Source organism: Streptomyces sp. NPDC048659, assembly GCF_040650575.1.
Taxonomy (GTDB): Bacteria; Actinomycetota; Actinomycetes; order Streptomycetales; family Streptomycetaceae; genus Streptomyces.
Genome location: NZ_JBEZHM010000033.1, coordinates 1 through 54,539, shown reverse-complemented (window position 1 = coordinate 54,539; position 54,539 = coordinate 1). Strand labels below are relative to the sequence as shown.

54 protein-coding genes and 1 pseudogene (1 of these 55 running past the window's edge) are annotated in these 54,539 nt (G+C 73.4%); 29 read left to right on the top strand and 26 right to left on the bottom strand.

Annotation, left to right across the window (positions count from 1 at the left end):
- Together AB0C99_RS24030 and AB0C99_RS24025 are read right to left on the bottom strand one after the other, a co-directional pair.
- Positions 1–227, bottom strand: partial view of a M56 family metallopeptidase gene (locus AB0C99_RS24030; protein ID WP_362478501.1) — the beginning only. Its footprint begins 685 nt before the window's first position; 227 of the gene's 912 nt are visible here — the first part of the coding sequence; its start codon is at positions 225–227; the stop codon falls past the left edge of the window.
- Positions 224–598, bottom strand: a complete 375-nt coding sequence (locus AB0C99_RS24025; RefSeq protein WP_362478498.1) for a BlaI/MecI/CopY family transcriptional regulator — start codon at positions 596–598, stop codon at positions 224–226. Before AB0C99_RS24025 ends, AB0C99_RS24030 begins: the two co-directional genes overlap by 4 nt.
- A gap of 83 nt (positions 599–681) precedes the next feature.
- On the opposite strand from AB0C99_RS24025, the gene AB0C99_RS24020 reads away from it, so the two are divergent.
- Positions 682–837 (top strand): hypothetical protein, encoded by a 156-nt coding sequence (locus AB0C99_RS24020; protein ID WP_362478496.1) that lies wholly within the window; start codon positions 682–684, stop codon positions 835–837.
- 32 nt (positions 838–869) lie between these two features.
- On the opposite strand, the gene AB0C99_RS24015 is transcribed toward AB0C99_RS24020, so the two are convergent.
- The 3 genes from AB0C99_RS24015 to AB0C99_RS24005 form a co-directional block, all read right to left on the bottom strand.
- Positions 870–1,151: a metal-sensitive transcriptional regulator gene (locus AB0C99_RS24015; protein WP_046906527.1), complete on the bottom strand. Its 282-nt coding sequence runs from the start codon at positions 1,149–1,151 to the stop codon at positions 870–872.
- 32 nt (positions 1,152–1,183) lie between these two features.
- Positions 1,184–3,457 (bottom strand): heavy metal translocating P-type ATPase, encoded by a 2,274-nt coding sequence (locus tag AB0C99_RS24010; protein WP_362478493.1) that lies wholly within the window; start codon positions 3,455–3,457, stop codon positions 1,184–1,186.
- A gap of 91 nt (positions 3,458–3,548) precedes the next feature.
- On the bottom strand, positions 3,549–3,839 hold the full coding sequence (locus AB0C99_RS24005) for a cation transporter (RefSeq protein WP_362478490.1): 291 nt from the start codon (positions 3,837–3,839) through the stop codon (positions 3,549–3,551).
- A gap of 269 nt (positions 3,840–4,108) precedes the next feature.
- Between AB0C99_RS24005 and AB0C99_RS24000 the strand changes: the two genes are divergently transcribed.
- Positions 4,109–5,104, top strand: coding sequence for a hypothetical protein (locus AB0C99_RS24000; protein WP_362478488.1), 996 nt, complete (start codon positions 4,109–4,111; stop codon positions 5,102–5,104).
- Between the two features lie 54 nt (positions 5,105–5,158).
- The gene (locus AB0C99_RS23995) at positions 5,159–5,866 is read left to right on the top strand and encodes a copper homeostasis protein CutC (RefSeq protein ID WP_362478485.1); all 708 of its coding nucleotides are present in this window, start codon (positions 5,159–5,161) and stop codon (positions 5,864–5,866) included.
- A gap of 56 nt (positions 5,867–5,922) precedes the next feature.
- Here AB0C99_RS23995 and AB0C99_RS23990 read toward each other — a convergent pair whose 3' ends face one another.
- The gene (locus tag AB0C99_RS23990) at positions 5,923–6,507 is read right to left on the bottom strand and encodes a hypothetical protein (protein WP_362478482.1); all 585 of its coding nucleotides are present in this window, start codon (positions 6,505–6,507) and stop codon (positions 5,923–5,925) included.
- Positions 6,508–6,609: 102 nt separating this feature from the next.
- Positions 6,610–7,410 carry a hypothetical protein gene (locus AB0C99_RS23985; protein ID WP_362478479.1) on the bottom strand — a complete coding sequence of 267 codons (801 nt, stop codon included), beginning with the start codon at positions 7,408–7,410 and terminating at the stop codon, positions 6,610–6,612.
- Positions 7,411–7,787: 377 nt separating this feature from the next.
- On the opposite strand from AB0C99_RS23985, the gene AB0C99_RS23980 reads away from it, so the two are divergent.
- The gene (locus AB0C99_RS23980) at positions 7,788–8,345 is read left to right on the top strand and encodes a class IV adenylate cyclase (RefSeq protein ID WP_362478477.1); all 558 of its coding nucleotides are present in this window, start codon (positions 7,788–7,790) and stop codon (positions 8,343–8,345) included.
- A gap of 65 nt (positions 8,346–8,410) precedes the next feature.
- Positions 8,411–9,328, top strand: a complete 918-nt coding sequence (locus AB0C99_RS23975) for an aminoglycoside phosphotransferase family protein (RefSeq protein ID WP_362478474.1) — start codon at positions 8,411–8,413, stop codon at positions 9,326–9,328.
- A gap of 294 nt (positions 9,329–9,622) precedes the next feature.
- Here the strand turns inward: AB0C99_RS23975 and AB0C99_RS23970 are convergent, their stop codons facing one another.
- The gene (locus AB0C99_RS23970) at positions 9,623–11,677 is read right to left on the bottom strand and encodes a UvrD-helicase domain-containing protein (RefSeq protein WP_362478471.1); all 2,055 of its coding nucleotides are present in this window, start codon (positions 11,675–11,677) and stop codon (positions 9,623–9,625) included.
- A gap of 269 nt (positions 11,678–11,946) precedes the next feature.
- On the opposite strand from AB0C99_RS23970, the gene AB0C99_RS23965 reads away from it, so the two are divergent.
- Together AB0C99_RS23965 and AB0C99_RS23960 are read left to right on the top strand one after the other, a co-directional pair.
- Complete coding sequence (locus tag AB0C99_RS23965; protein WP_362478468.1) at positions 11,947–12,129, top strand: hypothetical protein; 183 nt, start codon at positions 11,947–11,949, stop codon at positions 12,127–12,129.
- 267 nt (positions 12,130–12,396) lie between these two features.
- Positions 12,397–12,858, top strand: coding sequence for an RICIN domain-containing protein (locus AB0C99_RS23960; RefSeq protein WP_362478465.1), 462 nt, complete (start codon positions 12,397–12,399; stop codon positions 12,856–12,858).
- Between the two features lie 119 nt (positions 12,859–12,977).
- Here AB0C99_RS23960 and AB0C99_RS23955 read toward each other — a convergent pair whose 3' ends face one another.
- Positions 12,978–14,615: a DNA repair helicase XPB gene (locus AB0C99_RS23955; protein ID WP_362478462.1), complete on the bottom strand. Its 1,638-nt coding sequence runs from the start codon at positions 14,613–14,615 to the stop codon at positions 12,978–12,980.
- 27 nt (positions 14,616–14,642) lie between these two features.
- Here AB0C99_RS23955 and AB0C99_RS23950 point away from each other — a divergent pair, with 27 nt between their 5' ends.
- From AB0C99_RS23950 to AB0C99_RS23940, 3 genes are all read left to right on the top strand, one after another.
- Positions 14,643–16,277 (top strand): recombinase family protein, encoded by a 1,635-nt coding sequence (locus AB0C99_RS23950; RefSeq protein ID WP_362478459.1) that lies wholly within the window; start codon positions 14,643–14,645, stop codon positions 16,275–16,277.
- 297 nt (positions 16,278–16,574) lie between these two features.
- On the top strand, positions 16,575–17,345 hold the full coding sequence (locus tag AB0C99_RS23945; protein WP_362478456.1) for an HNH endonuclease signature motif containing protein: 771 nt from the start codon (positions 16,575–16,577) through the stop codon (positions 17,343–17,345).
- A gap of 362 nt (positions 17,346–17,707) precedes the next feature.
- Positions 17,708–18,286, top strand: a complete 579-nt coding sequence (locus tag AB0C99_RS23940) for a recombinase family protein (RefSeq protein WP_362478453.1) — start codon at positions 17,708–17,710, stop codon at positions 18,284–18,286.
- Between the two features lie 341 nt (positions 18,287–18,627).
- On the opposite strand, the gene AB0C99_RS23935 is transcribed toward AB0C99_RS23940, so the two are convergent.
- From AB0C99_RS23935 to AB0C99_RS23925, 3 genes are read right to left on the bottom strand one after another with little or no spacing between them, the layout of a single operon-like run.
- The gene (locus AB0C99_RS23935) at positions 18,628–19,476 is read right to left on the bottom strand and encodes a helix-turn-helix transcriptional regulator (RefSeq protein WP_362478450.1); all 849 of its coding nucleotides are present in this window, start codon (positions 19,474–19,476) and stop codon (positions 18,628–18,630) included.
- A 14-nt stretch (positions 19,477–19,490) separates the two neighbouring features.
- Complete coding sequence (locus tag AB0C99_RS23930; RefSeq protein ID WP_362478447.1) at positions 19,491–20,006, bottom strand: DUF6879 family protein; 516 nt, start codon at positions 20,004–20,006, stop codon at positions 19,491–19,493.
- On the bottom strand, positions 19,978–20,232 hold the full coding sequence (locus AB0C99_RS23925) for a hypothetical protein (protein WP_362478444.1): 255 nt from the start codon (positions 20,230–20,232) through the stop codon (positions 19,978–19,980). Before AB0C99_RS23925 ends, AB0C99_RS23930 begins: the two co-directional genes overlap by 29 nt.
- A gap of 183 nt (positions 20,233–20,415) precedes the next feature.
- Between AB0C99_RS23925 and AB0C99_RS23920 the strand changes: the two genes are divergently transcribed.
- The 3 genes from AB0C99_RS23920 (at position 20,416) to AB0C99_RS23910 (ending at position 22,537) form a co-directional block, all read left to right on the top strand.
- Entirely contained in the window at positions 20,416–20,628 is a 213-nt protein-coding gene (locus AB0C99_RS23920) for a hypothetical protein (protein WP_362478441.1), read from the top strand.
- Positions 20,625–21,005, top strand: coding sequence for a hypothetical protein (locus AB0C99_RS23915; protein WP_362478438.1), 381 nt, complete (start codon positions 20,625–20,627; stop codon positions 21,003–21,005). Before AB0C99_RS23920 ends, AB0C99_RS23915 begins: the two co-directional genes overlap by 4 nt.
- 392 nt (positions 21,006–21,397) lie before the next feature.
- The gene (locus AB0C99_RS23910) at positions 21,398–22,537 is read left to right on the top strand and encodes a hypothetical protein (RefSeq protein ID WP_362478435.1); all 1,140 of its coding nucleotides are present in this window, start codon (positions 21,398–21,400) and stop codon (positions 22,535–22,537) included.
- A 22-nt stretch (positions 22,538–22,559) separates the two neighbouring features.
- Here AB0C99_RS23910 and AB0C99_RS23905 read toward each other — a convergent pair whose 3' ends face one another.
- Positions 22,560–23,303 (bottom strand): GntR family transcriptional regulator, encoded by a 744-nt coding sequence (locus AB0C99_RS23905; protein WP_362478432.1) that lies wholly within the window; start codon positions 23,301–23,303, stop codon positions 22,560–22,562.
- A gap of 317 nt (positions 23,304–23,620) precedes the next feature.
- Here AB0C99_RS23905 and AB0C99_RS23900 point away from each other — a divergent pair, with 317 nt between their 5' ends.
- From AB0C99_RS23900 to AB0C99_RS23875, 6 genes and pseudogenes are all read left to right on the top strand, one after another.
- Complete coding sequence (locus tag AB0C99_RS23900; RefSeq protein ID WP_362478429.1) at positions 23,621–24,793, top strand: extracellular solute-binding protein; 1,173 nt, start codon at positions 23,621–23,623, stop codon at positions 24,791–24,793.
- A complete protein-coding gene (locus AB0C99_RS23895; RefSeq protein WP_362478426.1) occupies positions 24,790–25,716 on the top strand; it encodes an ABC transporter permease subunit in 927 nt (308 codons plus the stop codon). Before AB0C99_RS23900 ends, AB0C99_RS23895 begins: the two co-directional genes overlap by 4 nt.
- Positions 25,704–26,708 carry an ABC transporter permease subunit gene (locus AB0C99_RS23890; RefSeq protein ID WP_362478423.1) on the top strand — a complete coding sequence of 335 codons (1,005 nt, stop codon included), beginning with the start codon at positions 25,704–25,706 and terminating at the stop codon, positions 26,706–26,708. The genes AB0C99_RS23895 and AB0C99_RS23890 overlap by 13 nt, the downstream gene beginning before the upstream one ends.
- 2 nt (positions 26,709–26,710) lie before the next feature.
- A complete protein-coding gene (locus tag AB0C99_RS23885) occupies positions 26,711–27,796 on the top strand; it encodes an ABC transporter ATP-binding protein (protein WP_362478420.1) in 1,086 nt (361 codons plus the stop codon).
- Between the two features lie 72 nt (positions 27,797–27,868).
- Positions 27,869–28,519: pseudogene (locus AB0C99_RS23880) on the top strand (HAD family phosphatase); the annotation flags it as partial.
- A 66-nt stretch (positions 28,520–28,585) separates the two neighbouring features.
- Positions 28,586–29,164, top strand: a complete 579-nt coding sequence (locus tag AB0C99_RS23875; RefSeq protein ID WP_362478418.1) for a Uma2 family endonuclease — start codon at positions 28,586–28,588, stop codon at positions 29,162–29,164.
- 188 nt (positions 29,165–29,352) lie between these two features.
- On the opposite strand, the gene AB0C99_RS23870 is transcribed toward AB0C99_RS23875, so the two are convergent.
- Positions 29,353–31,911 carry a helicase C-terminal domain-containing protein gene (locus tag AB0C99_RS23870; protein ID WP_362478415.1) on the bottom strand — a complete coding sequence of 853 codons (2,559 nt, stop codon included), beginning with the start codon at positions 31,909–31,911 and terminating at the stop codon, positions 29,353–29,355.
- 41 nt (positions 31,912–31,952) lie between these two features.
- Here AB0C99_RS23870 and AB0C99_RS23865 point away from each other — a divergent pair, with 41 nt between their 5' ends.
- Positions 31,953–32,801: a hypothetical protein gene (locus AB0C99_RS23865; RefSeq protein WP_362478412.1), complete on the top strand. Its 849-nt coding sequence runs from the start codon at positions 31,953–31,955 to the stop codon at positions 32,799–32,801.
- Positions 32,802–33,091: 290 nt separating this feature from the next.
- On the opposite strand, the gene AB0C99_RS23860 is transcribed toward AB0C99_RS23865, so the two are convergent.
- Genes AB0C99_RS23860 through AB0C99_RS23850 form a run of 3 tightly spaced genes read right to left on the bottom strand, consistent with a single transcriptional unit; the run spans position 33,092 to position 36,041 of the window.
- Positions 33,092–33,955: an ABC transporter ATP-binding protein gene (locus tag AB0C99_RS23860; protein WP_362478410.1), complete on the bottom strand. Its 864-nt coding sequence runs from the start codon at positions 33,953–33,955 to the stop codon at positions 33,092–33,094.
- Positions 33,952–35,043 carry an iron chelate uptake ABC transporter family permease subunit gene (locus tag AB0C99_RS23855; RefSeq protein WP_362478407.1) on the bottom strand — a complete coding sequence of 364 codons (1,092 nt, stop codon included), beginning with the start codon at positions 35,041–35,043 and terminating at the stop codon, positions 33,952–33,954. The genes AB0C99_RS23860 and AB0C99_RS23855 overlap by 4 nt, the downstream gene beginning before the upstream one ends.
- Positions 35,040–36,041 carry an iron chelate uptake ABC transporter family permease subunit gene (locus AB0C99_RS23850; RefSeq protein WP_362478404.1) on the bottom strand — a complete coding sequence of 334 codons (1,002 nt, stop codon included), beginning with the start codon at positions 36,039–36,041 and terminating at the stop codon, positions 35,040–35,042. The genes AB0C99_RS23855 and AB0C99_RS23850 overlap by 4 nt, the downstream gene beginning before the upstream one ends.
- 89 nt (positions 36,042–36,130) lie before the next feature.
- Here AB0C99_RS23850 and AB0C99_RS23845 point away from each other — a divergent pair, with 89 nt between their 5' ends.
- A complete protein-coding gene (locus AB0C99_RS23845; protein ID WP_362478401.1) occupies positions 36,131–36,820 on the top strand; it encodes a haloacid dehalogenase-like hydrolase in 690 nt (229 codons plus the stop codon).
- Here AB0C99_RS23845 and AB0C99_RS23840 read toward each other — a convergent pair.
- On the bottom strand, positions 36,808–37,095 hold the full coding sequence (locus AB0C99_RS23840) for a hypothetical protein (protein WP_362478398.1): 288 nt from the start codon (positions 37,093–37,095) through the stop codon (positions 36,808–36,810). The genes AB0C99_RS23845 and AB0C99_RS23840 overlap by 13 nt on opposite strands.
- 176 nt (positions 37,096–37,271) lie before the next feature.
- On the opposite strand from AB0C99_RS23840, the gene AB0C99_RS23835 reads away from it, so the two are divergent.
- Complete coding sequence (locus AB0C99_RS23835) at positions 37,272–37,655, top strand: cold-shock protein (RefSeq protein WP_046906547.1); 384 nt, start codon at positions 37,272–37,274, stop codon at positions 37,653–37,655.
- 16 nt (positions 37,656–37,671) lie between these two features.
- On the opposite strand, the gene AB0C99_RS23830 is transcribed toward AB0C99_RS23835, so the two are convergent.
- The 4 genes from AB0C99_RS23830 to AB0C99_RS23815 form a co-directional block, all read right to left on the bottom strand.
- On the bottom strand, positions 37,672–38,520 hold the full coding sequence (locus AB0C99_RS23830) for a 1,4-dihydroxy-6-naphthoate synthase (RefSeq protein ID WP_362478395.1): 849 nt from the start codon (positions 38,518–38,520) through the stop codon (positions 37,672–37,674).
- On the bottom strand, positions 38,517–39,263 hold the full coding sequence (locus AB0C99_RS23825; RefSeq protein ID WP_362478594.1) for a futalosine hydrolase: 747 nt from the start codon (positions 39,261–39,263) through the stop codon (positions 38,517–38,519). The genes AB0C99_RS23830 and AB0C99_RS23825 overlap by 4 nt, the downstream gene beginning before the upstream one ends.
- Complete coding sequence (locus tag AB0C99_RS23820) at positions 39,260–39,739, bottom strand: DUF2771 domain-containing protein (RefSeq protein WP_362478392.1); 480 nt, start codon at positions 39,737–39,739, stop codon at positions 39,260–39,262. Before AB0C99_RS23820 ends, AB0C99_RS23825 begins: the two co-directional genes overlap by 4 nt.
- A gap of 97 nt (positions 39,740–39,836) precedes the next feature.
- Complete coding sequence (locus AB0C99_RS23815; protein ID WP_362478389.1) at positions 39,837–41,216, bottom strand: MFS transporter; 1,380 nt, start codon at positions 41,214–41,216, stop codon at positions 39,837–39,839.
- Positions 41,217–41,551: 335 nt separating this feature from the next.
- Between AB0C99_RS23815 and AB0C99_RS23810 the strand changes: the two genes are divergently transcribed.
- Together AB0C99_RS23810 and AB0C99_RS23805 are read left to right on the top strand one after the other, a co-directional pair.
- Positions 41,552–42,475 (top strand): DUF3027 domain-containing protein, encoded by a 924-nt coding sequence (locus AB0C99_RS23810; protein WP_362478386.1) that lies wholly within the window; start codon positions 41,552–41,554, stop codon positions 42,473–42,475.
- Between the two features lie 148 nt (positions 42,476–42,623).
- On the top strand, positions 42,624–45,893 hold the full coding sequence (locus tag AB0C99_RS23805) for a molecular chaperone Hsp90 (protein WP_362478383.1): 3,270 nt from the start codon (positions 42,624–42,626) through the stop codon (positions 45,891–45,893).
- A 103-nt stretch (positions 45,894–45,996) separates the two neighbouring features.
- Here the strand turns inward: AB0C99_RS23805 and AB0C99_RS23800 are convergent, their stop codons facing one another.
- Together AB0C99_RS23800 and AB0C99_RS23795 are read right to left on the bottom strand one after the other, a co-directional pair.
- Positions 45,997–48,411, bottom strand: coding sequence for an HAD-IC family P-type ATPase (locus tag AB0C99_RS23800; RefSeq protein WP_362478380.1), 2,415 nt, complete (start codon positions 48,409–48,411; stop codon positions 45,997–45,999).
- A gap of 88 nt (positions 48,412–48,499) precedes the next feature.
- A complete protein-coding gene (locus AB0C99_RS23795) occupies positions 48,500–48,790 on the bottom strand; it encodes a DUF2530 domain-containing protein (RefSeq protein WP_362478378.1) in 291 nt (96 codons plus the stop codon).
- Positions 48,791–48,941: 151 nt separating this feature from the next.
- Here AB0C99_RS23795 and AB0C99_RS23790 point away from each other — a divergent pair, with 151 nt between their 5' ends.
- Positions 48,942–50,387 carry an NCS2 family permease gene (locus AB0C99_RS23790; protein WP_362478376.1) on the top strand — a complete coding sequence of 482 codons (1,446 nt, stop codon included), beginning with the start codon at positions 48,942–48,944 and terminating at the stop codon, positions 50,385–50,387.
- Here the strand turns inward: AB0C99_RS23790 and AB0C99_RS23785 are convergent.
- Positions 50,357–50,602 (bottom strand): hypothetical protein, encoded by a 246-nt coding sequence (locus AB0C99_RS23785; RefSeq protein WP_362478374.1) that lies wholly within the window; start codon positions 50,600–50,602, stop codon positions 50,357–50,359. The two genes, AB0C99_RS23790 and AB0C99_RS23785, sit on opposite strands and share 31 nt — an antisense overlap.
- A 131-nt stretch (positions 50,603–50,733) precedes the next feature.
- Here AB0C99_RS23785 and AB0C99_RS23780 point away from each other — a divergent pair, with 131 nt between their 5' ends.
- Both AB0C99_RS23780 and AB0C99_RS23775 read left to right on the top strand, forming a co-directional pair.
- Complete coding sequence (locus AB0C99_RS23780; protein ID WP_362478372.1) at positions 50,734–51,177, top strand: MarR family transcriptional regulator; 444 nt, start codon at positions 50,734–50,736, stop codon at positions 51,175–51,177.
- A gap of 26 nt (positions 51,178–51,203) precedes the next feature.
- A complete protein-coding gene (locus AB0C99_RS23775) occupies positions 51,204–52,541 on the top strand; it encodes an MFS transporter (RefSeq protein ID WP_362478369.1) in 1,338 nt (445 codons plus the stop codon).
- Positions 52,542–52,607: 66 nt separating this feature from the next.
- Here the strand turns inward: AB0C99_RS23775 and AB0C99_RS23770 are convergent, their stop codons facing one another.
- Positions 52,608–53,120 carry a GNAT family N-acetyltransferase gene (locus tag AB0C99_RS23770; protein ID WP_362478366.1) on the bottom strand — a complete coding sequence of 171 codons (513 nt, stop codon included), beginning with the start codon at positions 53,118–53,120 and terminating at the stop codon, positions 52,608–52,610.
- A gap of 62 nt (positions 53,121–53,182) precedes the next feature.
- Here AB0C99_RS23770 and thpR point away from each other — a divergent pair, with 62 nt between their 5' ends.
- Positions 53,183–53,770, top strand: coding sequence for an RNA 2',3'-cyclic phosphodiesterase (gene thpR / locus AB0C99_RS23765; RefSeq protein WP_362478364.1), 588 nt, complete (start codon positions 53,183–53,185; stop codon positions 53,768–53,770).
- Between the two features lie 219 nt (positions 53,771–53,989).
- On the top strand, positions 53,990–54,539 hold a 550-nt coding region (locus tag AB0C99_RS23760), incomplete at its 3' end, for an aldo/keto reductase (protein WP_362478361.1).

The window sequence follows — 54,539 nt, the reverse complement described above, 5'->3', positions numbered from 1 at the left end:
CGGAAGGCGAACAGCACGTCGCTGACCCGGTGTCCGGTCCGGGCGGGCAGGATCAGCTGGAGGGCGAGCCCGGCCACGCTGGCGGCGAAGACCGCCCCGCTCGCGGCCCAGACGGCGAGCGCGAGCCGGGGCACCTGCTGCGCCCACCGGGCCCGGACCAGCAGCCAGGGCACCAGCAGCCCGGTACACAGGGCGAGTCCGAGCGGGGGCAGGGTGTGGTGGTTCATCCGTCCTCGCCGTGGGCGCGCCGGGCCGTGCGCAGGGCCGCGTCGAGGGCGGCCATGTCCTCGTCGGAGATGGTCTCGACGAAGCGCAGCAGCGCGGCGGGCCGGTCCTGGCTGTCGCCGAGCGCGTCCTGCATGAGGCCCGCGGTGTACTCGTCGCGGCTGCGGACGGGCTCGTACAGCCAGGCCCGGCCCGATTTCTCGCGGCGCAGCCAGCCCTTGCGGTGGAGTATGTCGGCGACCGTCATCACCGTGGTGTAGGCGACCCGGCGCCCCAGATTGATGTCCTCGACGATCTCGCGGACCGTCGCGGGCCGCTGCCAGGCCCACAGCCGGTCCATGATCTCGGCCTCCAGCTCTCCCAGCCGGCGCACGTGCATCCCCTCCCGTCACGGGCGGCTCATCGTACGGGCCGCCCCACCCGCACAGGTATACCCCCCAGGGGTACGATGGCGGGATGACTACTCCGATACGGAACCGCCCCTGCGCGAAGGTCTGCGGCCTCGAAGTCCCCGGTTCGGCGGAGCTGGTGCTCCTGCGTCAGGTGCTCGGCCTGTGTCTTCGGCTGAGCGTCCGGCTGTCCGTCGGCTGCCCTTCGCACAAGGGCGGTTGACTCTCTCTTTACTTGTCCGGGCGCCGACTGCGTCAGGTCCGGATCAGGCGGGCGATGGCCTTGGAAGCCTCGCCCACCTTCACCTTGGCCTGATCCCCGCCGGCCTCGATGGCCTCCGTGACGCAGCAGCTGAGGTGCTCGTCCAGGAGGGCCACCGCGCAGGACTGGAGCGCCGCGTTGATGGCGGAGACCTGGGTGAGGACGTCGATGCAGTAGACGTCCTCGTCCACCATCCGCTGCACCCCTCGCACCTGGCCCTCGATGCGCCTCAGGCGTCTGATGATGTCTTCCTTGTGCTGTCCGTAACCGGCCACGTCGGCCTCCTCGTCACATCACGGGCCGACGGCTACTTGTCGGCGGCTTGGAAACCACGCAGGCGGAGGCTGTTGCCGACCACGAAGACCGAGGAGAAGGCCATCGCCGCTCCGGCGATCATCGGGTTGAGCAGTCCGGCCGCGGCGAGCGGCAGGGCGGCCACGTTGTAGGCGAAGGCCCAGAAGAGGTTCGAGCGGATGGTGCCGAGGGTCTTGCGGGAGAGCCGGATCGCGTCCGCCGCCGCCCGCAGGTCGCCCCGTACGAGGGTCAGGTCGCCGGCCTCGATGGCGGCGTCGGTGCCGGTGCCCATCGCGAGGCCGAGGTCGGCCTGGGCGAGCGCGGCGGCGTCGTTGACGCCGTCGCCGACCATGGCGACCGAACGGCCCTCCGCCTGGAGGCGCTTGACGACGTCGACCTTGTCCTGCGGCATGACCTCGGCGATGACCTCGCCGATGCCGACCTCGGCGGCGACGGACTCGGCGACCGCCTGGTTGTCGCCGGTGAGCAGGATCGGGGTGAGGCCCAGGGCGCGCAGCCGGCGGATGGCCTCGGCGCTGGTCTCCTTGACCGCGTCGGCGACCTCCAGGACCGCGCGGGCCTCGCCGTCCCAGGCGACCGCGATGGCGGTCTTGCCGGCCTTCTCGGCCGCGTCCTTGGCGGCCTTGAGGGACGGGGAGAGCTCCATCGCCCACTCTTCGAGCAGCTTCTCGCGGCCGACGAGCACGGCGTGGCCGTCGACGACGCCCTGGACGCCGAGTCCGGGGATGTTGGCGAAGTCCTCGGGGGTGGGCAGGGTGCCGACGCGGGCGGCGGCGCCGGTGGCGACGGCCTGCGCGATCGGGTGCTCGGAGGAGTGCTCCAGGGCGCCCGCGAGGCGCAGCACGTCGGTCTCGTCGGTGCCGGCGGCGGTGTGGACCTTGATGAGGGTCATCCGGCCGGTGGTGACGGTGCCGGTCTTGTCCAGGACGATGGTGTCGACCTTGCGGGTGGTCTCCAGGACCTCCGGCCCCTTGATCAGGATGCCGAGCTGGGCGCCGCGCCCGGTGCCGACCATGAGGGCGGTCGGGGTGGCGAGCCCGAGGGCGCAGGGGCAGGCGATGATCAGGACGGCGACGGCGGCGGTGAACGCGGCGGTGAGGCCCTGTCCGGTGCCGAGCCAGAAGCCGAGGGTGCCGAGGGCGAGCGCGATGACGATCGGCACGAAGACGGCGGAGATCTTGTCGGCGAGGCGCTGGGCGGCGGCCTTGCCGTTCTGGGCGTCCTCGACCAGCTTGGCCATCCGGGCGAGCTGGGTGTCGGAGCCGACCCGGGTGGCCTCGACGACCAGCCGGCCGCCGGCGTTCAGGGTGGCGCCGGTGACGGAGTCGCCGGCCGAGACCTCGACGGGCACGGACTCGCCGGTGAGCATGGAGGCGTCGACGGCGGAGGAGCCCTCGACGACGGTGCCGTCGGTGGCGATCTTCTCGCCGGGGCGGACCAGGAAGCGGTCGCCGACCTGGAGTTCGGCCGTGGGTACGGTGATCTCCTGGCCGTTCTTGAGGACGGTCACCTCCTTGGCGCCGAGCTGCATCAGCGCCTTGAGCGCGGCGCCCGCCTTGCGCTTCGAGCGGGCCTCGAAGTAGCGCCCGGCGAGGATGAAGGCGGTGACGCCGGCCGCGGCCTCCAGGTAGATGTTCCCGGCGCCGTCGGTGCGGGCGATGGTGAACTCGAAGGCGTGGGTCATGCCCGGGGTGCCCGCGGTGCCGAAGAACAGCGCCCACAGGGACCACAGGAACGCGGCGATGGTGCCGACCGAGATCAGCGTGTCCATGGTCGCGGCGCCGTGCTTGGCGTTGGTCCAGGCGGCCTTGTGGAAGGGCCAGGCGGCGTAGACGACGACGGGCGCGGTGAGCGTGAGGCTCAGCCACTGCCAGTACTCGATCTGGAGGGCGGGGACCATCGCCATCGCGATGGTGGGCACGGCGAGCGCGACGGCGGTGATCAGGCGCTGCTTGAGCGGGCGGAGCTCGGCGTCGGCGATCTCGTCGTCGGTGGGGCCCTCGGGGCCGCCGCCGCCGGAGGCGGCCGGACGCTCGGGCTCGGGCTCCTTGGCGCTGTAGCCGGTGGCCTCGACGGTGGCGATCAGGGCGGCGACGTCGATGTCGGCGTCGAAGGTGACCTTCGCCTTCTCGGTCGCGTAGTTGACGGTGGCCTCGACCCCGTCCATGCGGTTGAGCTTCTTCTCGATACGGGCCGCGCACGAGGCGCAGGTCATGCCGCCGATGGCGAGCTCGACCTGGGCGGTGCCCGGAGTGGTCGTTGTCATGAAACTGCTCCTCGGTGTAGCGAGTTCGGGGGCCGGGGCCCGGGCGTGGTGGGCGAGCCCCGGCGGCCGGTTACGACGCGGGGGGCGCCGGTCAGGCGCGGCCGGTCAGCTCGTAGCCCGCGTCGTCGACCGCCGCGGCGATCGCGGCGTCGTCGGGCTCGCCGCCGGTGGTGACGGTGACGCGGCCGGCCGCGATGTCGACGTCCACGGAGATGACGCCGTCGAGGGCGGAGACCGAGTTGGTGATCGCGGTCTTGCAGTGGCCGCAGGTCATGCCGGACACGGCGTAGACGGTGGCGGTGGTGTCGGCGACGGCGGTGGCCGTCGTGATCTCCACGGTGCCGGTCGAGCAGCTGTTGTCGGGGGTGCAGCAGGAACCCATGTCTTCCTCCGTTGTTCTGCGTGTTCGTGCGGGCGGGCCCGGAAGCCGGTCGGAAGCCCGGATGCCCGATGCCGTGCCCGGATACCCTCGGGGGGTATCGATCTGTCTCCATGTATACCCCCCTTGGGTATGAGACGCAAGCGCCGCCCCGACTTGACTTGATACCCCCCAGGGGTATGGTGAAGTGCATGAAGGTGAGGCTCGCGCGCCGCCGCGGCCCGCCGGCCGGGGCCCCACCAGCCCGTACGCAGACGCATGGGAGAGCAGCCATGAACACCGGAGTGAAGATCACCGCCTTTGCCGCCGCGCTCGCCGCGACCTTCGGGACCGCGTACGGGGTGGGCAAGGGCGTCGGCCCGGTCGGCGGGACCCCCGAGAAGGGGCACGGCGGGCACGCCGCCGCCGCGCCCGCGAAGCCGGAGGCCGAGGGCGGGGGGCACGCGGGCCACGGGGAGGAGGCGGGCGCGGCGAGCGCCCCCGCCGCGGGCGGCCTGCAGGTCTCGGACGGCGGCTACACGCTGGCCCTGGACACCCCGACCCCGCCGGTCGGCGCGAGCACCCTCAAGTTCTCGATCAAGGACGCGGGCGGCCGGAAGGTCACCGCGTTCACCACGGAGCACGGCAAGGAGCTGCACTTCATCGTCGCCTCGCGCGACCTGACGGTCTTCCGTCACCTGCACCCGGTGAAGGGCGCCGACGGCACCTGGACGGTCCAGGCGGACCTGCCGGCGGCGGGCGGCTACAAGGCGTTCGCCGACTTCAAGCCCGCGGTGAAGGACGCCAAGGGCGTCACGCTCGGCATCGACCTCTCCGTGCCCGGCGCGTTCACGCCCCGGCCGCTGCCGCCGGTCGCGCCGACCGCGGACGTGGACGGCTACCAGGTCCGGCTCGGCGGCACCCTCGACCCGGGCAAGGCGGGTGAGCTCCGTCTCACCGTCACGAAGGCGGGCAAGCCGGTGAAGGACCTGGAGCCCTACCTCGGGGCGTACGGCCACCTGGTCGCGCTGCGCGACGGCGACCTGGCCTACCTGCACGTGCACCCGAACGAGGGCGGCCCCGGCCCCGACGTGTCCTTCACGGCGACGGCGCCGAGCGCGGGCACGTACCGCCTGTTCCTGGACTTCCAGCACGAGGGCAAGGTCCGCACGGCGGCGTTCACGGTCCGCGCGGGAGCGGCCCAGCCGGCCGCCCCGGCCGCTCCCACGGCCGCGCCGACCGCCGCTCCTTCCGCCACGCACGATGCGGGAGGCCACTCTCACGGCTAGTCTGGTCATTGGACTAGACCTATAAGCCGTGTGATCGCTGGAGGAATGGGCTCGATGAGCAACCGTGCAGTGCTGGAGGTGATCGCCCTCGACGAGGAGGACGCGGTCGCGGCCCAGGCCGGTGGAGCGGACCGCCTGGAGCTGGTCACCGACATGGCGGCGGACGGGCTCACCCCGTCCACGACCGGCTTCGCGGCGATCCGCGCCGCCGTGGACATCCCGCTGCGCGTGATGCTCAGACTGACGGACGGCTTCTCGGCCGGCGACCCCGGCCGGCTCGACACCCTGGTCGCCCGCGCCGCGGAGCTCCGCGAGGCGGGCGCCGACGAGTTCGTCCTCGGCTTCCTCACCCCGTCGGGCGAGCCCGACCTGGTCGCCGTCGAGCGGCTGATCGCGGTCCTGGACGGCTGCCGCTGGACCTTCCACCGGGCGATCGACCGCACCCCCGACCGCGACGCCCTGCGCAAGCGCCTCGCGGACCTCCCGGGCCTCGACACGTACCTGACGGCGGGCTCGGCCAAGGGCGTCGACGACGGCCTGACCACCCTGACCGAGGAGGCGGCCCGCGCCGGCGAGCCCGGCTACGAGCCCCAGATCCTGGTCGGCGGCGGCCTCCGCCTCGACCACCTCCCGACCCTCCGCGCGGCGGGCCTGAACGCCTTCCACATCGGCGGCGCGGCCCGCCCGGCCGGCTGGACGGCCCCGGTCTCGACCCCGGCGGTCCGCACGTGGCGCGAGGCGCTGGACGCGGCGCTGGACTAGTCGCCGGGGCGTGACGCCACGGCCGCGGGCCCCCGGAGGCCCGCGGCCGGGCGCCGCTACGAAACGGCCGGCACCTCGGCCGCCAGGAACCCCTCCTCGGGCTCCTCGGGCGTCAGCCGGAGGGTGAACCCGCAGGGCAGGACCTGGGTGAAGCGGTCGGCGCCCCGGGCGTACGTGAACCGGCAGGAGGAGGGCTCCCCGAGCACCTCGCCGGTCACGCGGACCTTGACGGCCGGGTAGACGTGGCTGGTCTCGCCCGGCGCCAGCCGCAGCGGCCGCGCCGAGTGGTCGGTGTAGCGCCCGCTCGGGAACTCGGGGCTGCCGTCCGGGACCATCAGGAAGGGCGCGCCCGTCTCGTCGGCGTCGAACGCCGCGTACCGCTCGGCCCGCAGCCCGCGCGGCAGGTCGAGCACCTGGACGCCGATGACCTCGACCGGCGCGCCCGAGCGGTTCCGCACGGCGGGCAGCATGACCCACCAGGCGTCGCCGACCCGCGCGTGCTCGTATCCGGCGCCGCTGACGGCCCCGTCGAGGGCGTTCCCTTCGAGCGGCCGGGAGCCGCCGCCGAGCACGGCGTAGGAGCCGAAGGCCATCAGCAGGGCGAGCACGGACCTGCCGACGAGCACCGAAGAGCGACGCACGATTCCCCCACGAGATCCCGAACGGACGGCCACGCCGTCCATGCACCAAGTGGCCTGGTCAGGGCCCTGATGGCGCCATTAGACGCAGCCGCGCGACCCCGGTCAACCCTCGGCCGCGCAGACCGCCGGAACTTGATCGACATCTGAGCTTCGGGCCCTGCGGCAGTCGCCGCAGAGGGCGTCCGGGTCGTGGCTGCGGACGGCCCGCTCGCAGCCGTCGCAGCTGACCAGCGGCGGCGGGGCGGCGGGTGGCGGCGGCGCGGCGGGCAGGGGCGGCGGGAGCATCGTGTCGAGCCGGTACGCGAGGAAGCGGGCCGGATGGTGGATGGGCACGTGCGCGGGCGGCAGCGCGGCGGTGAGCGTCCGCACGACCTGCCCGGCCCCGATCCCGCGCCCGAGCCACCCGTCGACGGCGGGGGCGAGCTCCCGCACGTCGCGGGAGGAGAGCAGCAGCCGGGGATCGGCCGTACGCAGCCGGGCGAGGAGGTCGGAGGCGGGGCCGGTGGGGCGGGGCTCGGGCGGAGCCGCCTCCGGAGCGGGCGCGGGAGGAGCCGTCTTCGGCGCGGGCGAGGGCTCCGGCGCGGCCACGGAAGGCACCGGAACAGGCTCCTCGCCGCCGCGCCCGGGCCGGTCGTACGCGATCACGCGGGTGGCGAACCGCCCGCCCCCGAGCGCCACCCGCCGCCGCTCCAAGTACCCGGCGGCGACAAGCTCGTTGAGTGCCCGCCGCACGGTGATCTCGCCCTCGCGGAACCGCAGGGTGAGCCGCTTGACGGTGACGTCCGCCCCGTCGGGCAGCGACTGGATGTACAGGGCGAGCCCGAGGGCGACGGCGGAGAGGTCCGGGTGCTGGGCGAGGTGGTTGCCCACGACGGTGAACCGGTCACGGTGCCGGTGCCGCACGTGGATCACCCCGGAGGGTGGCGCGTCGGCGGGGATCGCGAAGGGAACGGGAAACGCGGAACGGGCCGCGTTAGACTGCGAGTCAGCCATCTGGAAGGGCTTTCTTCCTGATCGGTAGGCCCTCGTCAGGATTGCCGTCCTGCCGGGGGCCGAATTGCATATGCGGTTATGTGCGGCCGACCGTACCGCACCCGTCCGCCTTCCGGACACTCCGTCACCCGATCGTGTGGCAAGGCCCGTTGGGGGACGGAGGGGGTGGGTTGGGAGTTCCTTCCCGGAGTACTTACTGGGCGTCGAGCACCACCGGGGCGCGGCGGAACGCGTCCCGGAGCGGTCGGCTCGGCCAGGCACATCGCACCCCCGAGGAAGACGACAGCATGAAGCACGAGTACGAGGCCACGTTCCTCCGTGTCGACGTCACCGATCTCCAGCGCAGGCTCGCCGGGCTGGGCGCCGAGCAGGTGTTTCCCCGCACCCTCCTCACCCGCCGGATCTTCGAGAGCGGCGCCCTCGACGCCGGGGCGTGGATCCGGCTGCGGGACGAGGGGACACGGTCCACCCTCACGCTCAAGCAGGTCACCGACCCCACACGCATCGACGGCACCCTGGAGATCGAGACGGAGGTCGGCGACCTCGACGCCGTGGCCGGCATCCTCCTCCGGCTCGGTCTCACCGAGGCGCGCTACCAGGAGAACTACCGGGAGGGATGGCGTCTGGGCCAGGTCGTCTTCGACATCGACACCTGGCCGGGGCTGGCCACCTTCGTCGAGATCGAGGGCCCCGACGAGCCGTCCGTCCGCCGGGCCGCCGCCCTGCTCGAACTCGACTACGCGGAGGCGCGGTTCGGGAGCGTCGACGAGATCTACAAGAGCGAGGCGGGCCACGACATCCTCGCCGAGCCCACGCTCCTCTTCCCGGAGGGCGAAGGCGCCTGACCGCCCCCGGTGCCCGCCCGAAACCCCGTGGCGCGGGCGTCCCGCGCCTCACTAGCCTCGCCCGCATGTCGCTGATCCCCGATGCCCCTGCCCCTCCCGACACCGACACCGACACCGATGTCGATGTCGCGCTCGTCCGGCGGCTGGTCGCCGCGCAGTTCCCCCGGTGGGCGGGGGCCGAGGTGCGGGCGGTGGAGTCGGCCGGGACCGACAACGCGATGTTCCGGCTCGGGGACCGGCTCGTCGTGCGGCTGCCGAAGGCCGCGTGGGCCGTCGAGCAGGTCGAGAACGAGGCGCGATGGCTGCCCGCGCTCGCCGGGCGGCTGCCGCTGCCCGTCCCGGTGCCCGTCGCGCTCGGCGAGCCCGGAGAGGGCTACGGGCGGCGCTGGGGCGTGTACGAGTGGCTGGACGGCGACGACGCCGTGCGGGCGCCCGTAGCCGACCCGGCGCACGCCGCCGTCGCGCTCGGCCGGTTCGTCGCCGCGTTGCGCGCCGCCGACGCGACCGGCGCGCCCCGCTCCTTCCGGGGCGGGTCCGTCGCCGAGTGGGCGGAGGGCGGCATGGAGCCCGCCGTGCGCGAGCTGGCCGCCGACGGCACCCTGGACGCCACGGCCGCCCTCGCCGCCTGGGAGAGCGTGCTGGCGCTGCCGCAGTGGGACGGGCCGCCGGTGTGGATCCACGGCGACCTGCTGCCCGGCAACGTCCTCACCCGCGACGGCCGCCTCAGCGCCGTCATCGACTTCGGCGGCCTCGGCACCGGCGACCCCGCCTGCGACCTGCTCGCCGCCTGGTCGCTGCTCACCCCCGCCACCCGCCCGCTGTTCCGGGAGTCGGCCGGCGCCGACGACGCGACCTGGGCGCGCGGGCGGGGCTGGGCGCTCGGCTGGGGCGTGGTGACGGAGGCGTACTACCGCCACCGCAACCCCGTCCTCGCCGCCGTAGCCCACCGCACCTGGACCGAGGCACTGCCGGAGTACGCGTAGGCCGGGGCGGGCTGCCGGGACCTCGGGCCCAGGTGCGTAGCCCCCGGGCCGCCTGCCGAGGCCCTGGCCTTGGTGCGTGGCCTGGGGCCACCCGCAGAAGGTCTGGTTCTGGTGCGTAGCCAGGGCCACCTGCCGAGGCCAGGCCCCGGTGCGTAGCCCGAGACCCGCAGGAGCGCCGGGCTCCGGTACGTGGCCAGGGCCACCCGCCGGGCCCCAGTACGTACCGGGGCCGGGAGGCCCGCAGGACCCCCCGCCCCCGGCGCGCAGCCAAGCCCACCCGCCCCCGCCCCCGCCCTACCCCAGCTGCCCCGGCAGCTCCCCCGCGTGCACCACCGTCAGCCCCGACACCGCTCGGGTCAGCGCCACGTACAGGCGGCGCAGGCCCGTGCGTTCGTCGGGCTCGCCGGCGACCACGGCGGCCGGCTCGTCCAGGACCACGTAGTCGTACTCCAGGCCCTTCGCCAGCGACGCCGGGACCAGGGTCAGGCGGGAGGCGGCCGTGGTCTCCTCGCCGGGGGAGAGGTGGGCCAGGCCCGCCGCCTCCAGGGCCGCCGCCAGCGGGGCGATCCGGGCGTCCGCCGCGATCAGGCCGATCGAGCCCTCGTGCGCCAGCGCCGCCACGCACGCCGCCACCACGTCCGCGTCCAGCTCCTCCGGCCCGGCCGCCCGCCGGAACTCCAGCGAGCCCGGGTTCTCCCGTACGGACTCGACGGGGGCGAGCCCCGGCGACATGTGGGGGAGCAGCCGGGAGGCGTACGCGATGACCTCGCGCGGCACGCGGAAGCCGGCCGTCAGCTCCTCGATGTGCGCCTCCGGCTTGCCCAGGTGCGCCAGGGCCTGCGCCCAGCTCCCGGTGGCCCACGGCGTGGTGCCCTGCGCCAGGTCGCCGAGGACCGTGGCCGAACCGGTCGTGCAGCGCCGCCCGACCGCCCGGTACTGCATGGGGGAGAGGTCCTGGGCCTCGTCGACGACCACGTGGCCCAGCGAGTGGGTGCGCTCGACCAGGTCCTTCGCCTCGTCGATCAGGACCGCGTCCGCCGCCGACCACTTCGCCGACTTCACGCTCCGCGCCGGCTTCGCCCACAGCAGCAGCTTCTGCTCGTCCTCGGTCAGGACGCCCTCGGCGTGCGCGGCGAGGAACTCCGGGTCGCCCAGCAGCCGCAGCACCAGCTTCGCCGGGTCGACGGCGGGCCAGCACTCCTTGACGACGGCCTTGACGGCGGGGGTGCGGGCGACCGCGTTCTGCACCCGGTCGTCGGGCGCCTCCCCGGCCTCCTCCATGCGCACCAGGACCGCGTGCGCGATGCGCTGCGGCAGCGCGTCGTGGGCCGCCCCGTACCGGATGTCCCGGTCGAGCAGCTCCCGCACCATGTCCGCCAGCTCGTACGCGGGCACCCGCCAGCGGCGCGAGCCGCGCACCACCATGAGCGGCTCGGTGGGCATCGCGACGTGCGAGCGGACGGCGCGGCGCAGCACCTCCGCCATCCGGGCGTCGCCCTTGACGACGGCGGTGGCCGCCTCGTCCGTGCCGCGCACCTCGACGTGGGCGACGAGGTCGTCCACGGTCGCCTGCTGCACCTCCAGCTCGCCGAGCGCGGGCAGCACCTGCTCGATGTAGTGGAGGAACGAGCGGTTCGGCCCGATGACGAGGGTGCCGGTGCGGGCGAGCCGCTCCCGGTGCGCGTACAGCAGATAGGCCACGCGGTGCAGGCCGACGGCGGTCTTTCCGGTGCCGGGGCCGCCCTGCACGCAGACGGTGCCGGACAGGTCGGAGCGGACGATCTCGTCCTGCTCGGGCTGGATGGTGGCGACGATGTCGCGCATCGGGCCGACGCGGGGGCGCTCGATCTCGGTCTGGAGCAGCCGGCTGGTGCGCTCCAGCTCCGCCGGGTCGGACAGGTGCTCGTCCTCGTACGCGGTGAGCTCGCCGCCCGTGTAGCCGAAGCGACGGCGCAGCCCGACGTCCTGGGGGGCCTTCCTGGACGCCTGGTAGTACGGCTGGGAGACCGGCGCGCGCCAGTCGATCACCATCGGGTCGCCGACGGCGTCGTGGACGTGCCGGCGGCCGATGTAGAAGCGCTGGCCCTCCTGCGTGGTGTGCAGGTAGTCGAGGCGGCCGAAGAAGAGCGGGGTGCCGGCGAGGTCGGCGAGGGCCTTGACGCGGTCCTCGATCTGGCGCGTCAGGATGACGGCGTTGACCCAGTTCGCGGTGACGTCCTTGATGTCGAGCGATTCGACGTCCTCGCGCATGGCGCGCAGCGCGGCGCGCGAGGCGGCCAGGTGGGACCGTTCCCGGGCGAGCGGATCGTCCGCGGGGCGGGTTTCGTCGGTGGCGGACGTTACGGACACGGTGAAGCCTCCGGGTCGGGTACGCGGACACGTCGAGGTGGCCGCCGGTTTCCGACCGGACGGCGGCGCTCCCGGGGGGAGGCGGGGAAGCTGGCGAGTGTACGCCGGGGCGGTGCTCCGGGGCGAATGGATTCACCCGGCCCCGATCCCGCAGGGGGCCCGTAGGGGACCCGTAGGGGACGGGCTCCGACCCGGGTCCGACTCGCGGGGGACCCCGGTTCCACCCCAGGGCCGATGTGTTCCTAATGTCCGGATTCCATCATGGATACATGACCGCCACCGCCCTCACCCCCGCGTCCACCGTCCCCAGCCTGCGCCGCGCCCGCCGCGCGGCCACCGCGCCGCTGCGCGCGATACGCGCCTTCGGCGGCGCGCTCGTCGCGGTCGCCGTCCTCGGGGCGTACGACGAGGAGGCGGGCGTCCGCGACCCCCGCCCCACCCACCAGGGCTGAGCCACCCCCCCCGGTCCCCTGTGTCAACTCTCCGGCCCCCACGCCGAGATGATCTGATGATCTAATGGCCGCGCAAGGAGACACGGGGGGTGCGCTCCAGCGCCGCGTCTTCGGCACGCGTGCTCCCCACGCCGTACGACATGCGCCAGGCGACATGCGCCATACGACGTACGGCGTTCGGCGTCACGAAAACGGGGGAACATGATGCGATCACTACGACGCTCTTTCATCGGCGGACTCGCCCTGGCGTTCACCTTCCTCATAGGCATGGCGGCCACGCCGGCGGCGGCGATGAACATCCAGAGAGTGACCAACGGCTCCAGCGGCCTGTGCCTGGAGATCTACCAGCAGTCGAAGAACAACGGCGCGGTCGCCAGCCAGTGGCCGTGCAGCGACCAGCTCCACCAGACCTGGTACTTCGACCAGCAGTACCCCGACCACCGCTGGCGCCTGATCAACAAGAACTCGGGCAAGTGCCTGGAGGTCGCCGGCTGGCGCACGAACGACGGCGCCGCCGTCGGCCAGTGGGACTGCACCGGCGGGGCCAACCAGGTCTGGTACGCGATCGACTACCCCGGCGACGGGACCAACGCCAGGGCCCTCGTGAACCTCAACAGCGGCAAGTGCCTGGAGATCGGCGGCTGGAGCTCGGCGTGGGGCGCGACCGCGAACCAGTGGGCCTGCCACAAGGGCGCCAACCAGCTGTGGGGCGGCGTCCCGGAGTGGTAGGAGCGGCGGTCCGGATCAGGCGGATCGACGGATCGTGAGAGAGGAAGGGCGGCCCGGTCAAGGGCCGCCCTTTCTCATGGTCCGGCCCTTCTCACGCTCCGCCGATCCCCTTCACGGCCTCACGGGGCCAGCAGCTCGCTCGCGTCGAGGATCCGGTACGCGTACCCCTGCTCGGCCAGGAACCGCTGCCGGTGGGCGGCGAAGTCCTGGTCGATCGTGTCGCGGGCGACCACGGAGTAGAAGTGCGCCTGGTGACCGTCGGCCTTCGGGCGCAGCACCCGGCCGAGGCGCTGGGCCTCCTCCTGGCGGGAGCCGAAGGTGCCGGAGACCTGGATGGCGACGGTGGCCTCGGGGAGGTCGATGGAGAAGTTCGCGACCTTGGAGACGACGAGGACGCTGATCTCGCCGTTGCGGAAGGCGTCGAAGAGCTTCTCGCGCTGCGCGTTCGAGGTCTCGCCCTTGATCACCGGGGCGTTCAGGTGCTCGCCGAGCTCGTCGAGCTGGTCGATGTACTGCCCGATGACGAGGATCTGCTGCCCGGCGAACTTCTTCACCAGCGCCTCGGTGACCTTCCGCTTGGTCGCGGTCGTGGCGCAGAAGCGGTACTTCTCCTCCGGCTCCGCCGTGGCGTAGGCGAGCCGCTCGGAGTCGGTCAGGTCGACGCGGACCTCGACGCAGTCGGCGGGCGCGATGTAGCCCTGCGCCTCGATCTCCTTCCAGGGCGCGTCGAAGCGCTTGGGCCCGATGAGCGAGAAGACGTCGGATTCGCGCCCGTCCTCGCGTACCAGGGTGGCCGTGAGGCCGAGGCGGCGGCGGGCCTGGAGGTCGGCGGTGAACTTGAAGACGGGGGCCGGCAGCAGGTGGACCTCGTCGTAGACGATCAGGCCCCAGTCGCGGGAGTCGAAGAGCTCCAGGTGGGGGTAGATGCCCTTCCGGCGGGTGGTGAGGACCTGGTACGTGGCGATGGTGACCGGCCGGATCTCCTTGCGGGTGCCGCTGTACTCGCCGATCTCGTCCTCGGTCAGGGAGGTCCGCTTCACCAGCTCGTGCTTCCACTGGCGGGCGGAGACGGTGTTGGTGACGAGGATCAGGGTGGTGGCCTTGGCCTTGGCCATGGCACCGGCCCCGACCAGGGTCTTCCCGGCGCCGCAGGGCAGCACGACGACGCCGGAGCCGCCGTGCCAGAAGCCCTCGACGGCCTGCTGCTGGTACGGGCGCAGGGCCCAGCCGTCCTCGGCGAGGTCGATCCGGTGGGCCTCGCCGTCGACGTACCCGGCGAGGTCCTCGGCGGGCCAGCCCAGCTTGAGCAGGGTCTGCTTGATCTGCCCGCGCTCGGAGGGGTGCACGGCGACGGTGTCGGGGTCGAGCCGCGCCCCGACCAGCGGCTGCACCTTCTTGGAGCGCAGCACCTCCTCCAGGACGGGCCGGTCGGTGGTGGTGAGCACCAGCCCGTGCACGGGGTGCTTGGAGAGGGTGAGGCGCCCGTAGCGGGCCATGGTCTCGGCGATGTCGACGAGCAGGGCGTGCGGGACCGGGTACCGGGAGAACTCGACGAGCGCGTCGACGACCTGCTCGGCGTCGTGCCCGGCGGCCCGCGCGTTCCACAGGCCGAGCGGGGTGACCCGGTAGGTGTGGATGTGCTCGGGCGCCCGCTCCAGCTCGGCGAAGGGCGCGATGACCCGCCGACACGCCTCGGCCTGCTCGTGGTCGACCTCCAGCAGGAGCGTCTTGTCGCTCTGGACGATCAGGCAGGACACACATACCTCCGGAAGTAGGATCGTCCCGTGACAGACAGCACACCCGCCATGGCTCGGGCTTTGCCCCGTGCCAGACGCTCGAAAGGCGTCTCGGCAAGTGCGCCGGGAATGCGCGCTGCCATCTACGTACGACTTTCGCGCGAAACAGAAGAGTCTACCTCGCCAGAGCGCCAGCGGGCTGCCTGCGAGGCGTTGTGCCAGGCCAGAGGCTGGAACGTCGTCGCAGTAGAAGAAGACATCGACGTGTCCGGATATTCCCGTGGGCTGGACCGCCCGGGGCTGCAACGGGTCCTGTCCCGTCTCGCAGAGTTCGACGTCATCGTCTTCTTCAAGATCGACCGACTGGCCCGTTCCACGGTGGACTTCGCCGAGATCATGAAGGTCACGCAGAACGCGAGCGTGGCCCTGGCGTCGGCGAGCGAACCGCTGGACCTCACGTCGTCCATGGGCCGCGCCATGGCGAAGGTGATCGCGGTCTTCGCGGAACTGGAGTCGGACACCATAGGCATGCGCGTCTCCAGCGCCCACGAACACCTGCGCCGGGAAGGCCGCTACACGGGCGGCAGGGTGCCGTACGGCTACCGGGTGGTCCCGAACCCCGACGGCGCGGGGAAGGTCCTGGAGATCAACCCCGAGGAGGCCCAGACCATCCACGGCATCGTGGAACGCGTCCTCAACAAGGACTCCCTCCTCAAGATCGCATCGGACCTCACCGCCTCGGACAAGCCGTCGCCGGGCCACTCGTCCCGCCAGACCACGGGCAAGCGCAGCGACTCGAAGCAGTGGTACACGTCCTCGCTGCGCAGCCTGCTGACCAACCCCCAGTTGCTGGGGCAGGTGATCGAGGACGGCAAGCCGATCCTCATGACGGACGGCCTCCCGCTGGTCAACCGCACGCCGATCCTGGACATGGACACCTGGCAGGCATTGCAGGACGAGTTGAGCCGGCGGGCCAACCCCGGTGATCGGCGCAGGGAAGGTACGTCGCTGCTGCGCGGGATCGTCTACTGCGCGGTCTGCCGGAACCGGATGTACACGTACATCGCGAAGGGCCGGACCCGGTACCGCTGCATCGGCCGGTTGAAGGCGCGGCAGTCCGGTGTGGAGAACGGCTGCTACGGCGTGAGCATCGCCGGTGAGGGCATGGAGCAGTACGTCACGGACCGGTTCCTCAAGGCGTTCGGCGCGTTCCCGGTCGTCCGCATGGTGGAGCACGCCGGGGAGGACTTCCGCCCGCAGATCCGGCAGGCGCGCGAAGCGCTGGAGGAGTTGGAGAAGGACCGCTACGACCGTGGCCTCTTCAAGGGTGAGGAAGGTTCGGCACGGTACGCGGTGCAGTACGCCAAGCTGGAAGAGCGGTTGGCGTCGCTGAACGAGAAGCAGCGAACCGCAAAGCCTGCGGGCGTCGAGGAGATCCCGACGGGCCGCACGCACGGTGAGCTGTGGAAGGACGCGGACACGGCGGGCAAGCGTGATTTGCTGCTGAACGCAGGCGCCTACGTCGAAGTCGGTATGTCCCGCAAGGGTGGCCCGAGGCTCGACACGTCCCGTCTGGCGGTCCACTTCGGTGAGGACGGCGAGATCCGCCGCGCGGACGCCGACGGCAAGGATGTTGAGGCCGTCATCCAACAGGCCGTGGCGCGGGACCTGGAGCTGTTCTAGGCCCGCCTGAGCGCCGTTCACGGCCCGTCGCTGGGGAAACCTGGTGGCGGGCCGTTCGGCGTTTCTGGGGCCCCGTGGCGGCCCAGGGAATCTGGTGGAGGGTGTCAGCCCGCGTGCATACAGTCGGGGCGTCCGGATTCGGTGGCGTTTTCGTCGGGGGGATGACGAACTGACGTCGCCGGGGAGTGGTTCATGTGCGCCTCCTTTGCTTCTTTGCCGTCGGTTCCGCTGCGGGCTCCGTCCCTTGCGGTTACTGGCCTGTGGAGGGGTGCCCGTGGGCTTTCATGATCAACAAAAATGACTAGGGGTGGGGTTGTGTCGGCGCTGGAGGAGACGCGCGCGACGTGTTCGGAGTGTCTTGGGGAGCGCCCCCGTGATGCCCGTGCCACGTGCGGCGCGCCGTTGTGCGTGGAGTCGGCACGGTTGCAGACGGCCGCTCGCAGGGCCCGTGAAGCGGTGCGCGCTGCTGTGGGTCCTCCCCGGTGCTATCGCTGCGATCAGCCGCATGGCCGTGAGGCGTGGGCGAGGTATTGCGAGCGGTGCGCCGAGGAAGTGGAGGAGTCGCGACGTGCCGACCGCAAGAAGGAGGCGGAAGCGCGAAGGGAGGCAGAGGGGCGCAGGCCGTGTCGTGGGCCGAAGTGCTCGAACCTGGTGGGAATGTCTCGGGGGCCTGCCCGCCTGTACTGCTCGGATGCGTGCAGTCGGGCCGCTGAGTACATCCGTAAGCGCACCCGGACCAAACCCGGACCGGTGGACTGTCGACGCTGCGGTAAGCCAACGGTTCTCAAGTTCCGTGATGGCGTGTGTAGTTCATGCCAGAAAGTGCAGCGCACGGTTGCTCGGCGCGTGACCGTTCAGCGCAAGGTGCGCGCCGCTCACGGAGACGCAGGTTGCCATCACTGTTCGGCCCCGCTGCCTGAGGGTGGGGTGATTGATCACCTGGTTCCGATATCGAGGGGCGGCCTGTCGACCGTGGCCAACCTGCGTGTGGTGTGTGTGCCGTGCAACTCGTCCAAGAAGGATCAGCTCATGGACGAGTGGGCTCCGCCGTTGATAGCTGCGGGATGAGGCTTCCCAGTGCTGTGTGGCCCGAGCGGCCCGAGTCGGCGGGGCGCAGCGGGAGCATCGTCACGCCCCCCAGGGGGGTACTCCCTGACCCATCTCGCCTTGAGCGGCAGCGAGTGAAAACACTTGCATGGCGCAATCAAGCGTTTCCGCGGAGCGCTGGCACGGGACACCGGCCACGCCGCAACCGACCTTGATTGCGCGCCCGTAGCGCTGCGTGACGGTCGGCAGGACGTCCATCAAACGATGGTTTCTGAGACATCCGCGACGACCCACCCAGGGCGCCCCGCACGTGTTCCAAAACCCGTCTCAGAACCTGTCGAAAACCCTTGAGGTTTTGAGACGGGTTATGCGACGATCGTTCCATGACGACGCCCGCAGGACACCTGATCGGATACGCCCGAGTCTCCACCGATGATCAGGAAGCACAGTTGCAGCACGACGCGCTGACTGAGGCAGGCTGCGCCCGGGTCTTCACGGACAAGGCGAGCGGCAAGAACACGGACCGCCCGGAGCTTGCCGCCGTTCTCGACTACGTGCGCCCGGGGGACACGCTGTGCGTGTGGAAGCTGGACCGGTTCGCTCGCTCGCTGATCGATCTGGTGAACATGGTGGACGCGCTTGCCGCCCGTGGTGTCGGGTTCAAGGTGCTGACGGGTGCGCTGGCGTCGATCGACCCGAACGCGCCGGACGGGCGGCTCATGCTTCAGGTGGTGGGCGCCATGGCGGAGTTCGAGCGGAGTTTGATCAAGGACCGGACGCGTGCGGGTCTGGACGCTGCCAGGGCTCAGGGGCGCGTGGGGGGTCGCCCGGCGGTGATGGACGCCGACAAGCTCGCTGCGGCCAAGGCCCGGAAGGCCAAGGGTGAGAGCGTCACGGCCATTGCCAAGGCCCTTGGAGTGTCTCGCGCGACGCTGTACCGGGCGCTGAGCGACGGCGAGTAGCCCGCACCGTGCCAAGGGACCGTCTACCCGCTGTGGTGGGCGGTCCTCTGTTGTTCGGCGCCGGGGAGGGTGTTCCCAAAGTCCGAGGGAAAGACGGTTCGGCGATCCCGGCCCAAGCTCGGGATGCGCGGGCTGGGTGTAAGCCCGTTTCCCTCCCTCCATGGGTCTATGACCTGCGCGAATGCCTGTATGGCGGGGTGAGAACGACCTAGTTAAGGGGTGGGGAGGACCCTCTTGACGGGGAGATCATGGACCGGAACGTGATGGCACTCCCGAGCCTGTACGGGTTTCGGTGCCGCTCGGACCTCAGCCGGCGCATCACTCCGGCGCTGATGTCGTCGTCAGCCCAGGGATGCGAGCGCTGTCGCCACCAGGGAACGGGCCGCAGCTCCCCGGGCGGCTCCCTGCGAAAGCCCTTCGAACGCTCGGGCGTACAGCTCGACCTGGCTGGGCTGGGTGAGGGTGGAGGCCGCGTCAAGGGTGTCCGCGTGCACCCTGGCCCGGTCGAAGACCGTGAACGTCGGCATGGGCCACACGGTCCGGCGCTCCGAGAAGGGCACGATCCCGACGGCGACGTTCGGAAGATCCATAACCCCCAGTAGGTGACCGAGTTGCGCCGCCATGGTCTCCGCGCTGCACGGTCGGTATCGCAACACCGCTTCCTCCAGGACGAACGAGAACCGGTGCGCCCCGCTGCCGACCACCGCATTGCGCTTCATCCGTGCCGCTACTGCCTCGGTCACGTCGTCCGGGGTGCCGCGGAACTTCGCGATGGAGGAGAGCAGTGCGGCGGCGTACCCGGGCGTCTGGAGGAACCCCGGGATGACGTCGGAGACGTAGACACGAAACGCGCGGGTCTGCTGGTACAGGTCTCCGGTGGACTCCTGGAGGCGGCGCAGGCCAGTCCGTTGCAGGCGCCTCCACTGGACGTGTGCGTCCGCGGACTGCCGGTTCGCCGCGATCAAGTCGGCAGCCTGATCGGTGGCTTCGCAGGCCCGGCACCATGCTTTGATGTCCGCGTCGGAGGGCGGTGTCCTGGCGTTCTCGATGCGCGACGACTTCGACTCCGACCAGCCACACCGGACGGCCAGATCCCGCCCGCTGATCCCCGCATCCTTCCGGATGTCGCGCAGACGGCCCGCCAGGTTCTCGCGGGCCTGCTGGACGCTGGAGGAGGGGTGCGGGGGCAAGGAGCCGGCTTTCGTCAGATCTCGTACAGGTGATGCGGGACGGCGCGCTCCCAGACCTCCTGGAAGGCGCTGGAGCAGAGCTTCACGGTCTTCGGGTCGTCGGTGATCTCGTCCTCCACCACGGCACCGTCACCGGAGAAGTGGTGCACACGGAGCAGCGTCCCGTCGAAGAGCCAGAAGTCATTCCCCGGGAGGGGGATGTCCGTGGCGCGGCGCCGGGGGAGCCACCGGACGTTCTCGCCCGCCGTGATGTTGGCGCGGGTGACGTAGTGCTCCCATCGGATGTATTCCGAAACGGGCTCGGAGACGACGCGTGCTCTGCGGATCGCCACACCCCGGGCCACGGTGTCCGAGATCAACTGGTCGTACGGGTGCCACCAGGAATCGCGGTCGTCCCACTCGATCCGCTCGCCGCGCTGCCATGCCGCGAACCGGTCCGTCGGGGCGTAGGAATCGCGCAGCTCCAAGTGGACGGCGGACCGGTGGCATCGGCCAAGCAGGTCAGCGAAGCTGGGCACGCTCGACAGCATCGCACGCCTCCCTGATCAGGGGGATCATCCGAGCGGGAATCCTGACGATGGCTTCGGTCTCGGGAACCGTGCCGTTCGCGGGGCTGCTCGCCTCACAGTCCGCCTGAGTCTCCTGGCTCGGCTTCCAGCCCTGCAACAGGATCTCCTGGGCGTCGGTGTCGGCCCACACGGTGGGGCAGTGGTCCCGGTCGGTGTTCGGGTCGATTCCGACGAACTCTACGGCCATGGCGGGCTCCCTGGTCGAGGTGCTTGCTCGGGCTTGCACGACCCTCGCCGACCTGTGGTTCGGGCGTCAATACCGCAACAGGCCAAGCAAATTGACGTGCAAGCTTGTGCAAGTTCGTGTAGTCCCGGGCGCGCTGACTTCTAGCGTCGTCGCCACCACGACGGTGAAGGGGACGACGACACCATGGCGACCAGCACCGAGACCGACGCAAGCCGGTTCGAGTACGAGACCTTCGCGCCGGCGGGCGAGACCTGTCCCGCCTGCATGGGGCCGGTCAAGACCCTTGAACGCTGCCGACGGGGGACGCTTGAGAAGCCTGATGGGCGGGACGTGGTGGTCTACCGCCACATCGACTGCGACGACCCGCAGGGGCTCAAGCGCGGGCGGAGGCAGTGAACCGCTTCAAGGTCGGCGAGAAGGTCTTCGACAGGGAGCAGCAGAGTCGCGGCGAGATCGTCAAGCTCTACCCGGCTCCCACCGTGGTCCGGCTGATGGGCGCTGGAGGGTTCCAGTGGATCGCCCGTACGGCCTGCTGCGTGCCCCTGAGGCGGCGCGCGCCGCGGGAGAGACCCCCGGTCCGCATCCCGCCGGGTACGGCCCCTGTGGACTGTCCGCCGCACGAACTCAGGGTCGGAGACCACGTCCTGGCCGGTGGACACCTGATCCCGATTGCCGATCTCCGCTACCGGGCCGGAGCCACCCGCACGATGATCCTGCGCAACGGGGCCGTGTGCGTCGCCGAGCGGACCATCCGCGTCTACCGCAGGTTCTAGAGACTGACTCGCCCGGTGTTGGCGAGCAGGGGTGACCGGGTGGGGCTTTCCGTTGTGCTTCCCGGCGTGCTAGGTATGTGCATCGGGCTTGATCGCATGGACGATGAGGGGCCCATTCACGTGCGATCAGGTCCTTCCGGCTGCCGGCCGTCCCGTTAACGGCCAATCCTCCAGTCTGCCTGATCCGGGGGCGCCCCGCCGCCGGAAGGGGGCGTCGGATGGCGGCGGGGGTGGTCCGGCGTCCGCCCGTCCGGCCGGTTCCGGCGGGTTTCGGCCGCCTGGAGACGCTTCCAGTTACTTCCGGCCGCTTCTCCGGTCATGGCGTGGCCTGCCGCCCCCGGTGATCGTTCAGGCGCGTGACGGGGGACCCCCACGTGCGAGGAGCGAAGGCGATGAAGCGAGTGAAGCGTCCCGGGACGGCGGCCGGACCGATGGCGGCCGGGCTGATGGCGGCCGGGCCGATGGCCGCCGGACCGATGGCTGCCGCCCTGCTGGCGTCCGCGGGCTGGCTCGTGGCGACCGGCGGGCAGGCGGCGGCCGTCGCCGCGGCGGCCCCGGAGCCGCCGCTGGTGGTGTCGGCCGCCGACTGGTCGGGCAAGGGGCAGGCGTCCACGGCGACCTGTCCGGAGGGGACCTCGCTGGTCGGCGGGGGGTACGACTCCCTGCCGTACGCCAACGGCTTCGGCAACCCGCTCGACTTCGTCGACACCAACACCCCGGCCAAGAACGAGCCCAACACCTGGGTGGTCAAGCTGCACTCCGGCAGGGCCTCGGCCTACGCCCTGTGCTCGCGGCAGTCCGCCACCCCGCCGGTCGTGGTGGCCTCGTCCGACTGGTCGGGCAAGGGGCAGGCGTCCACGGCGACCTGTCCGGAGGGGACCTCGCTGGTCGGCGGGGGCTACGACTCCCTGCCGTACGCCAACGGCGCCGGCAACCCCGTCGACTCCGTCGACACCAGCGCCCCGGCGAAGAACGAGCCCAACGCCTGGGTGACCAGGCTGCACTCCGGCAAGGCGTCCTCCTATGCCCTGTGCGACCCCGCCTCCGCGACCGTGCCCGCGGTCGTCACGTCCGACGGCTGGTCGGCGGACAAGGGCCTGTCCCGGGCGACCTGCCCCGAGGGGACCTCGCTGATCGGCGGCGGTTACGACTCCCTGCCGTACGCCAACGGCTTCGGCAATCCGCTCGACTCCCTGGACGCCTTCGCCCCCGCGGCGGACCAGCCCAACACCTGGGTGGCCAGGATGCACCGGGGCAAGGTCTCGGCCTACGCCCTGTGTTCGCCGTCGTCCGCCGTGGCCCCGACCGTGGTCGCGTCCGGCTGGTCGGCCAAGAAGGAGACCGCGAAGGCCACCTGCCCGGAGGGCACCGTCCTGGCCGGCAGCGGCTACGACTCCCAGCCGTACGCCAACGGCTTCAACGAGCCGCTCGACTTCATGGACACCTTCGCCCCCACCCGGGACGAGCCCAACACCTGGAGCGTCCGGATGCACTCGGGACAGTCCGCCTCGTACGTGATGTGCACCGCCTGACCCCGGGAGACGGGTACGGGTTCTAACCCGCCGTCGTCCGCGTCAGCGGGTTGTTCGCGATCGAGTTGTGGACCGTGAAGCTCACCGCGTCCGGGCGGTAGCGGTCGTCGGACCATTCGACCGGGCGGCCGTCGGCGGTCGTGGTGACGCGGCGGACGCGGAGGAGGGGGCTGGTGCGGCGGACGGTGAGGAGGGTGGCGTCCCGGGCGCCCGCGGCCACCGCGTCGATCACGTGCTCGCCGTGCGCGAAGACCAGGCCCGTCTCCTCGTACAGGCGCTGTGTGACGGAGGCGCACTCCGGGTCGAGGGCGGCGACGGTGGGGGAGATCCAGTCGGCGTAGACGCTGCGCTCGACCAGGACCGGTTCGCCGTCCAGGCCGCGGACGCGGAGCACGTTGAGCAGCGGGGTGCCCTCGGGGAGGTGGAGGCGGGCGGCGTCCTCCGCGGTGGCCGGGCGGTGGGCCTGGGTGATCACCCGGCCGGTCGCGGTGCGGCCCATGGCCTGGGCCCACTGGGCGAAGCTGCGCAGCTCGGCGAAGCTCTGGCTGCGGCGGCCGGCCAGCACGACCCGGCGGGCGCCCTGCCGGGAGCCGATCAGGCCCTCGGCGGTGAGCGCGGCCAGCGCCTGGCGGACGGTGCCCCGGGAGGCGTCGTGGCGGGCGGCGAGCTCGGCCTCGGTGGGCAGCCGGCCGCCGACCGCGTACTCCTCGCGGTCGATGGCCCGGCGCAGCTCCTCGGCGATCCGCTCGTGGCGTGGCGTCGGCATGGTTCCCCCTTCGCGCGTCGAGGGCGTCCTCAGTGCGCAGTGGCAGCAGCCTAGTTGAGCGTGTCAGTGGCCGAAAAGCGTCGCCAATGTGCAGGGAATGGCGGGCGGCCGTTCCCTTCTCGTTCATGTTCACGTCACGGGCGCCCGGCGTACTGGGGCCAACTTGTCCATACAAGTTGATCGCTCCGATCGCTCCGATCGCTCCGATCGCTCCGATCGCCCCGATCACGTGATCGCTCCGATCGCGTGATCACCCTGATCAATCCGATCGCCCTGATCGTCCTTCCGACCTGGTCGACGCTCCCCCTGGAGAAGCCGTGCCCGTCCCCACGCCCCCGCAGAGCCGTCCGAGGAACGCCGTCCTCGGCGGTGCCCTCGCCGTCGTCGCCGCCCTCGCCCTCACCGCCTGCGGCGCCGCCCCCGAGAACGCCGCCGCCACCGCCGACGGCAAGAGCGCCGCCACCGCCACCTCCGCCGCCGACTTCGGCGGCATGGACGCCCTCGTGAAGGCGGCCAAGAAGGAGGGCAAGCTGCACGCCATCGCGCTGCCCCGCGACTGGGCCAACTACGGCGCCCTCATCGACGGTTTCCAGCAGAAGTACGGGATCAAGATCGAGGTCGAGAACCCCGACGCCTCCAGCCAGGACGAGGTCAACGCCGTCACCTCCCGCAAGGGCCAGGACCGCGCCCCCGACGTCCTCGACCTCGGCAGCTCCTTCGCGCTCAGCGCCGCCCAGCAGGGCCTCCTCGCCCCGTACAAGGTCACCGCCTGGAACGACATCCCCGAGGGCCAGAAGGACGCCAAGGCCCGCTGGTACAACGACTACGGCGGCTACGTCTCCATCGGCTGCGACGCCAAGCGCGTCAAGAACTGCCCCACCACCTTCAAGGACCTCCTCAAGCCCGAGTACAAGGGCCAGGTCGCCCTCAACGGCAACCCCACCAAGTCCGGTTCGGCCTTCGGCGGCGTCTACGCGGCGGTCCTCGCCCAGGGCGGCTCCTTCGACGACATCCAGCCCGGCCTCGACTTCTTCGCCGCGCTGAAGAAGAACGGCAACTACACCCCCGTCGAGTCCACCCCGGCCACCGTCGAGAAGGGCGAGACGCCCATCAGCATCGACTGGGACTACCTCAACGCGGGCTACGCCGAGGAGTTCAAGGCCAAGGGCCTCGACTGGAAGGTCTCCGTCCCCACCGACGGCCGCTACGCCATGTACTACTCGCAGGCCGTCAACAAGGACGCCCCGCACCCGGCCGCCGCCCGCCTGTGGCAGGAGTACCTCTACAGCGCCGAGGGCCAGAACCTCTGGCTCAAGGGCTTCGCCCGGCCCGTCCTGATGCCCGCCCTGGAGAAGGCCGGCACCCTCGACACCCAGGCCGCGCTCAAGCTGCCCGCCGTCTCCGGCGTCCCCTCCTTCCCGACCGAGGCCCAGCAGGCCAAGGCCAAGACGACCCTCGCGCAGGGCTGGGGCAAGGCCGTCTCCGGATGACGGGCACCCTCACCGGCCCCGCCGCCTCCCGGACCACGTCCGGGCGGCGGCGGGGCCCCGCCCCCGGGGCCCGGCCGCGCCGCCGCCGCGCCCCCGCCTGGCTCGCCGTCCTCCCGCTGCTCGCCTTCACCGCGCTCGCCTTCGGCGTCCCCGCGCTCGCCATGCTCGGCGGCGCGTTCACCGTCGACGACCCGGCCGGCGGCCCCGCCTCGTACGGCACGGGGAACCTCGCCACCTCCCTCCAGGGCGCCTATCTCACCGCCCTGCTCGGCAGCGTCAAGCTCTCCGCCACCGCCGCCGTCCTCGCCGCCCTGCTCGGGCTCCCGCTCGCCCAGGCCGTCGTGACCTCCCGCTCCCGCGCCCTGCGCGAGGCCGTGCTCACCGCCTCCGGCGTGCTCGCCAACTTCGGCGGCGTCCCCCTCGCCTTCGCCTTCGTCGCCACCCTCGGCAACGCGGGTGTCCTCACCCGCCACCTCGGCCTCGCCGACCACGGCTGGAGCCTCTACAGCTTCTGGGGCCTCGTCCTCGTCTACCTCTACTTCCTCATCCCCCTCATGGTCCTCACCATCACCCCCGCCCTCGACGGACTGCGCGTCCAGTGGCGCGAGGCCGCCCGCAGCAACGGCGCCACCGCCCTCCAGTACTGGCGCCACGTCGCCCTGCCCGTCCTCGCGCCCAGCCTGCTCGGCGGGTTCGTGCTGCTCTTCGGCAGCGCCTTCGCCGCGTACGCCACGGCCGCCGCGATGGTCGGCAGCGCCGTCCCGCTCGTCACCCTCCAGATCTCCGACGCCCTCTCCGGCAACGTCCTGGTCGGCCAGGAGAACGTGGCACTCGCCCTCAGCCTCGACATGGTCGTCGTCGCCGGACTCGTCATGGCCGTCTACCTGCCCCTGCAACGCCGGAGCTCCCGATGGCTCGCCTGACCCCCGCCGCCGCCGACCCCGCGACTCCCGCCGCGCCCCGGGGCTCCCAGAGCCCGCAGAGCCCGCAGAGTCCACGGAGCCCGCAGAGCGCCCAGAGCCCGCAGAACCTCCCGGCCCCCCGGAGCCCCCGGAGCCCCCGGAGCCCCCGGAGCCCCCGGACCCCCCGCTCCCGCTGGCGCCCCTGGGTCCTCGGTCTCGCCGGGCTGTACTTCCTCGTGCCGCTCGCCGCCTCCGTCGTCTTCACCGTCGACGTCCCCGGCCGGGGCCTCACCCTCGACGCGTACACGGAGATCGTCGGCACCGAGGGCTTCACCACCAGCCTGCTGCTCTCCCTCGGCCTCGCCGCCGTCACCATCGCCGTCGTCCTGCTGCTCATGGTGCCCGCGCTGGTCGCCCTGCGGCTCGGCGCGCCCCGGCTGCGCCCGCTCGTCGAGACCGTCTGCTCGCTGCCGCTGGTCGTCCCGCCGATCGCCTTCGTCGCCGGGCTCGGCACCGTCCTGAAGTGGGGCCCCGAGCACCTCGCCCGCACCCCCCTCTTCCAGACCTTCGTCGCCCTCCAGAACCCGGACTTCCCCGTCGTCCTGGTCCTCGCGTACGTCGTGATGGCGCTGCCCTTCACCTACCGCGCCCTCGACGCCGGGCTGCGCGCGGTCGACGTCCGCACCCTCGTCGAGGCGGCCCGCAGCTGCGGCGCCGGACCCGTCCGGGCCCTCGTCACCGCCGTGCTGCCCAACCTGCGCGGCGCCCTGATGAACGCCGCCTTCCTCACCCTGGCCCTGGTCCTCGGCGAGTACACCGTCGCCCAGCTCCTCGGCTTCCGGCCCTTCGCCGTCTGGATCGTCAACATCTCCGGCTCCCAGGCCCAGATGTCCGTGGCCGTCTCCGTGCTCAGCCTCCTCGTCACCTGGATGCTGCTGCTGGCCCTCGCCGGAGCGGGCGGCCGGACCCCGGGCGCCCGCCGCCGCAGCCGTACCCGTACCGCCAAGGGATAGCCATGACCGCCACGACCACCCTGACCTCCTCCACCACCCCCACCGACGCCGCCACCGTCGAATTCCGCGGCCTGCGACGGCAGTTCGGGCCCACCACCGCGCTCGACGGGCTCGACCTCACCGTCCGCCCCGGCGAACTGCTCGCCCTGCTCGGCCCCTCCGGCTGCGGCAAGACCACCGCCCTGCGGATGCTCGCCGGCTTCGAGCCCCCCGACTCCGGCGCCGTCCTCGTCGACGGGCAGGACCTCACCCACGTCCCCGCCCACCGGCGCGACGCGGGCATGGTCTTCCAGTCGTACAGCCTCTTCCCGCACCTCGACTGCGTCGACAACGTCGCCTTCGGCCTGCGGATGCGCGGCGCGGGCAGGACCGAACGGCGCGACCGGGCCGCCGAACTCCTCGACCTCGTCGGCCTCGGCGACAAGGGCGGGCGCTACCCCCACCAGCTCTCCGGCGGCCAGCAGCAGCGCGTCGCCCTCGCCCGCGCCCTCGCCCTGCGCCCCCGCGTCCTGCTCCTCGACGAGCCGCTGTCCGCGCTCGACGCCAAGGTGCGGCTCACCCTGCGCGAGGAGATCCGCCGGATCCAGTCCGAACTCGGCATCACCACCCTCTTCGTGACGCACGACCAGGAGGAGGCGCTGTCCATGGCCGACCGGGTCGCCGTCATGCGGGCCGGGCGCCTGGAACAGTGCGCCGCCCCCGCCGAGCTGTACGGGCGTCCCGCCACCGCCTTCGTCGCCGAGTTCGTCGGCACCATGAGCCGTGTCCCCGGGCGCCTGGACGGCGGCGTCGTCGAGGTGCTCGGCCGCCGCCTCCCCGTCGACGGCGAGCCGCCCGCGACGCCCGACGTCGACGTCCTCGTACGCCCCGAGGACCTCACCGTCACCACCGACGGCGCCCGCTCGGCCCGGATCCTCGCCGCCTCCTTCCTCGGCGCCACCACCCGGCTCACCGTCCGGCTCGCCGACGCGACCGAGGTCAAGGCCGACCTGCCCACCCACGAGGCCGTCGCGCTCGCCGTCGGCGACGCCGTCACGGTCACCCCGCGCGAACGCCCGGTGCTCGTCGCCGCCCGCGCCACCCCCTGAGACCGCGGCCCGCGCGACAACTGGACCGGTGGCGCGGGCCGCCCCCGACCCCGTACCGCAGCACAGAAAGCGATCAGAGTGACCACCGAACTCCCCCCGCGCGCCGTCCTGTTCGACATGGACGGCACGCTCGTCGACACCGAGGGCCTGTGGTGGGAGGCGGTGGAACAGGTCGCCGGGCGCCCGCTGACCGACACCGACCGGCCCGAGGTGCTCGGCCGCCCCGTCGAGCACACCGCCGCCTGGCTCGCGGGCCCGGACACCACGGCCGCCGGCACCCTCGCCGCCGCCCTGCACCGGGAGTTCGCCGCCCGGGTACGGGACGGGGTCGAGCCCCGCCCCGGCGCCCTGGCCCTGCTGGCCGCGCTCGCCCGCGAAGGCGTGCCGACCGCCCTGGTCACGGCCTCGCCCCGGGCCGTCGCCGACCTCGTCCTGGACGCCCTCGGGGCCCTCGGCGCCCCGGAGTTCGCCGTCTCCGTCACCGCCGACGACACGCCCCGCACCAAGCCCGAACCCGACCCGTACCTCGCCGCGGCCCGCGCCCTCGGCGTGGACCCCGCGCACTGCGTCGCCGTCGAGGACACCCCCACGGGTGTCGCCTCGGCGGAGGCGGCGGGCTGCCCGGTCCTCGCGGTCCCGTCCGCCGACCCGATCCCCCCGGCGCCCGGCCGGACGGTCCTGGACGGGCTGACGGGGGTCACGCTGGAGCGGCTGCGGGCCATGACCCTCCCGATGTCGGAGGGGTCTGCCAGACTTGACGGAACGGACCGCTGAGAGGGAGGTGGCGAGATGAGCGTCGCGCACGATCCGCACTATGGGCCCTGGACGATAGAGCAGGTCCTGGCTCTGGGGGAGGACCGCGGTGAACGTCGTGAATTGATGGGGGAAGCGCTCTTGATGTCACCTGCTCCGGGATTCAAGCACCAGCGGGCGTCTTCGCGCCTGTGGCAATTGCTGGACACAGCCGTCCAGCAGGCCGGAGTGTCCGCCGAGGTGATGGAGGCAGTCAACGTCGTCCTGCCCGACGGGCTCTTCATCCCCGACATCGTGGTCGTCGAGGCGTCGGCCGCAGCCGAGGACCCGATCACCATCGACGCCGAGGCCGTCCTCCTGGTGGTCGAGATCGTGTCCCCGTCGTCGTCCGGCCGCCGCACGGACCGGCTGCTGAAGCCGCCGTACTACGCGGAGGCAGGGATCGAGCACCTGTGGCGCCTCGAACTGGAGCCGGTGCCGGCCCTCGTCGTCTCGGAGCTGCGTGACGGGCGCTACGTCGAGCGGACCGTGGCCGAGGCAGGTCACGAGACGTCGGTGGAGGAGCCGTTCCCGCTGAAGCTCGACCCCGGCCTGCTGGTCAATCCGCGGGTCTGAGCCACACCGCCCACGGGGACCGGATGGCGTCGCCCGGCTCCCCGGGGGACCAAGGGGGCAGGGCAGGGTTGTGGGCCCCGGCGGGGCCCACACGGCCTCGGGGGCCCCTCAGGGCGGCCCCGGCGGTGGTCGGAGCCCGGCCCCGGCCCCTGCGGGCGTCCAGCCGGGGGGCGTGGTGCTCCCCGTTCCTACTCCTCGCCCTCCGCCAGCTCCGCCACCCCCGTGATCCGGTGCAGCGGGTACGTGCGGACCTCGTCGGCCGTGTGGTCGTAGCCGGTCACGAAGCCGCCCTCGACGCGGACCGGGGCGATGACCCGCTGGCTCGCGGCGCCCTCCGCGTTGACGTAGCCGATCCACACCGCCGAACCGGTCATCGCCGCCGCCTGCACCGTGGCCAGCGTCTCGGCGGCCGAGGTGCGGGGCAGCTCGCCCGGCGCGAGCCCGGTGCCGGGGTCCTTGCGGACGACCGTCGCGGCCCGGTCGCCCGCCCGGACCGCGCGGACCGCCGCCGCGAGCAGCGTGGTGTCCGGGGCGGGCGGGCCGTCCGGGACGGGGGCCGGGGCGGTGCGCGGCGGGGTGCGGTAGGCGTCGGCGCGGGTGATCAGGACCGTGCCCTCGGCGGACTCGGCCGCCGGGGCGTAGCCCAGCGCCCGCAGCCCGTCGAGCAGCGCCGCCGGATCGGCCTGCGCCGCGAGGACGGTCGGCGCGAGCCGCCGCAGCCGCAGCGGGGCGGAGCGCCGGTCCGCGAGGATCTCGCCGAGCACCGTGTCGTCGTCGCAGCGGACGTACGCCGAGGCGGCGCCGACCCGCAGGTGCCCGTGCCTCCGCGCCACGTCGTCGATCAGGTACGACAGCGGCTGCGGCACCGGCGTACGGGAGTGCGAGGTCAGGAAGTCGTGCAGGTCGGAGGCGGTGCGCCCGGCGTCGAGGGCGCGCCGCACGGAGCCCGGTGTGAAGCGGTAGACGGTCGCGCCGCCCTTGGACTCGACGTCGGCGAGGACCGACAGGGTGTCCGCGAGCGGGCGGCGCAGCGGCCCCGGGGCGACGGCCGTCAGGTCGGCCTGGAGCAGCACGTGGTCGACGGCCTCGGGCAGCAGCGGCGCCAGCAGCGTCGCGGCCCGCGAGGCGGCGACGGACGGCTCGCAGGCGCCCGGGTGCGCGGTCTCCGGCGCGGCCTCGGCGAGCGGCAGGTTGAGCAGCGCGCGGGCGGGCGAGGCGAGCGCGCCGCGGCCGGTGACGCCGAGGAGTTCGGCCTCGTCGAGGGTCCAGCGGGCGATCCGGGCGCGCAGGTCGGCGGGGGCGCCGGCGCCCTCGTCGGCCGCCGCGGGCTCGGTGCCGGGGCCGCCGGCGCCGCCCCGCAGCGGCCGGTCCCAGCGCAGCCGGGCCAGCACCGAGGCGCGGTCGGCGGCGGAGCCCGGCGGGAGGGTCGCGAGCAGCCCGAGGACCCGGTGGCGCACCTCGGGGGCGGCGGCCCGGTCGAGCCCGGGGCCGAAGGCGGACAGGGCGCGGCCCTTGCCGTCGAGGGTGCCGACCAGTCCGGAGGTGCGAGTGGCGGACAGCCAGGGGACGACGAGCCGGGCCCAGCGCTCGGCGGGCGGCAGGTCGAGCCAGTCGTCGTAGCCGGGCGTCGGCGCGTACCGCTCGTCGGCCTCGCCGTCCGAGGCGAGCAGCCCGGCCCCGTACAGCAGCTCCAGCCAGAAGGCGGCGAGCTGTTCGGTGGTGTCGAGGGCGGCGGCGGTGCGCTTGAGGTCGCGGACGGCGAGCCCGCCGGCCCGCAGCACCGGCGGGCCGCCCTGGTCCCAGGACTTCAGCAGCTCCTCGGCGGTGGCCAGCGCCGTGTACGCCTGGCCGGCGGCCGCGCTGTCCACGACCTGTGGACGGTACTCGCGGACCGTCGCCACCACCGGCGCCACCGGCTCCGGCGCCCGGTGCGCGCGCCCGCCGCGCAGGTGCAGGGCGGCCTCCCGGGGCAGCACCACGGTCCGGGTGGACACCGGCAGCAGCAGCCCCCGGTCGCGGAGCCAGCGCACCGGCGGCGTCGGATTGGCCGTCACCTCGCCGTACGGGGGTCCCCAGACCAGCCGGTCGAGGACGGTGAGCGCGTCCGGCGGCGCGGTGTCGAGCAGGGCCGCCATCCGCGTGCGGTCGGTGAAGAGGCCGGTCAGGGCGGCGACGGCGGACACCGGGTCGTGCGTGCCGGGCAGCCCGGCGGTCGCGATGATCTCCTGGAGCCGCCCCGGCGACATGCCGGCGGTCGCCTCGGCGACGGTCGGGCCGAGCCCGGTCGGGGAGGGGTGCTGGGCCGAGGGGGCGAGCAGCTCGCGGGCGGTCCGCACCAGCCGCAGCCGCTCGTCGTCGCCCCAGACCAGGGCCTGTTCGCGCAGCACGGCGACGGCGCGGGGCAGCGCCGCCTCGATCCCGGGCTCGCCGCCGTCGCCGGTGAGCAGGGCGAGGAGTACGGGGTACGGGGCGGGGTCCGGCGCCACCGCCAGCGCCTCCGCCGTCTGGAGCGCGAACCGGTCGAGCCGTTCGAGGGCGCGGACGACGGACGCGCGGGTGCCGGCCCGGGTGGCGAGCTGCGTCAGGTCGTTCGGCACCGGCGAGAGCAGGTCGGGGCGGGCGCGCAGCAGCGCGGCGAGCCCCTCGTCGCCCCCGGCGCGCAGCGCCTCCGCGAGGGTGCGCGGCGCCGCGCCGACTCCTGTTGCCTCGGGCACGTGCGCCTCCCGGTCCCGCTCAACGATCCCCATCCGCACCACGTTAGCCCCTGCGCAGGCGCTACCGTCGTGCCGTGGGGATCGAGAACGACCGGTTGGTCTTCGACTATCTGAGCCGCGTCGGCGACCTGGCCCAGCAGCGGCGGCTGCCGCCGGCCGAGCGCCGGGAGCTGGTCACGGGGCTGCGCGACGAGATCGAACGGCGCCGCGCGGTGAAGGGGGAGCCGGTTCCGGGCATCCTCCGGGACCTGGGTACGCCGGACGAGGTGGTGGGCGGCGCGCCGCAGGACGGGCCGGACGGGCCGGGCGCGTCGCGGGGCGGGACAGGGGACGGGGACGGAGCTTCGGCCACGGCACCGGACGCGGCCGTGCCGTCGCCGCGCCCGGCGGACTGGTGGCGTACGGACGCCATGGGCGGCCCGGACGGCCTGGAGTCCCCGGAGACCGGCGGGGTCACGGGCGTGCCCGGCTTCTACGGCGGGGTGGAGATCCCGGAGCTGCTGCGCCCGCCGGAGCCGGAGGAGGACGAGGAGGAGGCCGACGGCGACGACGGCGAGGCGGAAGAGGACGCGCCCGCCGGCCTCCGCCGCCGCCTCCCCTTCCGCCTGGGCAGCCCGCTCCCGCTGGCCGCCGCGGTCCTCCTGCTGGCGGGCGCGGCGGGCGGCTGGCTGCTGGCGCTGGCCGGTGGCTGGGCCCTGGCCTACTTCTCGCGCGAGCGCCGCGCCGCCGCGCTGATCCTGCCGGGCCTGGCCGCCACCGGGGGCGCGGTCTGGCTGTGGGGCCGGATCGCGGGCCGCTGGGGCGACCCGGTGGCGACGGGCGGCGAGGCGATGGGCACGGCCGTGGCGGACACCTGGCCCTGGACCCTCCGCGCGGCGGCGATCGCCTCGGGGTTGTACTTGCTGTGGCGGTCGCGGCGGTAGCTCGTGCTTGGCGCGGCGGGCCTGCGCTGGCGGGCTGCGCCCAAGGCGGGGGCCTTGGGGTGACGGGCTGCGCCCTGGCGGGCCCTGCTCTGGCGGGCCCTGTCCTGGCGGCCTTGCCCAAGGCGCGCCTTGCCGTGACGGGCTGCGCCCAAGGCGGGCTGCGCCCAAGGCGGGCTGCGCCCTGGCGGGCTGCGCCCAAGGCGGGCTGCGCCCAAGGCGGGCTGCGCCCTGGCGGGCTGCGCCCAAGGCGGGCTGCGCCCTGGCGGGCTGCGCCCAAGGCGGGCCGCGCCCTAGGCCGGCTCCGCAGCCCCGGCCGGCTCCGCCTCCGCCGGCTCCCCGGCCGCCTCCGGCACTCCCGCCTCCCCCTCCCCGCCCCAAGGCGCCCCCGGCACCACCAGCGGGGAGCCCGTCACCGGGTCCGGGACGACGACCGAGTCCAGGCCGAAGACCTCGCGGACGAGTTCGGCCGTGACGATCTCGGACGGGGGGCCCTCCGCGACCACGCGGCCCGCCTTCATCGCGACCAGGTGGTCGGCGTAGCGGGCGGCCTGGTTGAGGTCGTGGAGGACGAGGACGACGGTGCGGCCGCGGACGCGGTTGAGGCGGCGGACCAGGTCCAGGACCTCGACCTGGTGGGAGATGTCCAGGTACGTGGTGGGCTCGTCGAGGAGCAGGAGGTCGGTCTCCTGGGCGAGGGCCATCGCGATCCACACGCGCTGCCGCTGCCCGCCCGACAGCTCGTCGACCGAGCGCTCGGCGAGGGCGGCGACGTCGGTGCGTTCCATCGCGTCGACGACGGCCCGCTCGTCCTCCGCCGACCACTGCTTCCACCACGCCTGGTGCGGCTGCCGGCCTCGGGCGACGAGGTCGCCGACGGTGATCGCCTCGGGCGCGACGGGCGTCTGCGGGAGCAGGCCGATGGACTGGGCGATCTTCTTGGTGGGGATCTTCGCGAGCTCCTGGCCGTCGAGCAGGACGGCGCCGCCCGCGGGCTTGAGGAGCCGCCCGAGCGCCCGCAGCGTCGTGGACTTGCCGCACGCGTTGGGGCCGACGATGACGGTGACCCGGCCGTCCGGGACCGCCAGGTCCAGCTCGTGGACGACGGTCCGCTCCTCGTACGCGAGGGTCAGCTCCCGCGCCGCCAGCCTGGTCACGATCTGCCTCCTACTCCGCGGCTGCGCATGATCAGCCAGATCAGGTACGGGGCGCCGACCGCCGCCGTGAGGACGCCCACCGGCAGTTCGGTGGGGGAGAAGAGCCGCCGGCCGAGCAGGTCGGCGGCGACGACGACCAGCGCGCCCATGAGCGCCGAGCACAGCAGCGGGATCTGGGCGGTCCGGGTGGTGCGGCGGGCGATCTGCGGGGCGAGCAGCGCCACGAAGTCGACCGGTCCGGCGACACCCGTGGCGACCGAGGCGAGGACGACGCCGACGGCGACGAGCCCGAGCCGGACCCGGCCGAGCCGCACCCCGAGCGCGGTCGCCGTGTCGTCGTCGAGGGAGACCGTGCGCTGCGCGCGGGCCGCCCACAGCACGGCGGGCAGCATGACGAGGAGGGTGATCCGCAGCGGCAGCGACTCGTCCCAGCCGCGCCCGTTGAGGGAGCCGGTCATCCAGATCTGCGCCTGCTGGGCGACCAGGTAGTCGCCCTTGGTCATGAAGAGGGTGGTCAGCGAGCGCAGCGCGATGGCGAAGCCGATGCCGATGAGCACGAAGCGGGTGGCGTGCAGCCCGCCGCGCCAGGCGAACACGTACACGAGCGCCGCGGCCAGCACCCCGCCCGCGATCGAGAGGTACGGCAGGACGGTGTACGAGGCGAGCCCGAAGGTCATCGCGGCGACGGTGACCGCGCCCGCGCCCTGGCTGATGCCGATGATGTCGGGGCTGGCGAGCGGGTTGCGGGCGACGGTCTGGATGAGGGCGCCCGCGATGCCGAAGGCGGCGCCGACCATGAGCCCGGTGGCGAGCCTCGGCAGCCGCAGGTCCTGGACGACGAAGGAGGCGGGGGCGTGTTCCCCGGCGAGGATGCGCAGGACCTCGCCGGGCGCGACGAAGCGCTCGCCGACGCACAGGTACGCGACGGCGACCGCCGCGAGCAGCAGCGCGAGCCCGGCGGCGACCAGCGCGGAGCGCCGGTGCACGAGGAAGGACGCGCGCCCGGCGCGTACGAGCGCGTAGCCGGCGGGGCGTACGGAGGGGCGCGCGGCGGGGCGCACCGGGGAGGAGGCGGGGGCCGTGGTCACGCGGGCACCGCCTTCCGGCGGACGAGGGTGACGAGGAACGGCACGCCGATCAGGGCGGTCATGACACCGGCGGGGACCTCGCCGGGCGGGAAGACGATCCGCCCGAGGACGTCCGCGACCAGCAGCATCACGGGGCCGATGAGCGCGGCCATCGGCAGCACCCAGCGGTGGTCGGAGCCGACGACGGCGCGGGCGATGTGCGGGACGGCGAGGCCGACGAAGGCGATGGGCCCGGCGGCGGCGACGGCGGCGCCGGTGAGGACGGTCGCGCCGACCCCGCCGACGATCCGGACGGTCGCGACCCGCTGCCCGAGGCCCTTGGCGACGTCCTCGCCGAGCGCGAGGGCGTCGAGCCCGCGGGCGACGGAGACGACGAGGACGGCGCCGAGCAGCAGGAAGGGCCAGATCTGGGCGACGATGTGGGCGTCCCGGCCGTCGAGCGAGCCGATCTGCCAGAACCGGAACTCGTCGAGCGCGGACGCCTTGGTGGTGAGGACGCCGGTGGTCACCGACAGCAGCAGCGCGTTGATCGCGGCCCCGGCGAGCGCGAGCTTCACCGGGGTGGCGCCGCCGCGCCCGCGCGAGGCGACGGCGTAGACGGCGACGGAGGCGACGGCGGCGCCCGCGAAGGCGAACCACACGTACCCGGTCAGGGAGTGCACCCCGGCGAAGGCGATGGCGAGGACGACGCCGACGGAGGCGCCCTGGCTGACGCCGAGGATGCCGGGGTCGGCGATCGGGTTGCGGGTGATGCCCTGGAGGGCGGTCCCGGCGAGGGCGAGCGCGGCGCCGACCATGAGGCCGATCAGGGTGCGGGGCACCCGCAGCTCCCGGACCACCTCGGCGTCGGGGCTGGTGGCGCCGTGCAGCAGCGCGTCGACGACGGTGGACGGGGGGATGGCGCGGGCGCCGACCGCGAGGCTCAGCAGGATCGCGAGCACCAGGGCGGCGAGGGCCGCGCCGGTCGCGACGGCGCGCCGGGTACGTGGGGCGGTCATGTACACCCATCAGAGGGACGAGATTCGGTAAGGCTTGGCTAAGTCTCGCCCCAGTCTAGACAGCGGCCCATTTCGAACACCCGGGCACAATGGCCCGTATGACGACGACCCCGCAGCCGACCCCCGCGACGGCCTCCGCGCCGACCGCGACGGCCCCCGCGCCCGTGCCCCTGAGCCCGCTCACCGTCGGTTTCGACCTCGACCTGACGCTGCTCGACACCCGTCCCGGCATCAAGGCCGCGTTCGAGGCGCTCTCGGCCGCGACCGGCGTGGAGGTCGACGCGGATCTGGTCGTCACCCGGCTCGGCCCGCCGCTGGAGCAGGAGCTGGCGCACTGGTTCCCCGCGGAGCGGGTGACGGAGATGGCGGCCCTCTACCGGGAGTTCTACGGCGTCCACGCGATCGAGCCGACCGTCCCGATGCCGGGCGCGGTGGATGCGATTCAAGCCGTTCGCGAGGCCGGCGGCCGGACCATCGTGGTGACCGCGAAGAACGAGCCGCAGGCCAGGCTGCACTTCGCCCACCTCGGCATCGAGCCGGACGCGATCGTCGGCGGCCTGTTCGCCGAGGGCAAGGCGAAGGCGCTGCGCGCCCACGGCGCGGGGGTGTACGTGGGTGACCACGTGGGCGACGTGCGCGGGGCGGCGACCGCCGGCGCGTACGCGGTCGCCGTGGCGACCGGTCCGTGCGCCCCCGAGGAGCTGCGCGCGGCCGGCGCGGACGTGGTCCTCGCCGACCTGACGGACTTCCGTAGCTGGTGGGAGGGCTACCGGGGCTGAGCCGCCGCGGCCTGGACCGCCTTGGCGCGCCGCCGCTGGGCGCCGATGGAGCGCAGCACCCCGGCGCCGGCGACCAGGAATCCGACGCCCATGAGCATGGAGACCAGGTAGGCGACGGTCGGGAACGGCTTCGTGCCGAGGAACAGCGGAGCCACCGTGACCAGCGTCGCCACCGCGCCGACGATGAAGACGATCGCTCCGGCGCGGACCAGTCCGTCGCCGGGCGCGCTGTCGTCCGTGGGTGCCGAGGGGGCCGAGGGGGTTTCACTACGCATTCGGCCAGGGTAGTTCCCAGGCGCGGACAACAGTCCGGCGACGTCTTGTCACGGGCCCTGATCGCATTAGCCTTGGTGCCGGCGGGTCGGTTCATAGAGGACCCGCTGTATCTCTTTCATCTCATTCCCGAGCCGGAATCCCGGCGCACCCATCGAGTACGAGGACGAGGACGGACGTGCCTACCGGCAAGGTCAAATGGTTCAACAGCGAGAAGGGCTTCGGCTTTCTCTCCCGCGACGACGGCGGCGACGTCTTCGTGCACTCGTCGGTGCTCCCGGACGGCGTCGACGCCCTGAAGCCGGGGCAGCGCGTCGAGTTCGGCGTGGTCGCCGGTCAGCGCGGTGACCAGGCGCTGTCGGTGACGGTTCTGGACCCGACCCCGTCCGTCGCCGCGGCGCAGCGCCGTAAGCCCGACGAACTGGCGTCCATCGTCCAGGACCTCACCACGCTCCTGGAGAACGTGACCCAGCAGCTGGAGCGCGGCCGGTACCCCGACAAGGCGCACGGCGGCAAGATCGCCGGGATGCTCCGCGCGGTCGCCGACCAGCTCGACGTCTAGTCCGTACCGTCCCCGGTCAGGGGAACCGCAGCGCGTCCGGGCCGAGGGGCGGTACGAGCCCTTCGGCCGCGGCGCGCGTGAGCAGCCCGCGCACCGCCGCGTAGCCGCTCTCGCCGAGGTCGGCGGTGAACTCGTTCACGTACAGGCCGATGTGCTGGTCGGCCACCTTGGGGTCCATCTCCTGCGCGTGCTCCAGCACGTACGGCCGGGAGGCGGCCGGGTCGTCCCAGGCCATCCGGACCGAGCTCCGCGCCGACGCGGCGAGCAGCCGCAGCGTCTCCTCGCCCAGGGAGCGCTTGGCGATGATCGCGCCGAGCGGGATGGGCAGCCCGGTGGTGTGCTCCCAGTGCTCGCCCATGTCGGCGAGCGCGTGCAGCCCGTAGTCCCGGTAGGTGAAGCGGGCCTCGTGGATGACGAGCCCGGCGTCGACCTTGCCGTCCCGGACGGCGGGCATGATCTCGTGGAAGGGCAGCACCACGATCTCGCCGACCCCGCCGGGGACGACGTCCGCCGCCCACAGCCGGAACAGCAGATAGGCCGTCGAGCGCTCGCTCGGCACGGCCACGGTCTTCCCGGTGAGGTCCGCCCCGGGCTCCCGGGTCAGCACCAGCGGGCCGCAGCCGCGCCCCAGGGCGCCGCCGCAGGGCAGCAGGGCGTATTCGTCGAGGACCCACGGCAGCACCGCGTACGACACCTTCAGGACGTCGTACGGGGCCCCGCCGCGCTCGGCCCAGCCGTTGGTGAGGTCGATGTCGGCGAAGGTCACGTCCAGGCGCGGGGCGCCGGGGACGCGGTCGTGGGCCCAGGCGTCGAAGACGAAGGTGTCGTTCGGGCAGGGCGAGTAGGCGATCTTCAGCGTGGTCACGACGGGGACTCCGGCTCCTCGGGGGCGGTGACGGACGCGAGGACGCCCCGGTCGAGCAGCGCGAAGGCGTCCCGCAGCGCGCCGAGGGCCTCGCCGATGCGCCAGGCGGCGCGGTCGCGCGGGCCGACGGCGTTGGACACGGACCGGAGCTCGGCGACCGGCAGGCCGTGGGCGGCGGCGGCCTCGGCCACCCCGAAGCCCTCCATCGCCTCGGCGACGGCCCCCGGATGACGCTCCGCGAGCTCGGCGGCGCGGGCGGCGCTGCCGGTGACCGTGGAGACGGTCAGGACGGGCCCGACCGCGCAGGGCAGGCCGGCGTCCGTGAGGGCGCCCGCGAGCCGGGCGGCGAGCGCCGGGTCCACGGGGTGCGCCGAACGGCCGAAGCCGAGCGCGTCGACGGGCAGATAGCCCTCGGGGGTCTCGGCGCCCAGGTCGGCGGCGACGACCGCGTCCGCGACCACGAGCGACCCGAGCGGGGCGCGCGGCGCGAAGCCCCCGGCGATCCCGGCCGACACGACGAGCGCGTACGGGGCCGGGGCACAGGCCAGGGCGGTCGCGGTGGCCGCCGCGGCGGCGGCCGGGCCGACACCGGCGACGAGCACGTCGGCCCGCGGGTACCGGCGCAGCGCGAAGCCGCCGGGCAGCGGGCGCTCGCCCTCGCCCGGTCCGGCGGACGCGAGACCGGCGGCGACGGAGTCGGCCTCCGCCGCCACCGCGGTCACGACGAGGATCCGGTGGATCAGGACTTCTTCTTCAGCTCGAAGTGCCAGATGCCGGTCACGGTCTTGCCGGTGTTCTCGACGATGGTGACCTGGGTCTGGTTGGTCGCCTCGCCGGACTGGCTGGAGAAGAAGGCGCTGGCCGGGATGGACCGGTACGTCTTCTTGTACGGCTCCGGCTCGGCCTGCTGGCCGCCCAGGAAGATGGTCCAGCCGTTCTCGGCGATGTCCGGGTCGACGCCGAAGCGGATCTTGTCGTCGGTCTCGACGGTGATCGACTTCTCGGCCTTCTTGTTGAGGCAGGCCGAGATCTGCGACTCCTTGAGGGGGTCGCCGTCGTTGTAGCAGGCCGCCTCGGAGTTCACCGACTCGGTCCCGACCGTCACGGTCGCGAGCGGCGTCGGCTTGTCGCAGGCGGAGAGGACGAGGAGCCCGGCGGAGACGGCCCCGAGGGCCGCGACGGCCCGGCGGCGCTTGCGGGTGAGGAACGCAACGGTCATGGGCCGAAGGCTATCGGGCCGCCGCTCCGGCGCCACGCGGGGGTACGGCGCGCCGCCCGTGTGGACCCCGTTGTGGGCATTCGTTCCACCGCACCGGCTACGCCACCCGCGCCTTCGCCGTCCCGCCCCGCCCCTTCTGCCGCCGCGCGGCGCCGAGCAGCCCCCGTACGGACAGCAGCGCGCCCAGCGCCAGGATCCCGGCCGCCACCGACATGCCCAGCGTCCCGTTCAGCGGCAGCGAGATGCCGATCCCGCCGCCCACCACCCACGCCATCTGCAGCGCCGTCTCCGAACGGGCGAACGCCGAGGTGCGCACCAGCTCCGGCACGTCCCGCTGGATCAGCGCGTCCAGGGACAGCTTCGACAGGGCCTGGGTCAGCCCCGCGACCGCGCCGAGCACCGCCACCATCAGCCCCCCGAAGAAGACCGCCGTGAAGATCGCGGTGGCCAGCACCGCCGACACCATCGTGGCGATGATCACCTCGGGCCCGTGGCCCCGGTCCCGCAGCAGCGAGCCCATCGCCGTCCCGCAGGCGTTGCCCACCCCCGCCGCCACGCCCACGATGCCCAGCGAGACGGCCGCGCTCTGCCCCGACAGCGGGTGCACGCGCAGCAGGAACGCCAGGAAGAAGATCAGGAAACCCGACAGCATCCGCTGCGAGGCGTTCGCCTGGAGCCCGTGCAGGACGGACGGGCCGACCGACCGCAGGCTCGGCTTCTTCTCGCCGTGCGTCAGCAGATGGGCCCGCCGTTCACCCTTCGCGGAGTCCACCTTCGGGGGCATCCGCAGCGCCCAGAACGTGCCCAGCAGGAACAGCGCGGACGCCCCGTACAGCGGCCAGGCGGGGCCGATCAGCTGGAGCCCGGCGCCGATCGGCGCGGCGATGCCGGTGGCCAGCAGCCCGGCGAGGGTCACCCGGGAGTTCGCCTTCACCAGCGAGAAGCCCGGCGGGAGCAGCCGCGGCACGACGGCGCTGCGCACCACCCCGTACGCCTTCGAGGCGACGAGCACGCCGAGCGCCGCCGGATAGAGCTGGAGCCCGCCGGTGGCGACCGCGCCGGACATGGCGACGGCGAGCACCGCGCGGGTGAGCATCGCCCCGGCCATCGCGGCGCGCCTGCCGTGCGGGATCCGGTCCAGGAGCGGGCCGATCACGGGGGCGAGCAGGGTGAAGGGCAGCATCGTGATGCCCAGGTAGAGGGCGACCCGGCCGCGCGCCTCGTCGGTGGGCACGGCGAAGAAGACGGTGGTGGCGAGCGCGACGGTGATCATGACGTCGCCGGCGCCGTTCACCGCGTGCAGCTCGATCAGTCTGCCCAGGCCCGACTCGCCCGCGCCGTGCGCGTGCGTCGCCCGCCGGATGCCCCTGGCCGTGCCGGTGAAGGGCAGGTGGAGGGCGCGCCCGAGCTTCCGGCCCGCTCGGCTGAGCGGCCCGGCATGATCGTGCGATCGTGCGGAAGACCGTGCGGCTGCCACTCCGTCATAGTGCCCCACGCGCCCCACGGACGAACCGTGGCGCGGCCCGGACGGGCTCCGCGATCGTCCGCGATGCGGGCCGTTTGGTACGGGCAGGTGGGCTGCGGGCGGCGGAGAGGGTAGCGTGCGTAGCGCGTCACCGGCGGATGTTCTCGGCCGCGCGCCTCTTCGGCATCCCGCAGAATGGATGACGATAGGTGTGCCCGAGACGCGCGAGTCATGCCGGGCGTGGACGTCGATGCGGCCCTCTGGTCCGCTCCGCCCACGACCCGGGACTTCGCTCCCGCTCCTCGGCCGGCGCACCCGTGAGACGGCGTAGGAGAGAAGCGAGACCTGTGAGTGCTGCGACGACGCGAACCCCGCGTACCCCGCGAGCCCCGCGTACCCCCGACCGCCTCTGCGTCGAGGCCGTAGAGCTCGCCCGCGAGGCCGCCGAGGAGGCGGCCTTCCCCGGCGTCGTCGGCGCCCACGTCGACGCCGTCGCCGAAGGCGACCGGGTCGTCACGCACTTCTTCGAGTGCAAGGAGCCCGGCTACCGAGGCTGGCGCTGGGCCGTGACGGTCACCCGCGCCTCCCGCGCGAAGAACGTCACGCTTGACGAAACCGTCCTGCTGCCCGGCCCGGACTCCCTCCTCGCCCCCGAGTGGGTGCCGTGGAGCGAGCGGCTGCGCCCCGGCGACATGGGCCCCGGCGACCTGCTCCCCACCGAGCAGGACGACCCGCGCCTGGAGCCCGGCTACTCGGGCGAGGACGCGCCGCCGCCGAACTCGGCCGTCTCCGAGGAGCTGGCCGAGCACCTCGACGCCGAGGACGCGGAGATCGTGTCCCGCACCCCCTCCCGCGGCGCGATCTCGTCGGTCGCCGAGGAGCTCGGGATGCGGCGCGCGCGGGTCCTCTCGCGCTACGGGCTGCACCTCGCCGCCGACCGGTGGGACGAGGCGTTCGGCGCGCAGACCCCGATGGCCCAGGCGGCCCCGGCCACCTGCGTGTCCTGCGCCTTCCTCGTGCCGATGGCGGGCTCCCTGAAGCAGGCGTTCGGCGTCTGCGCCAACGAGTTCTCGCCCGCCGACGGGCGGGTCGTCTCCCTGTCGTACGGCTGCGGCGGCCACTCCGAGGCGGCGGTCATGCCGGCCCCGCCGCGCCCGGCGCCGCCGGTCCTGGACTCGATGGCCGCGGACGCGTTCCCGCTGCGCCCCGCGAAGGACTCCGGCTCCACCTCCGAGCCGGACACCGGTTCGGACGATCTCGGCCACTCGTAGCGGTCACTCGTAGCGGTCACGCGTAGCGCCCTTCGCGGAGGGGCGCGGGGATTGCCCCCGCGCGCCCCCGCGGGCGCACGTGCCCCCGCACGGGGGACGGCGCGGGGCGCGGTACCTTCGGGCACCGGCCCGTACCCCGTACCGCAGAGTGGAGTCAGACGTGAGCGTCAGCGTCAGGACGTCGACCGACGGAACCGACCCCTTCGGTACCGCACGGCTCCGCAGAGGCGTGCTCGACGCGTGGGGCGCCGGACCCGCCCGCTTCCGCGAGGACGCCAACGCCGAGGAGGACCTGGCCCTCGGCGGCTACCGCGACCGGCTCGTCGTCGAACTCGCCCAGAACGCCGCCGACGCCGCCGCCCGCGCCGGTGTCACCGGCCGGCTCCGGCTCACCCTGCACCCGGCCGGACCGGACGGCCCCGCCGTCCTCGCCGCCGCCAACACCGGCGCCCCGCTGGACGCCACCGGCGTCGAGAGCCTCTCCACCCTGCGCGCCTCCGCCAAGCGCACCGAGCGCGACACGGCGTCCGTCGGGCGCTTCGGCGTCGGCTTCGCCGCCGTCCTCGCCGTCTCCGACGAGCCCGCCGTCCTCGGCCGCCACGGCGGCGTCCGCTGGTCCCTCGCCGAGGCCCGCGAACTCGCCGCCGACGCGGCCCGGCACAGCCCCGGCCTCGGCGACGAACTGCGCCGCCGCGACGGCCACGTCCCCCTGCTGCGCCTCCCGCTGCCCGCCGAGGGCACCGCCCCCGACGGCTACGACACGGTCGTCGTGCTGCCCCTGCGCGACTCCGCCGCCGAGGACCTCGCCGAACGCCTGCTCGACTCCGTCGACGACGCCCTGCTGCTCGCCCTCCCCGGCCTCACCGAGGTCGTCGTCGAGACCGCCGAGGGCGTCCGCTCCCTGGTCCGGGACGAGCGCGACGGCTACGTCACCATCGCCGACACGGCCGACTCCGCCGCCGGGGCCCACCGCTGGCGGACCGTCAGCCACTCCGGACCGCTCGACCCGGACCTCCTCAGGGACCGGCCCGTCGAGGAGCGCCTGCGCCCCCACTGGTCCGTCACCTGGGCCGTCCCCGTCGACCCCGAGGGCGCCCCCCGCTACCCCCGCACCACGCCCGTCGTGCACGCGCCCACCCCCACCGACGAGCCGCTCGGCATCCCCGCCCTGCTCATCGCCTCCTTCCCGCTCGACACCGCCCGCCGCCACCCGGCCCCCGGCCCGCTCACCGACTTCCTCGTGCAGCGCGCGGGCGAGGCGTACGCCGAACTCCTCTCCGACTGGCACCCGGTGACCCCCGCCGCCCTGGACCTGGTGCCCGGACCGCTCGGCAAGGGCCCCCTCGACGGCGCCCTGCGCGCCGCCGTCCTGGAGCGGCTGCCCCGGATCGCCTTCCTCGCCCCCGCGACCCCCTCCGAGGACCTGACCGCGCTGCGCCCCATCGAGGCCGAGATCGTCGAGGGCGCCGGCGCCGAGACCGTCGAGGTGCTGGCCGAGGTCTTCCCGACGCTCCTCCCGGCGGGCCTGGAGCGCCGCGTGGAGCTGCGCACCCTCGGCGTCGGCCGGGTCCCGCTGACCGAGGCGGTGGACCGGCTCGCCGGGGTGGACCGGGCGCCCTCGTGGTGGTGGCGCCTGTACGACTCGCTGGCGGGCGTCGACCCGGACCGGCTCACCGGCCTCCCGGTGCCCCTCGCCGCGCCCGCCGAGCCCGCCCGGGACGCCGCCCTCGGCCCGTACGGCGACGAGGGCGCCGTCCCCGGCCCGTACGGCGACGCGGACACCGCCCCCGCCCCGTACGGCGACGAGCCCGCCGCCCCGCAGGCGCCCAGGGTCCGCACCACCATCGGCCCCCGCCAGGTCCTCCTGCCGCAGGAGCGGACCCCCGCCGAGCTCACCCGGCTCGGCCTGAAGGTCGCGCACCCGGAGGCCGCGCACCCGCTCCTGGAGAAGCTGGGCGCCCTCCCGGCCACGCCCCGGGCGGTGCTGACCACCCCGCAGGTCCGGGCCGCCGTCGCCGCCTCCCTCGACGCCGGGGAGATCTGGGACGAGGACGCCGACACCCTGGACGCCGAGGAGCTCGCGGAGACCGTCCTCGCGCTCGTCCGGGACGCCGGCCTCGCCCCCGGCGACGAGCCCTGGCTGGGCGCGCTCGCGCTGCCCGACGAGGACGGCGAGACGGCCCCGGCGGGCGAGCTCGTGATGCCCGGCTCGCCGTTCGCCGCCGTGATGCGCGAGGGCGAGCTGGCCTTCGTCGACCAGGACCTCGCCGACCGCTGGGGCCCCGGGCCGCTCGCCGCCTGCGGGGTGCTCGCGGACTTCGCGCTGGTCCGCGCCGCCGACCTGGTCCTCGACCCCGACGAGCTGGAGCCCCGCGAGGGCGACTACCCGGAGCCCGACGACGCCGGGCTCCTGGACGCCGTCGACGTGTGGTGCGAGGACGTCCTGGACCGGCTTCCGCACACCCCCGTGCCGCCGGTGGCCACCGAGATCGTGGCCGTGCGCGACCTGGACCTCGTCGACGACGACGCCTGGCCGCGGGCGCTGGCCCTGCTCGCGCGGCCGCCGCTGCGGGACGCCCTGACCCAGCCGGTGCGGGTGCTGCTGCCGGACGGCACCACGGAGACCGTCCGCTCGTACACCGCCTGGTGGCTGCGCGACCACCCGGTGCTCGACGGGCGCCGCCCCGCCGGACTGCGCGCCGCGGGCACGGACCCGCTGCTGATCGGCCTGTACGACGCCGCCGACGCGACCGGCTTCGAGGACGAGCAGGTGCTGCGCGCGCTCGGCGTGCGCACCTCCGTCCCGGCGCTCCTGGACGAGCCCGGCGGCGCCGCCGAGCTCCTCGGGCGGCTGGCGGACCCGTCCCGCGAGGTGTCCGGCGCCCAGCTGCACGCCCTGTACACGGCGCTGGCCGGGCTCGACCCCGAGCGGGTCACCCTCCCCGACGAGCTGCGCGCGGTCGTGGACGGGGACCTGATCGTCGTCGACGCGGCGGACGCGCTGGTCGCCGACGCCCCCGACCTGCTGCCGCTGGCGACGGGCCGGCCGCTGCTGCCGGTCGCCCCGGAGCGGGCGGCGGAGCTGGCGGAGCTGTTCCAGGTGCGGCGGCTGAGCGAGGCGCTGGACGCCGAGGTCACGACGGCCGGCGAGGAGCACGAGGTGCCGGCGGCGGTGCGGGTGCTGCTCGGCCCGGGGACCCCCGCCACCTACGTCGAGCACGAGGAGCTGCTGGCCGCGGAGATCGAGCTGGACTGGCGGCGCACCCCCGACGGGGTCGTGCACGCCGCGACCCTGGAGGGCGTGGCCGCCGGCCTGGCCTGGGCGGCGGGGCAGTGGCCGCGCCGCTTCGAGGTGGCGGCCCTCCTGGAGGACCCGTCGCGGACGGCGGAGCTGGCCCGGGACCGCTGGTTCGACTGAGCCCGCCGGAGCGCCGGACACGGCGACGGGGGCCCGCGTCCTGTGCGGGCCCCCGTCGCCGTATCAGGAGCCGTATGAGGGGCTCAGGCGCCGTGTCCGGGGCTCAGGCGGGGAACCTGCGCCCCACCCAGCGCCACACGACCTCCAGCAGCGCCGAGGCCGCGGCGGCGATGGCGACCGCCGTCCACGGCATCGTGACGCCGACCAGCTTCAGGGCGAAGAAGCTCTGGAGCCAGGGCACGACGAGCACCAGCAGGAAGGCGCCGCCCATGGTCGCCACCAGGGCGATCCGCCACCAGGTGTAGGGGCGGGCGATGATCGCGAGCACCCACATGGAGACCAGGAAGAGCGTGAGGGTGGCCGCGCTGGTCTCGGCGGCGAGGGAGTCGGGCCCGGTGTAGTAGTGCCGGGCCAGCAGGTAGGTCACGAAGGTGGCGGTGCCCGCGATGACGCCGGCGGGGATCGCGTACCGCATCACCCGGCGGACGAAGTGCGGTTTGGCGCGCTCCTTGTTCGGGGCGAGGGCCAGGAAGAAGGCGGGGACGCCGATGGTCAGCGTGGACAGCAGGGTGAGGTGCCGGGGCAGGAACGGGTACTCGACCTGGAAGCAGACCACCAGGATCGCGAGCAGCACCGAGTAGACCGTCTTGGTGAGGAAGAGCGTGGCGACCCGGGTGATGTTGCCGATGACCCGGCGGCCCTCGGCGACCACCGACGGCAGGGTCGAGAAGGAGTTGTTGAGGAGGACGATCTGGGCGACGGCCCGGGTGGCCTCGGAGCCGGAGCCCATGGAGACGCCGATGTCGGCGTCCTTGAGGGCGAGCACGTCGTTGACGCCGTCGCCGGTCATGGCGACGGTGTGGCCGCGGGACTGGAGGGCGGCGACCATGTCGCGCTTCTGCTGCGGGGTGACCCGGCCGAAGACGGCGTTCGCGTCGAGGACCTCGGCCATGGCCTCGGGGTCGGTGGGCAGGGTGCGGGCGTCGACGGTGTTCTCGGCGCCGGGCAGGCCCAGCTTGCCGGCGACGGCGCCGACGGAGACCGCGTTGTCGCCGGAGATGACCTTGGCCGAGACGTTCTGGTCGGCGAAGTAGGCGAGGGTGTCGGCGGCGTCGGGCCGCAGCCGCTGTTCGAGGACGACGAGCGCGGTGGCGCGGGCGCCCTCCGCGACCCGCGGCGAGTCGAGCTCGGCGGCGGCGCGGGCCAGCAGCAGCACCCGCAGGCCCCGCTCGTTGAGCCGGTCCACCTCGGCGAGCGCGGGGTCGCCGGGCGGCAGCAGCACGTCGGGGGCGCCGAGCAGCCAGGTGGAGGTCTCGCCGTCGCTCTCGCTGAAGGCGGCGCCGCTGTACTTGCGGGCCGAGGAGAACGGCAGCGACTCGGTGCAGCGCCAGTCCACCGAGTCCGGGTAGCGGTCGATGATGGCCTGGAGGGAGGCGTTGGGGCGCGGGTCGGACTCGCCGAGGGCGCCGAGCACGGTGCGGACGTACCCCTCGTCGGCGCCGCCGAGCAGGCGCAGGTCGGTGACGTCCATGCCGCCCTCGGTGAGGGTGCCGGTCTTGTCGAGGCAGACCACGTCCACCCGGGCCAGGCCCTCGATCGCGGGCAGCTCCTGGACCAGGCACTGCTTGCGGCCGAGCCGGATCACGCCGATCGCGAAGGCGACGGAGGTGAGCAGCACCAGGCCCTCGGGGATCATCGGGACGATGCCGCCGACCGTGCGGGCGATGGACTCCTTGAGGTCGTTGTTCTTGACGACGAGCTGGCTGATGATCAGCCCGATCGCGGTGGGGATCATCATCCACGTGACGTACTTGAGGATCGTGGAGATGCCGGTGCGCAGCTCGGAGTGGACCAGGGTGAAGCGGGACGCCTCCTCGGCGAGCTGGGCGGCGTACGCCTCGCGGCCGACCTTGGTGGCGGTGAAGGCGCCGCCGCCGGCGACGACGAAGGAGCCGGACATCATCGGGTCGCCGGGCTTCTTGACGACCGGGTCGGCCTCGCCGGTCAGCAGGGACTCGTCGACCTCCAGGCTGTCGGCCTCGGCGACCTCGCCGTCGACGACGACCTTGTCGCCGGGGCCGAGCTCGATGAGGTCGCCGAGGACGATCTCGGAGGTGGAGATCTCGGTGGCGGCGCCGTCGCGGCGGACGGTGGGCTTGGCCTCGCCGATGACGGCGAGCCCGTCGAGGGTCTTCTTGGCGCGCAGTTCCTGGATGATGCCGATGCCGGTGTTGGCGATGATCACGAAGCCGAAGAGGCTGTCCTGGATCGGCGCGACGAAGAGCATGATCACCCAGAGCACGCCGATGATCGCGTTGAAGCGGGTGAAGACGTTGCCCCGGACGATGTCGGGGGTGGAGCGGGAGCTGCGCAGCGGGACGTCGTTGATCTCGCCGCGGGCGACGCGCTCGGCGACCTCGGCGGTGGTCAGGCCCGTGGGCCGGTGGACGACGGGTGGTCGCCCGGTCGCCGGCCCGGTGCCCTCGCCGTCGGTGTCGATCTTCGCCCGCTGAGTCATGTTTCCGACGGTACGGGGCGAAAGGGCGGGACACCCGCCGAGAAGTCCGAAGATCAGACCGGGGGAGGAGGGGAATGGTCCCCTGGGATTACGGGACGGGCGGCGGGGTCGGGGTCGCCTCGCCCGCCCGCCGGGCCGCGGCGTGCCGCTTGATGGCGGCGTCGCGCTTGCGCACGTACCAGATGCCGATCAGGCCGAGGCCCGCGCCGGCCAGGCAGGTCCAGACCCACCAGGTGAGGTCCCGGTCGTCGAACCAGCCGTAGAAGGGGACCTGGACGAGGAACAGGACGAACCAGAGGATCGTGCCGCCGGTGATGGTGGCGACGACCGGGCCCTCCAGGGGCTCGGGTGCCTCGTGCTTGGGTGTCCACTTCGCCATGGGCTCAGTCTAGGCGGCTCGTTTTCGTATCTACGCGCGGAGATGGACTCGCTCTCGTTCATGTGTTCATACTGAAACGGTTTGCCTCTGGCGGGTTCCATTCGTATGAACCGCCAAAAAGGACTTCTCTGAACCTCCGAAGAGGAACCCCATGAGCTCGACGGCCCCCGCCAAGGCCACGTCCCCGGAGACCCCGCAGGGGCCCGTCTCCGGTCTCGACCGCTACTTCAAGATCTCCGAGCGCGGCTCCACCGTCGCCCGCGAGATCCGTGGCGGCTTCGCCACCTTCTTCGCGATGGCCTACATCATCGTGCTGAACCCGATCATCCTGGGCAGCGCGAAGGACATGTACGGCCACCAGCTCGACGGCGGCCAGCTGGTCACCGCCACGGTGCTGACCGCCGCCTTCTCGACCCTGCTGATGGGCGTCATCGGCAACGTGCCGATCGCCCTCGCGGCCGGTCTCGGCGTCAACACGGTCGTCGCGCTCCAGCTCGCGCCCAAGATGTCCTGGCCGGACGCGATGGGCATGGTCGTGCTCGCCGGTCTGGTCGTGATGCTGCTGGTCGCCACGGGCCTGCGCGAGCGCGTCATGAACGCCGTACCGGTCAGCCTGCGCAAGGGCATCGCGATCGGCATCGGCCTGTTCATCATGCTCATCGGCCTGGTCGACTCGGGCTTCGTCTCCCGCATCCCGGACGCCGCGCACACCACGGTCCCGCTCCAGCTCGGCGCGAACGGGCACCTCATGGGCTGGCCGGTGCTGGTCTTCATCCTGGGCACGCTGCTGACCCTGGCGCTGATCATCCGCAAGGTGCCGGGCGCGATCCTGATCTCCATCGTCGTCATGACGATCGTCGCCATGGTGATCAACGCCGTCGCCGACATCCCGTCCTGGGGCCTGACCACCCCGGAGTGGCCCGGCAACCCGGTCTCCTCGCCCGACTTCGGGCTGGTCGGCCAGGTCAGCCTGTTCGGCGGCTTCTCCAAGGTCGGTGTCCTGACCGGCGTCCTCTTCGTCTTCACGGTCCTGCTGTCCTGCTTCTTCGACGCCATGGGCACGATCCTGGGCGTCGGCGACGAGGCCAAGCTGATGGACAAGGACGGCAACTTCCCCGGCATCAACAAGGTCCTGCTGGTCGACGGCCTCGCCGTCGCCTCCGGCGGCGCCACCTCGTCCTCCGCCACCACCTGCTTCGTGGAGTCCACGGCCGGTGTCGGCGAGGGCGCCCGCACGGGCCTGGCCTCGGTGGTGACCGGCGCCCTGTTCTCGGTCGCGCTGTTCCTGACGCCGCTGGCCACGATGGTGCCCTCGCAGGCGGCCACCCCCGCGCTGCTGGCGGTCGGCTTCCTGATCCTGGCCGGTTCGATCAAGGACATCGACTGGGCCGACTACACGATCGCCGTGCCGGCCTTCCTGGCGATGGTGATGATGCCGTTCACGTACTCGATCACCAACGGCATCGGCATCGGCTTCATCTCGTTCAGCGTCCTGCGCCTCGCGGCGGGCCGGGGCCGCGAGGTCCCCGTGGCGATGTACGTGGTCTCCGCGGTCTTCGTCTTCTACTACGCGATGCCGGCACTCGGCCTGATGTGAGGCGGCTGGGGCGCGGCCGGCTCCGTCGGCCCCGCCTCCTTCCCGTAGAACCTCTCCGTCTCGTCGACGGCGGTCTTGAACCGCTCGTCGAAATCCTCGCGAATGAGCGTCCGGACGACATAGTCCTGGACGCTCATTCCGCGTCTGGCGGCGTGCCTGCGGAGCCGTTCGAGCAGCTCTCCGTCGAGGCGCAGGCTGAACACGGTCGAATCCATGCCCGCAGGGTCGCGCCACGGCGGCCCCCCGTGCGTCACTTTCCGGCTCGTTCTCACTCGTTCGGGTGACGGTTGGCGCCTACATGTTTTCGATTGGTATTTAGGCAGAGTAATGAGTTACGCTAAGGACTATGCCTGATCTGTCCCACGGCACCGCCGACGACGCGGCGGCCGTGAACGCGCTCCGCAGTTCCGTGATGCGGTTGAGCCGACGCCTGAAGCACCAGCGCGTCGACGAGTCGCTGAGCCCCACCGAGATGTCGGTGCTCGGCACCCTGTCGCTCTGCGGCTCGGCCACCCCCGGTGAGCTGGCCCGCAAGGAGCACGTCCAGCCGCCGTCGATGACCCGCATCGTCGCGCTGCTCGAAGCCAAGGGACTGGTCCGGCTGGAGCCGCACCCCGACGACCGCCGGCAGAAGGTGGTCCGCCAGACCGAGCAGGCCGAGGCCATGCTCGACGAGTCCCGCCGCAAGCGGAACGCCTGGCTGGCCGCCCTCGCCGAGGGCCTGGACGAGGACGAATGGGCCAAGCTGCGCGCGGCCGCCCCGGTCCTGGAGAAGCTCGCCCATCTCTGAACCCGCAGCCGAGGAGGCGACGCACTTTGAGCACGGGACCCGGAGCAGACTCCGCACCCGTCCATGAACCCACCCTCAAGACCCGCGGGCGGGGGGAAACCTTCTCCTCGCTCGGCGTCCGCAACTACCGGCTGTTCTTCACCGGAGCGATCGTCTCCAACACCGGTACGTGGATGGCCCGGATCACCCAGGACTGGCTGGTCCTGAGCCTCACCGGCTCCGCCGCCGCCGTCGGCGTCACCACGGCACTGCAGTTCCTGCCCATGCTGCTGTTCGGCCTCTACGGCGGCGTCATCGCCGACCGCTACCCGAAGCGGCGGCTGCTGATCGTCAGCCAGGCCGCGCTCGGCCTGTGCGGTCTCGCGCTCGCCGTGCTCACCCTCTCCGGTCAGGTCCAGGTCTGGCACGTCTACCTGATCGCCTTCCTGCTCGGCATGGTCACGGTGGTCGACAACCCGGCCCGGCAGTCCTTCGTCTCCGAGATGGTCGGCCCCGACCGGCTGCGCAACGCGGTCTCGCTGAACTCGGCGAACTTCCAGTCCGCGCGCCTCGTCGGCCCCGCCGTCGCGGGCGTGCTGATCGCCGGTGTCGGCAGCGGCTGGGCCTTCCTGATCAACGGCGTGTCCTTCCTGGCCCCGCTCGTCGCGCTCTGCCTGATGCGGCCGGGCGAGCTGCACAAGGTGGAGCGCGCGCCGCGCGGCAAGGGCCAGCTCCGGGAGGGCCTGCGGTACGTGGCCGGGCGGCCCGACCTGATCTGGCCGATCGTCCTCGTCGGCTTCATCGGCACCTTCGGGTTCAACTTCCCGATCTGGCTGACGGCCTTCTCCAGCGAGGTCTTCCACGTCGGCGCGGGCGCGTACGGCTTCCTCAACACCCTGATGGCGGCCGGCTCGCTGGCGGGCGCCCTGCTCGCGGCCCGCCGCGGCTCCACCCGGCTGCGGATGCTGGTGATCGCGGCGGCCGTCTTCGGCGCCCTGGAGATCGCGGCGGCGCTGTCGCCCGCGTTCTGGCTGTTCGCGCTGCTGCTGGTGCCGATCGGCATGATCGGCCTCACGGTGAACATCACCGCGAACTCGGCGGTCCAGATGGCCACCGACCCGGTCATGCGGGGCCGGGTGATGAGCCTCTACATGATGGTGTTCGCCGGCGGCACCCCGATCGGCGCCCCGCTGCTCGGCTGGGTCACCGACACGTACGGCGCCCGGGTCGGCTTCGCGACCGGCGGCCTGGTCTCGCTGCTCTCGGCGGCCGTGATCGGGCTGATCCTGGCCCGTGTGGGCGGCCTCAAGGTCGCCATGGGGTGGTACCACGGCCACCCGCGGGTTCGTTTCGTACCGAGAGAAAGACTGGCGACGGCGGCGTGACCGCGCGCGGGGGCGGGCCTTTCCGGGCCCGCCCCCGCGCTGCGTGGCTGCGGCGGGGCGGCTACGTCACACCCGGCGCTCCAGCACCTGCCCCGGCCAGTCGCCGACCGCGAACGTCTCCGTACGGGTGAAGCCCTGGCGCTCGTAGTAGGAGACGAGCCGCCCCTCGCCGCCCGCGAAGCAGTCCACGCGGAGCAGCGAGACGCCCCGCCGCCGGGTCTCCTCCGCCGCGTGCGCGAGGAGCGCCGCGCCGACGCCGAGCCCGTGGAAGCGGGCGTCGGTGGCGAGGAAGCGGACGTACGACTCCGGCTCCCCGGCGGGCGCCACGTACTCGCCCGGCCGAGGGGTCAGCGTCAGCGTCCCGGCGGGCACCCCGCCCACCTCCGCCAGCCACGGCTCGCCCTCGGCGGCGACCCGCTCGACCAGCGCCACGGTCTTCGGGCGCGCGCTGAACGGCTCGGTGCCCCACTGGGCGGTGATCCCCCTGCCGTTGAGCCAGCCGACGGCGCTGTCGAGGATCCCGAGCATGACGGGGACGTCCGCCGCCCCGCCCTTCCTGATGGTGATCGCGGTGTCCATCCGGGCGAGGCTAGCGACTGCCTGGCGGGCCCCCGCGCCCGAGGGCCTGCCACACTCGCCGTATGAGGCTCTTCGCCGCCGTCGTGCCGCCCCCCGCGCGGCTCGCCGAGCTCGCCCGCGCGGCCGACCGGCTCGCCGCGCTGCCCGGCGCGGAGCGGCTGCGCTGGACCTCGCGGCCCGGCTGGCACCTCACCCTCGCGTTCATGGGCGAGGTCGACGACGGCCTGCTGCCCGACCTGCGCGCCCGCCTCGGCCGCGCCGCGCGCCGCACGGCGCCGTTCCCGCTCCGGCTGCACGGCGGCGGGCAATTCGGGCGGGCGGTGCTGTGGACGGGCGTGGCGGGCGGCCTCGACGAGCTGCGGCTGCTGGCCGAGCGCGCGGACGCCGCCGCCCGCCGGGCCGGCGTCGCGATGGACGAGCACCGGCGCTACCAGGCCCACCTGACCCTGGCCCGCTCGCGCGCGGACCTCGACCTGCGCCCCTTCACCGAGGCGCTGGACGCCTTCGAGGGGACCCGCTGGGAGGTCGGCGAGCTCGCGCTGGTGCGCAGCAACCTGCCCGGCGGCGGCACCCCGGGCGAGCACCCGCGGTACGAGACGGTCGCCACATGGCCCCTGGGCGGCGCGGGGGCGGCGGAGGGGGCGGGTTAACCTCGGGGGGTGGACCCGAAGACCCGTAACCGGATCATGGCCGGCGTGCTCGTACTGATGTTCGCGATCATCGCGGTGGCGTCCGTGGTGGGCTGACCCCGCCGCGGCGCGCCGCGCCCGCCCGAGCCGACTCGCCCGCCCGAGGCGACCCGCCGAGCCGACTCGCCGCCCCGGAAGGCCCTTGCTTCGAGCGCACTCGAAGGCGTTGGCTTTGTGCCCATGGAGTACACGCAGCTCGGACGCACCGGACTCAAGGTCAGCCGACTCGTCCTCGGCACGATGAACTTCGGCCCGCAGACGGACGAAGCCACCAGTCACTCGATCATGGACGCCGCGCTCGACGCGGGCCTCAACTTCTTCGACACGGCCAACGTCTACGGCTGGGGCGACGACAAGGGCCGCACCGAGGAGATCATCGGCTCCTGGTTCGCCAAGGACCCGGCCCACCGCGAGAAGGTCGTCCTCGCCACCAAGGTCTACGGCAACATGGGCCCCGACGGCCCCGCCTGGCCCAACCACGACAAGCTCTCCGCGGCGAACATCCGCCGCGCCGTCGACGCCAGCCTGAAGCGGCTCGGCACCGACCACATCGACGTCTACCAGTTCCACCACGTCGACCGCCTGACCCCCTTCGAGGAGATCTGGCAGGCCATCGACGTCCTCGTCCAGCAGGGCCCTCGCCCTCGGCGTCCCCAAGTGGCGCACGATCCTCAAGGTGGTCCTGCCCACCGCGATCGGCGGCATCACCACGGGCGTCATGCTCGCGGTC

What these genes read in the sequence shown, in the direction of transcription:
- AB0C99_RS24020 (WP_362478496.1), top strand. Translation starts at nt 682, where the DNA reads ATGACTACTCCGATACGGAACCGCCCCTGCGCGAAGGTCTGCGGCCTC.
- AB0C99_RS24010 (WP_362478493.1), bottom strand. Translation starts at nt 3,457, where the DNA reads ATGACAACGACCACTCCGGGCACCGCCCAGGTCGAGCTCGCCATCGGC.
- AB0C99_RS24005 (WP_362478490.1), bottom strand. Translation starts at nt 3,839, where the DNA reads ATGGGTTCCTGCTGCACCCCCGACAACAGCTGCTCGACCGGCACCGTG.
- AB0C99_RS24000 (WP_362478488.1), top strand. Translation starts at nt 4,109, where the DNA reads ATGAACACCGGAGTGAAGATCACCGCCTTTGCCGCCGCGCTCGCCGCG.
- AB0C99_RS23995 (WP_362478485.1), top strand. Translation starts at nt 5,159, where the DNA reads ATGAGCAACCGTGCAGTGCTGGAGGTGATCGCCCTCGACGAGGAGGAC.
- AB0C99_RS23980 (WP_362478477.1), top strand. Translation starts at nt 7,788, where the DNA reads ATGAAGCACGAGTACGAGGCCACGTTCCTCCGTGTCGACGTCACCGAT.
- AB0C99_RS23975 (WP_362478474.1), top strand. Translation starts at nt 8,411, where the DNA reads ATGTCGCTGATCCCCGATGCCCCTGCCCCTCCCGACACCGACACCGAC.
- AB0C99_RS23965 (WP_362478468.1), top strand. Translation starts at nt 11,947, where the DNA reads ATGACCGCCACCGCCCTCACCCCCGCGTCCACCGTCCCCAGCCTGCGC.
- AB0C99_RS23960 (WP_362478465.1), top strand. Translation starts at nt 12,397, where the DNA reads ATGGCGGCCACGCCGGCGGCGGCGATGAACATCCAGAGAGTGACCAAC.
- AB0C99_RS23945 (WP_362478456.1), top strand. Translation starts at nt 16,575, where the DNA reads ATGACTAGGGGTGGGGTTGTGTCGGCGCTGGAGGAGACGCGCGCGACG.
- AB0C99_RS23940 (WP_362478453.1), top strand. Translation starts at nt 17,708, where the DNA reads ATGACGACGCCCGCAGGACACCTGATCGGATACGCCCGAGTCTCCACC.
- AB0C99_RS23930 (WP_362478447.1), bottom strand. Translation starts at nt 20,006, where the DNA reads ATGCTGTCGAGCGTGCCCAGCTTCGCTGACCTGCTTGGCCGATGCCAC.
- AB0C99_RS23925 (WP_362478444.1), bottom strand. Translation starts at nt 20,232, where the DNA reads ATGGCCGTAGAGTTCGTCGGAATCGACCCGAACACCGACCGGGACCAC.
- AB0C99_RS23920 (WP_362478441.1), top strand. Translation starts at nt 20,416, where the DNA reads ATGGCGACCAGCACCGAGACCGACGCAAGCCGGTTCGAGTACGAGACC.
- AB0C99_RS23910 (WP_362478435.1), top strand. Translation starts at nt 21,398, where the DNA reads ATGAAGCGAGTGAAGCGTCCCGGGACGGCGGCCGGACCGATGGCGGCC.
- AB0C99_RS23905 (WP_362478432.1), bottom strand. Translation starts at nt 23,303, where the DNA reads ATGCCGACGCCACGCCACGAGCGGATCGCCGAGGAGCTGCGCCGGGCC.
- AB0C99_RS23895 (WP_362478426.1), top strand. Translation starts at nt 24,790, where the DNA reads ATGACGGGCACCCTCACCGGCCCCGCCGCCTCCCGGACCACGTCCGGG.
- AB0C99_RS23890 (WP_362478423.1), top strand. Translation starts at nt 25,704, where the DNA reads ATGGCTCGCCTGACCCCCGCCGCCGCCGACCCCGCGACTCCCGCCGCG.
- AB0C99_RS23885 (WP_362478420.1), top strand. Translation starts at nt 26,711, where the DNA reads ATGACCGCCACGACCACCCTGACCTCCTCCACCACCCCCACCGACGCC.
- AB0C99_RS23875 (WP_362478418.1), top strand. Translation starts at nt 28,586, where the DNA reads ATGAGCGTCGCGCACGATCCGCACTATGGGCCCTGGACGATAGAGCAG.
- AB0C99_RS23870 (WP_362478415.1), bottom strand. Translation starts at nt 31,911, where the DNA reads ATGGGGATCGTTGAGCGGGACCGGGAGGCGCACGTGCCCGAGGCAACA.
- AB0C99_RS23850 (WP_362478404.1), bottom strand. Translation starts at nt 36,041, where the DNA reads ATGACCGCCCCACGTACCCGGCGCGCCGTCGCGACCGGCGCGGCCCTC.
- AB0C99_RS23845 (WP_362478401.1), top strand. Translation starts at nt 36,131, where the DNA reads ATGGCCCGTATGACGACGACCCCGCAGCCGACCCCCGCGACGGCCTCC.
- AB0C99_RS23840 (WP_362478398.1), bottom strand. Translation starts at nt 37,095, where the DNA reads ATGCGTAGTGAAACCCCCTCGGCCCCCTCGGCACCCACGGACGACAGC.
- AB0C99_RS23820 (WP_362478392.1), bottom strand. Translation starts at nt 39,739, where the DNA reads ATGACCGTTGCGTTCCTCACCCGCAAGCGCCGCCGGGCCGTCGCGGCC.
- AB0C99_RS23800 (WP_362478380.1), bottom strand. Translation starts at nt 48,411, where the DNA reads ATGACTCAGCGGGCGAAGATCGACACCGACGGCGAGGGCACCGGGCCG.
- AB0C99_RS23795 (WP_362478378.1), bottom strand. Translation starts at nt 48,790, where the DNA reads ATGGCGAAGTGGACACCCAAGCACGAGGCACCCGAGCCCCTGGAGGGC.
- AB0C99_RS23790 (WP_362478376.1), top strand. Translation starts at nt 48,942, where the DNA reads ATGAGCTCGACGGCCCCCGCCAAGGCCACGTCCCCGGAGACCCCGCAG.
- AB0C99_RS23785 (WP_362478374.1), bottom strand. Translation starts at nt 50,602, where the DNA reads ATGGATTCGACCGTGTTCAGCCTGCGCCTCGACGGAGAGCTGCTCGAA.
- AB0C99_RS23780 (WP_362478372.1), top strand. Translation starts at nt 50,734, where the DNA reads ATGCCTGATCTGTCCCACGGCACCGCCGACGACGCGGCGGCCGTGAAC.
- AB0C99_RS23770 (WP_362478366.1), bottom strand. Translation starts at nt 53,120, where the DNA reads ATGGACACCGCGATCACCATCAGGAAGGGCGGGGCGGCGGACGTCCCC.
- thpR (WP_362478364.1), top strand. Translation starts at nt 53,183, where the DNA reads ATGAGGCTCTTCGCCGCCGTCGTGCCGCCCCCCGCGCGGCTCGCCGAG.